At 64.7% G+C, this 56369-nt stretch carries 50 protein-coding genes and 2 pseudogenes (1 of these 52 running past the window's edge); 21 read left to right on the top strand and 31 right to left on the bottom strand.

The features are described from left to right. Positions 1-904: hypothetical protein (locus F6X62_RS11705; RefSeq protein ID WP_153773579.1), on the top strand; the 904-nt coding region annotated here is incomplete at its 5' end. A 55-nt stretch (positions 905-959) separates the two neighbouring features. Here the strand turns inward: F6X62_RS11705 and F6X62_RS11700 are convergent. From F6X62_RS11700 to F6X62_RS11685, 4 genes are read right to left on the bottom strand one after another with little or no spacing between them, the layout of a single operon-like run. Next, positions 960-2300 carry an NAD(P)/FAD-dependent oxidoreductase gene (locus tag F6X62_RS11700; protein ID WP_256674029.1) on the bottom strand — a complete coding sequence of 447 codons (1341 nt, stop codon included), beginning with the start codon at positions 2298-2300 and terminating at the stop codon, positions 960-962. Continuing rightward, positions 2254-2931 carry a S8 family serine peptidase gene (locus F6X62_RS11695; protein WP_153773578.1) on the bottom strand — a complete coding sequence of 226 codons (678 nt, stop codon included), beginning with the start codon at positions 2929-2931 and terminating at the stop codon, positions 2254-2256. The genes F6X62_RS11700 and F6X62_RS11695 overlap by 47 nt, the downstream gene beginning before the upstream one ends. Continuing rightward, complete coding sequence (locus F6X62_RS11690) at positions 2921-4654, bottom strand: ABC transporter ATP-binding protein (protein WP_153773577.1); 1734 nt, start codon at positions 4652-4654, stop codon at positions 2921-2923. The genes F6X62_RS11695 and F6X62_RS11690 overlap by 11 nt, the downstream gene beginning before the upstream one ends. A gap of 3 nt (positions 4655-4657) precedes the next feature. Further along, positions 4658-6568, bottom strand: a complete 1911-nt coding sequence (locus F6X62_RS11685; protein ID WP_153773576.1) for a sigma-54-dependent Fis family transcriptional regulator — start codon at positions 6566-6568, stop codon at positions 4658-4660. Between the two features lie 284 nt (positions 6569-6852). Between F6X62_RS11685 and alkB the strand changes: the two genes are divergently transcribed. After that, positions 6853-7497, top strand: a complete 645-nt coding sequence (gene alkB, locus F6X62_RS11680; RefSeq protein WP_153773575.1) for a DNA oxidative demethylase AlkB — start codon at positions 6853-6855, stop codon at positions 7495-7497. 43 nt (positions 7498-7540) lie between these two features. Here the strand turns inward: alkB and F6X62_RS11675 are convergent, their stop codons facing one another. Together F6X62_RS11675 and F6X62_RS11670 are read right to left on the bottom strand one after the other, a co-directional pair. After that, on the bottom strand, positions 7541-8476 hold the full coding sequence (locus F6X62_RS11675; RefSeq protein WP_153773574.1) for a peptidylprolyl isomerase: 936 nt from the start codon (positions 8474-8476) through the stop codon (positions 7541-7543). Continuing rightward, the gene (locus tag F6X62_RS11670) at positions 8473-8943 is read right to left on the bottom strand and encodes a YbjN domain-containing protein (protein ID WP_153773573.1); all 471 of its coding nucleotides are present in this window, start codon (positions 8941-8943) and stop codon (positions 8473-8475) included. Before F6X62_RS11670 ends, F6X62_RS11675 begins: the two co-directional genes overlap by 4 nt. 294 nt (positions 8944-9237) lie before the next feature. On the opposite strand from F6X62_RS11670, the gene F6X62_RS11665 reads away from it, so the two are divergent. Together F6X62_RS11665 and F6X62_RS11660 are read left to right on the top strand one after the other, a co-directional pair. Next, positions 9238-10245, top strand: coding sequence for an aldo/keto reductase (locus F6X62_RS11665; RefSeq protein WP_153773572.1), 1008 nt, complete (start codon positions 9238-9240; stop codon positions 10243-10245). 237 nt (positions 10246-10482) lie between these two features. Then, positions 10483-11589, top strand: a complete 1107-nt coding sequence (locus tag F6X62_RS11660; protein ID WP_151924743.1) for an alkene reductase — start codon at positions 10483-10485, stop codon at positions 11587-11589. Between the two features lie 78 nt (positions 11590-11667). On the opposite strand, the gene F6X62_RS11655 is transcribed toward F6X62_RS11660, so the two are convergent. From F6X62_RS11655 to F6X62_RS11645, 3 genes and pseudogenes are all read right to left on the bottom strand, one after another. Continuing rightward, the gene (locus tag F6X62_RS11655; protein ID WP_153773571.1) at positions 11668-11946 is read right to left on the bottom strand and encodes a DUF6555 family protein; all 279 of its coding nucleotides are present in this window, start codon (positions 11944-11946) and stop codon (positions 11668-11670) included. A gap of 129 nt (positions 11947-12075) precedes the next feature. After that, positions 12076-12231, bottom strand: a pseudogene (locus tag F6X62_RS11650) (general stress protein); the annotation flags it as partial. Between the two features lie 230 nt (positions 12232-12461). Continuing rightward, positions 12462-13013: an ATP-dependent Clp protease proteolytic subunit gene (locus F6X62_RS11645; RefSeq protein WP_054891324.1), complete on the bottom strand. Its 552-nt coding sequence runs from the start codon at positions 13011-13013 to the stop codon at positions 12462-12464. A gap of 250 nt (positions 13014-13263) precedes the next feature. Between F6X62_RS11645 and F6X62_RS11640 the strand changes: the two genes are divergently transcribed. Further along, positions 13264-14175, top strand: coding sequence for a LysR substrate-binding domain-containing protein (locus F6X62_RS11640; RefSeq protein ID WP_054891430.1), 912 nt, complete (start codon positions 13264-13266; stop codon positions 14173-14175). Positions 14176-14197: 22 nt separating this feature from the next. Here the strand turns inward: F6X62_RS11640 and madM are convergent, their stop codons facing one another. The 9 genes from madM to mdcA are packed head-to-tail and all read right to left on the bottom strand — an operon-like array spanning position 14198 to position 21416. After that, entirely contained in the window at positions 14198-14962 is a 765-nt protein-coding gene (gene madM / locus F6X62_RS11635; RefSeq protein WP_151924746.1) for a malonate transporter subunit MadM, read from the bottom strand. Between the two features lies 1 nt (position 14963). Further along, positions 14964-15386: a malonate transporter subunit MadL gene (gene madL / locus F6X62_RS11630; RefSeq protein ID WP_063544829.1), complete on the bottom strand. Its 423-nt coding sequence runs from the start codon at positions 15384-15386 to the stop codon at positions 14964-14966. A 60-nt stretch (positions 15387-15446) separates the two neighbouring features. Further along, the gene (gene mdcH, locus F6X62_RS11625) at positions 15447-16367 is read right to left on the bottom strand and encodes a malonate decarboxylase subunit epsilon (protein WP_153773570.1); all 921 of its coding nucleotides are present in this window, start codon (positions 16365-16367) and stop codon (positions 15447-15449) included. Beyond that, a complete protein-coding gene (locus F6X62_RS11620; protein WP_153773569.1) occupies positions 16364-16978 on the bottom strand; it encodes a malonate decarboxylase holo-ACP synthase in 615 nt (204 codons plus the stop codon). The genes mdcH and F6X62_RS11620 overlap by 4 nt, the downstream gene beginning before the upstream one ends. Before the next feature lies 1 nt (position 16979). Beyond that, positions 16980-17771 carry a biotin-independent malonate decarboxylase subunit gamma gene (gene mdcE, locus F6X62_RS11615; RefSeq protein WP_063544826.1) on the bottom strand — a complete coding sequence of 264 codons (792 nt, stop codon included), beginning with the start codon at positions 17769-17771 and terminating at the stop codon, positions 16980-16982. After that, a complete protein-coding gene (locus F6X62_RS11610; RefSeq protein ID WP_054891318.1) occupies positions 17771-18616 on the bottom strand; it encodes a biotin-independent malonate decarboxylase subunit beta in 846 nt (281 codons plus the stop codon). The genes mdcE and F6X62_RS11610 overlap by 1 nt, the downstream gene beginning before the upstream one ends. Then, a complete protein-coding gene (locus F6X62_RS11605) occupies positions 18609-18908 on the bottom strand; it encodes a malonate decarboxylase subunit delta (RefSeq protein ID WP_153773568.1) in 300 nt (99 codons plus the stop codon). Before F6X62_RS11605 ends, F6X62_RS11610 begins: the two co-directional genes overlap by 8 nt. Before the next feature lies 1 nt (position 18909). Continuing rightward, complete coding sequence (locus F6X62_RS11600) at positions 18910-19758, bottom strand: triphosphoribosyl-dephospho-CoA synthase (protein WP_256674028.1); 849 nt, start codon at positions 19756-19758, stop codon at positions 18910-18912. Continuing rightward, the gene (gene mdcA / locus F6X62_RS11595; protein ID WP_153773566.1) at positions 19755-21416 is read right to left on the bottom strand and encodes a malonate decarboxylase subunit alpha; all 1662 of its coding nucleotides are present in this window, start codon (positions 21414-21416) and stop codon (positions 19755-19757) included. Before mdcA ends, F6X62_RS11600 begins: the two co-directional genes overlap by 4 nt. A 321-nt stretch (positions 21417-21737) precedes the next feature. Between mdcA and F6X62_RS11590 the strand changes: the two genes are divergently transcribed. Continuing rightward, positions 21738-22493, top strand: coding sequence for a PIG-L deacetylase family protein (locus tag F6X62_RS11590; protein ID WP_153773565.1), 756 nt, complete (start codon positions 21738-21740; stop codon positions 22491-22493). Between the two features lie 25 nt (positions 22494-22518). Here the strand turns inward: F6X62_RS11590 and F6X62_RS11585 are convergent, their stop codons facing one another. Continuing rightward, positions 22519-23418 carry a helix-turn-helix domain-containing protein gene (locus F6X62_RS11585; RefSeq protein ID WP_054891313.1) on the bottom strand — a complete coding sequence of 300 codons (900 nt, stop codon included), beginning with the start codon at positions 23416-23418 and terminating at the stop codon, positions 22519-22521. A gap of 199 nt (positions 23419-23617) precedes the next feature. Between F6X62_RS11585 and F6X62_RS11580 the strand changes: the two genes are divergently transcribed. The 4 genes from F6X62_RS11580 (at position 23618) to F6X62_RS11565 (ending at position 28303) form a co-directional block, all read left to right on the top strand. After that, a complete protein-coding gene (locus F6X62_RS11580; protein ID WP_054891312.1) occupies positions 23618-24976 on the top strand; it encodes a glutamine synthetase family protein in 1359 nt (452 codons plus the stop codon). 105 nt (positions 24977-25081) lie between these two features. After that, positions 25082-26170 carry a polyamine ABC transporter substrate-binding protein gene (locus tag F6X62_RS11575; protein WP_065862826.1) on the top strand — a complete coding sequence of 363 codons (1089 nt, stop codon included), beginning with the start codon at positions 25082-25084 and terminating at the stop codon, positions 26168-26170. A 14-nt stretch (positions 26171-26184) separates the two neighbouring features. Next, positions 26185-27480, top strand: a complete 1296-nt coding sequence (locus F6X62_RS11570; protein ID WP_153773564.1) for an FAD-binding oxidoreductase — start codon at positions 26185-26187, stop codon at positions 27478-27480. A 145-nt stretch (positions 27481-27625) separates the two neighbouring features. Then, positions 27626-28303: a DUF3313 domain-containing protein gene (locus tag F6X62_RS11565; RefSeq protein WP_153773563.1), complete on the top strand. Its 678-nt coding sequence runs from the start codon at positions 27626-27628 to the stop codon at positions 28301-28303. 11 nt (positions 28304-28314) lie between these two features. On the opposite strand, the pseudogene F6X62_RS11560 reads toward F6X62_RS11565, so the two are convergent. The 4 genes and pseudogenes from F6X62_RS11560 to F6X62_RS11545 all read right to left on the bottom strand — a co-directional run. Then, positions 28315-28590 (bottom strand): annotated as a pseudogene (locus F6X62_RS11560) (C4-dicarboxylate transporter DctA); the annotation flags it as partial. An 8-nt stretch (positions 28591-28598) separates the two neighbouring features. Then, entirely contained in the window at positions 28599-29480 is an 882-nt protein-coding gene (locus F6X62_RS11555) for an alpha/beta fold hydrolase (RefSeq protein ID WP_153773562.1), read from the bottom strand. Between the two features lie 127 nt (positions 29481-29607). Continuing rightward, on the bottom strand, positions 29608-30915 hold the full coding sequence (locus F6X62_RS11550; RefSeq protein ID WP_153773561.1) for a serine/threonine transporter: 1308 nt from the start codon (positions 30913-30915) through the stop codon (positions 29608-29610). Between the two features lie 107 nt (positions 30916-31022). Next, the gene (locus F6X62_RS11545) at positions 31023-32399 is read right to left on the bottom strand and encodes an L-serine ammonia-lyase (protein WP_153773560.1); all 1377 of its coding nucleotides are present in this window, start codon (positions 32397-32399) and stop codon (positions 31023-31025) included. 146 nt (positions 32400-32545) lie between these two features. On the opposite strand from F6X62_RS11545, the gene F6X62_RS11540 reads away from it, so the two are divergent. Both F6X62_RS11540 and F6X62_RS11535 read left to right on the top strand, forming a co-directional pair. Continuing rightward, entirely contained in the window at positions 32546-33481 is a 936-nt protein-coding gene (locus F6X62_RS11540) for a LysR substrate-binding domain-containing protein (RefSeq protein ID WP_054891304.1), read from the top strand. A 160-nt stretch (positions 33482-33641) separates the two neighbouring features. After that, entirely contained in the window at positions 33642-34295 is a 654-nt protein-coding gene (locus F6X62_RS11535; RefSeq protein WP_153773559.1) for an Ig-like domain-containing protein, read from the top strand. Between the two features lie 287 nt (positions 34296-34582). On the opposite strand, the gene F6X62_RS11530 is transcribed toward F6X62_RS11535, so the two are convergent. The 5 genes from F6X62_RS11530 to F6X62_RS11510 all read right to left on the bottom strand — a co-directional run bounded on the left by F6X62_RS11530 (position 34583) and on the right by F6X62_RS11510 (position 42205). Next, on the bottom strand, positions 34583-35917 hold the full coding sequence (locus tag F6X62_RS11530) for an LLM class flavin-dependent oxidoreductase (RefSeq protein ID WP_153773558.1): 1335 nt from the start codon (positions 35915-35917) through the stop codon (positions 34583-34585). A 16-nt stretch (positions 35918-35933) separates the two neighbouring features. Beyond that, the gene (locus tag F6X62_RS11525; protein ID WP_153773557.1) at positions 35934-38042 is read right to left on the bottom strand and encodes a TonB-dependent receptor domain-containing protein; all 2109 of its coding nucleotides are present in this window, start codon (positions 38040-38042) and stop codon (positions 35934-35936) included. Between the two features lie 396 nt (positions 38043-38438). After that, positions 38439-39854 (bottom strand): aspartate ammonia-lyase, encoded by a 1416-nt coding sequence (locus tag F6X62_RS11520; protein WP_153773556.1) that lies wholly within the window; start codon positions 39852-39854, stop codon positions 38439-38441. Next, a complete protein-coding gene (locus F6X62_RS11515; protein ID WP_153773555.1) occupies positions 39841-40830 on the bottom strand; it encodes a LysR family transcriptional regulator in 990 nt (329 codons plus the stop codon). Before F6X62_RS11515 ends, F6X62_RS11520 begins: the two co-directional genes overlap by 14 nt. 22 nt (positions 40831-40852) lie before the next feature. After that, positions 40853-42205 carry an MFS transporter gene (locus F6X62_RS11510; protein ID WP_065862813.1) on the bottom strand — a complete coding sequence of 451 codons (1353 nt, stop codon included), beginning with the start codon at positions 42203-42205 and terminating at the stop codon, positions 40853-40855. Between the two features lie 268 nt (positions 42206-42473). On the opposite strand from F6X62_RS11510, the gene F6X62_RS11505 reads away from it, so the two are divergent. Next, the gene (locus F6X62_RS11505) at positions 42474-42791 is read left to right on the top strand and encodes a DUF2388 domain-containing protein (protein WP_054891299.1); all 318 of its coding nucleotides are present in this window, start codon (positions 42474-42476) and stop codon (positions 42789-42791) included. Positions 42792-42872: 81 nt separating this feature from the next. On the opposite strand, the gene F6X62_RS11500 is transcribed toward F6X62_RS11505, so the two are convergent. Continuing rightward, positions 42873-43691: an AraC family transcriptional regulator gene (locus F6X62_RS11500; protein ID WP_153773554.1), complete on the bottom strand. Its 819-nt coding sequence runs from the start codon at positions 43689-43691 to the stop codon at positions 42873-42875. A gap of 124 nt (positions 43692-43815) precedes the next feature. Here F6X62_RS11500 and F6X62_RS11495 point away from each other — a divergent pair, with 124 nt between their 5' ends. The 5 genes from F6X62_RS11495 (at position 43816) to F6X62_RS11475 (ending at position 51551) form a co-directional block, all read left to right on the top strand. Beyond that, on the top strand, positions 43816-44334 hold the full coding sequence (locus F6X62_RS11495; protein ID WP_153773553.1) for a carboxymuconolactone decarboxylase family protein: 519 nt from the start codon (positions 43816-43818) through the stop codon (positions 44332-44334). Positions 44335-44500: 166 nt separating this feature from the next. Further along, entirely contained in the window at positions 44501-45514 is a 1014-nt protein-coding gene (locus F6X62_RS11490) for a zinc-binding alcohol dehydrogenase family protein (protein ID WP_153773552.1), read from the top strand. A gap of 191 nt (positions 45515-45705) precedes the next feature. Further along, on the top strand, positions 45706-46947 hold the full coding sequence (mexE, locus tag F6X62_RS11485; RefSeq protein ID WP_065862810.1) for a multidrug efflux RND transporter periplasmic adaptor subunit MexE: 1242 nt from the start codon (positions 45706-45708) through the stop codon (positions 46945-46947). A 12-nt stretch (positions 46948-46959) separates the two neighbouring features. Next, a complete protein-coding gene (locus F6X62_RS11480; RefSeq protein ID WP_054891294.1) occupies positions 46960-50139 on the top strand; it encodes an efflux RND transporter permease subunit in 3180 nt (1059 codons plus the stop codon). Continuing rightward, positions 50136-51551, top strand: a complete 1416-nt coding sequence (locus tag F6X62_RS11475) for an efflux transporter outer membrane subunit (RefSeq protein WP_054891293.1) — start codon at positions 50136-50138, stop codon at positions 51549-51551. Before F6X62_RS11480 ends, F6X62_RS11475 begins: the two co-directional genes overlap by 4 nt. Before the next feature lie 119 nt (positions 51552-51670). On the opposite strand, the gene F6X62_RS11470 is transcribed toward F6X62_RS11475, so the two are convergent. Continuing rightward, a complete protein-coding gene (locus F6X62_RS11470; protein ID WP_063544805.1) occupies positions 51671-52219 on the bottom strand; it encodes a TetR/AcrR family transcriptional regulator in 549 nt (182 codons plus the stop codon). Between the two features lie 185 nt (positions 52220-52404). On the opposite strand from F6X62_RS11470, the gene leuC reads away from it, so the two are divergent. The 3 genes from leuC (at position 52405) to F6X62_RS11455 (ending at position 55852) form a co-directional block, all read left to right on the top strand. Beyond that, positions 52405-53829 (top strand): 3-isopropylmalate dehydratase large subunit, encoded by a 1425-nt coding sequence (leuC, locus tag F6X62_RS11465; RefSeq protein WP_153773551.1) that lies wholly within the window; start codon positions 52405-52407, stop codon positions 53827-53829. 3 nt (positions 53830-53832) lie between these two features. Further along, a complete protein-coding gene (leuD, locus tag F6X62_RS11460) occupies positions 53833-54441 on the top strand; it encodes a 3-isopropylmalate dehydratase small subunit (RefSeq protein ID WP_153773550.1) in 609 nt (202 codons plus the stop codon). An 82-nt stretch (positions 54442-54523) separates the two neighbouring features. Continuing rightward, positions 54524-55852: a 2-hydroxycarboxylate transporter family protein gene (locus tag F6X62_RS11455; RefSeq protein WP_256674027.1), complete on the top strand. Its 1329-nt coding sequence runs from the start codon at positions 54524-54526 to the stop codon at positions 55850-55852. A gap of 32 nt (positions 55853-55884) precedes the next feature. Here the strand turns inward: F6X62_RS11455 and F6X62_RS11450 are convergent, their stop codons facing one another. Continuing rightward, positions 55885-56369, bottom strand: partial view of a LysR substrate-binding domain-containing protein gene (locus F6X62_RS11450; protein ID WP_153773548.1) — the 3' portion only. It continues 430 nt past the right edge of the window; the window shows 485 of its 915 coding nt (coding positions 431-915); the start codon falls outside the window, past its right edge; the stop codon is at positions 55885-55887.

Here is a 56369-nt window from a genome sequence, read left to right as displayed (position 1 = left end):
CGGCCGCCAGGTGGTCACTTTGGGGGACGGCTTCCTGATCCAGGGCGATCCCGTCAACCTTGGCAAGGTCGACCTGGGTGCCAATTTCAATCGCGGCGGCGCCTACTACCTGGCGGCGCGCAAGGCCTTCGACCGTACCGCCGTGCTGCGCCTGGGCGGCAGCCAGGGCTGGCGTGGCGACCTGATGTGGCTCAAGTCCGATAACCACTATCAAGCCGACAGTTCCATGGCTGTCGCCAACCTGGAGCACGTCGGCGAGGCAGGTACCGTTGGCCTGAGCTGGATTCACGGTCTGGATGTGGACCGTCGCTATGCCCAGATCATGGGCCTGGAGCACCGCGATGGCATGGACACCGTCAGTCTGCGCGGGCGCGGCAGCCTTGGCGTCCAGGACCTGGAAGTCGCGGGCGAATATGTCACCCAGGACCAACGAGGCACCCGTGAGAACGCCTGGTACCTGGAAGGCAGCTGGACCTTCTCGCAGCTGCCATGGACACCCAGCGCCACCTATCGCTACAGCCGCTTCTCCAAGGACTTCGACCCATTGTTCTACGGGCTCAGCCGGGGTTACGGGACCTGGTTCCAGGGTGAAGTCGCCGCCAACTATGCCGGCCCGTTCAACACCAACACCCAGGTCCATCATGTGGGCTTGAAGGCCAAGCCGCGCGACAACCTGACCCTTGGCGCGCTGTACTTCGATTTCGACACGCTGGACACCGACCAGGGCAATGTCGGCGGGCGGGAACTGGACCTGTATGTGGAATGGATGGTCAACGATCACCTGCTGGTCAGCCCGGTGCTGGGTTTCTACAAGCCTGAGCGCAATGCCGACAATGGCGGCATGCAGCTGGGTAGTCGGGATACCGGGACCTATCTGCAACTGGTGATCGGGACTTTCTTCTGAGCCTTCGCCAAGCGTCGTGCAGGCGCTTGGTTACTCGCAAAAGTATACGCGGCCCTCAGCGATAACCCTGCTCCAGCAACCAGCGCCGCACCATGGCTTGTGCCTGTTCAGGCTTGTCTGCCAGCGCCTCGACCAGACCCGAACCCGCCTGCAGGGCCCGTACAACCGGCGCCAGTTCGATGCCCTGCAGGTGCCATACCCCCAGCGGCTGGTCGGCCGTCACCACCACCTCGGCCTCGTCCACCCAGCCTTCGCGCAACACTGGCCTGCGTTCAACTCGAACCGCCTGCCAGTTTGCGGCCTGGTGCATGGCCTGGTCATCAGGCCATCTCTGGCGCGGTACCCAGAACCCCGCGTCGGCATGTCTTTGTTCCAGTCGGTAGAAATCCCGCCCTGTGCGGGCAAAACGCAGGAACAACTGCTCGACCCGCTGCTGGTGGAAGCTTTGCGCCAACGCCGCCCGCTCCGGTCGCCTCAACAAGGTGTTGATCACCACCGGCGCCTGCAAGGCCGACGACAGTGACTGGAAGATCCCGTTGCCCGACAAAGGATCGACGGCCATCGCCGCATCTCCCACCCGCAGCCAGTCCGCGCCGGCACACGCGCCGGCAAGAATCGCCGTGCTGCTGCGTGCGTGCACCTGAGCGGGCTCCAACGCCTGGGCATCGAACAACTGCGCAACCCCTGCCGACTGCCGCCGCCGGGTCGCGCAATACTCAGCCAGGGCGGCCTTGCCCGGCAGCGAGGCCGCGCTGGCATCGAGGGTGATCTGCCAGTAGCAACGCCCGTCTGCCAGGCGCGCCATCCATGCCCAGCCATCATCGAGGCTTTCCACTGCAGAAGCTGGCGGGCCGCCTGCTGTCGATTGCCAGAGGTTGAGCAGGCTGACGGTTTCCGGGCCGCGCAGGCGGCTGGCAGGCAGGGGCGCCTGGCGACCACGGGCTTCGACCAGAAAATCGCCGTGCAGCACCTGGCCGTCGTCGAGCTGCACCCGGTGTCGCCCGTCCTGCGTCAGCTCGCGGACACGACCGTGAATGACATCCACCCCGGCGCGCAGCAGATCCTCGCGCAACGCACGATCGAAGCGCGCACGATCGAGCACGAACTCCTGATTCATCTGCATCCGTTCGCCGTTCCATTGCACCTGACGCGCGGCAGCAACCGTCGCCACCCCCAACGCCAGGCCAAGCCCTGCGTGGCGCAGGCCGTCCAGCACCCGCTGCGATACCCCTTCGACGGCATCGAAACGGCGCCAGTCCGACACCAGCCTGACCGCATAGCCCATGCGCCGCAGGCCTATGGCGGTTGCGGCCCCGGCAGGGCCTGCACCAAGCACGAGGATCTGCGGGTCACGGCTCATCGACACTTCGACGCTCAGGCCCGACGAAAGCTGCATGCGCCTGCAGCCAGGCACGTAGCTGTGCAGGTTGCAGCTCGGGATGCTCGCGTAACAGTGCGCACATTCGCCCGGTCAAGGCCGCGCACGCCAGGCTGGCCCCTGCCTGGGCATTCCCCCCCACCGGCGCGCCGAAGTCGGCCTGCGCCGTGCCCAGCCATGACCACTGGCCTGCGCGGCAACGGGCGTCGCCCGTGATGCGCAGCACGTTCGGGTAGCTGGCCGGATACACCGCAGCGCCACGGGCCGGGCTGGCCGCGCACAACACGACGCCGGCAGCCTGGGCGGCGGCGCAGGCCTGGCGCAGCACAGCACGGTCCTGCTGCAGCCCCAGGCTCAGATTGACCAAAGTGGCGCCCTGGTCCACCAGCCACAGCAATGCTGCAGCCACCTGCAAGGCGCTGGTCCGTCCTTGGTCGCTGAACACCTGGGCTACCAGCACCGGTACATCACCGGCCCCCTCGCGCAGACACTCCAGGACCGCACGTCCGTGGCCAAGGGCATCAGGCTGCGCCTCGCCCTCCTGGAGCAATCCGTCTTGCAGCCAGAAGCGCCGCGCGGCCACCACTGTCGACATTTGCGACAACGTGCAGCCGCTATCGATCACCCCCAAACGCAGTTCAGTGGCCATGATCGACACGTACCTGCTGCAGAATCCGCAGTTGGCCGTCCTGCAGCTGCAGATGCAGGTCTGCATCGGCCAGGGTCGACGGCCTGTGGCTGATGAGAATGCGCGTGCGCCCGGCAAACAGCTGGTCGATGGCGGCAATCACCTCGCGCTCGGTCGCCTCGTCCACGGCCGAAGTCGCTTCGTCCAGTACCAGGATCGCCGGATCCTGTAGCAAGGCGCGGGCGATGGCGATACGTTGTTTCTGCCCGCCGGACAGCTGCTGGCCGCGCTCGCCGAGGGCGCCATCGAGCCCCATCGGCAGGCTGTGCACCAGGCCCTCCAGGCGGGTCAGGCGCACCACCTGCTCCAGTGCGCTGCGGCTGGCGTCAGGTGTGCTGTAGGCGAGGTTCTGAGCCAGGGTGCCACGAAACAGTACGATGTCCTGGCTGACCACCGCGATGCGACGGCGCAGTGCAGCCAGGTCGAGTTGGCGCAGGTCGACACCGTCGAGCAGGATACGCCCACGATCCGGGTCGTAAAAACGCTGCAGCAGGTCGATCAGGGTCGACTTGCCCACCCCTGACGCACCGCTGATGGCCACCTTCAGCCCACCCGCGACGGTGATATCGACCTGATCGAGCACTGCCCCTTGGCGGCCCTCATGAGCGAAGCCAACGCCTTCCAGGCGCAATTCACCCGGCCCGTCGGGCATCGGCCTGGGCACCTGCGGCTCGGTGACCGCCACCGGTTCGCGCTTGAGTTCCATGACCCGCCCCAGGCTCACCGCCATCCGCTGCACCGCGACATACAGGCCAAGCAAGCTCTGCACCGGCCCCACCGCCATGCCCAGGTAGGTCGAGAAGGCGATCAGCGCACCCAGTTGCCATGTGCCCTGGATTACCCACCAGCCGCCTACCAGAAAGGCACAGGCGCGACACCATGAAGTCAGGGTGCCGGGCACGGCCTGGGTGAAGAATTCGGTGATCTGTACCTTGAGCAGTTGCTTCATGTAGCCCTGCCCCAGCTGGTCCAGGCGCCCCGCTTCACGCCCCTGTTGCCCGGCGGCCTGGATGAACTTCATCGCGGGCAGCGTCTCGACCAGGAACGACGACACGTCTGCCGAACGCTCACGCAGGCTGCGCACTTCGCGTTCGACCTTGCGCCGCATCCAACGCAACCACAGCACTTCGATCGGTACGAGCAAGGCCAGCAACAACGACAGTCGCCACGACAACATCAGCATCAAGGCCACCGCGCCAAACAGGCCGATGACGCTGGAGACGGCCGCGAACAGCGAATCCACGGCAAAGCGCTGGATCTCGGCCACATCACCGTCCAGGCGCGAAAGGATATCGCCCGTACGGCGTCGCCCATAGAACGTCGGCGACAGTTGCTGCAAGTGTCGATAGAGGTCGTCGCGCAAGGCGAAGAGGATGCGCCCCGACAAGCGCGTATGCAGGTAGCGGTTGACCCCCGACAGCACGGTACCCAGCACCCCGGCACCGATCATCAACGCCGCCATGTGCCAGAGCGTCTGGTAATCGCGTGCCAGCAGGCCCTCGTCGATCAAGGTCTTGACCAGCCAGGGCTGGGCCAGGGCCAGCAGCGAAGCGACCAGCGACAACCCCAGCAACACGGCGATGGCCCGGCGCTGGGGCCGCACGAAACCGTACAGCCAGGCCAGGGCCTGGCGCATGAGCACGGGGTCGCCAGACTCGATCAGGCGCGAGAACACTCCGCCCATGGTCTATCCGCGCAACTGCTTGAGCTTGCGGTACAGCGTCGCGCGACTGATGCCCAGCGCCTCGGCGGCGGCCGATACATTGCCCTGGTGGCGCGCCAGGGCGCCACGGATCAACTCCAGTTCATTCTCGCGCAGGCTACCGGCCGCAGGCGTACCACTGGAAAGCTCGTCGAGCAGGCAATCGGTCAGGTGATCGAGTCCGAGTACCTGCTCACCCGCCTCGCGCATGGCCAGTGCCGTGCGCAATACCATCTCCAGTTGGCGGATATTGCCCGGCCAGTCAAAGCCTTCGAGCAGGCAGATCAAAGCCGGATCCAGGGTGACGCCGCGGGCGCCGAGCTTGTCCAGCACCCCTTCGATCAGGGTGCCGAGGTCATCACGCTCGCGCAGGGCCGGCAGGCGCAGGGACACGCCATTGACGCGGTAGTACAGGTCTTCGCGAAAATGCTGTTCGGCTACCAGCCGCTTGAGATCACGGTGCGTGGCGCAGATGATCGCCACGTCGATGTCCTGCTCCTCGCCGGCCCCCAGCGGCGCCACACGGCGCTCCTGCAGCACGCGCAGCAGCCGGGCCTGCAGGGCCAGTGGCATGTCGCCGATTTCGTCGAGAAACAAGGTACCGCCATGGGCCTGCATCAGCCGACCGACCATGCCGCCGCGGCGCGAGCCGGTAAACGCGCCGTCGCGGTAGCCGAACAGCTCGGACTCGATCAGCCCTTCGGGAATCGCTGCGCAGTTGACTGCAACGAACGGTTTGTCCGCGCGCGGGCTGGCTTGGTGCAGGGCACGCGCCACCACTTCCTTGCCTGTCCCGGTTTCCCCCAGCAGCAGCACCGGCAGCCCGTTGACCAGGCCCTGGCGAGCCATGCGCAAACCCCGCGCCAGACGGCTGTCGCCACCGCCCAGTGCATCGAGCGCCGACCACTTGACCGCCGCAACAGGCTTTGTCGCGACGGTCGCGCCCAGGTTGCCATGGCGCGGCAGTTGCAGCACCCGAACGAAGAATTCCCCTTTGGCGGTCTGCACACTGCTCATCCCGCCCTGCAACAGGCGGTTGAGAAAGGCCGGCGAACGCTCGCCGAGCAAGTCGCTGCAACGTCGGCCGATCAAGCCAGGGCGTGGTAGCCCGAGCAACTGGCAGGCATTTTCGTTGGCTGCCATCACCTCACCATCAAGGCTCAGGGCCAGTAGCCCATGCCAGGCACTGCCCAGGTACTGCGGGCGACTGTGGAATGCCAGCACCAACTGCTCGGGGTGGTACAGGCCGAACAGCCGACTCTCGATGTTGCCGGCGGCAAGCATCAGGGTCGAGAGGCTATCCTGGGGTTGGCTCATCACCCCTTCGCGGGTGATGTCGAGCACCCCAATCACTTCGCCGCGTGGATCGCGCAGGGGCACGGAGGTGCAGGAGAACGGGCTGAGGCGATCGAGGTAGTGTTCACCGCAGTTGATCAGGGTGGGCCGCCCTTCGACCACGGCGGTGCCGATGGCATTGGTGCCGCGCAGCGCCTCGCTCCAGCAACTGCCGGGGTGCAGGTCGCGCAGGCCATTGCGATTGAGCACGTGGGTCTGCCCTTCGATGGCCAGCACATTGGCCTGGGCATCGCCGAGAATGATGATTCCGCCCTTGCCCTGGCGCTCGACCAGGTAGTCGAGTTCGGGGGTGACGGCGTCAATCAGCGTGCGGTTGAGCTCGAGCAGGGTCTGCAGGTTCTGCCCGTGCTCGACGCCAAGGCCGACCTGTTCGCCTTGCAGGCAGTCCAGGCCATGGCCGTGGCTGCGCCGCCATGAGGCATCGATCTCTTCGCGCAGCATGCCGGAAGGCAGCTCGCCCTCGTTGGCCAGGTGCAGGCGGACCTGGCGGGATTGCTGCATCGGGTCGTGGGCGTCTGTTATGGGTGATTGTCGCGCCATCGTTTACTCCAGCTGTACCCCGGAACTCTGCGCAGTGTGCGTCAGCCTGACGCATACGTAAAGCGGGCTGCGGCTGTGGGTGGCGCAGGCTGTGCCGGTGTCTGCGGGCAAGCCCGCTCGCACGACGAAAGCGCCCGGCCACCGCGTCTTTTTCGATCCGCGGGTGCACAGGGTCGCTTGCTCGGACCGACCGAACCTGCGCTCAGGGCGCCCTCCGACCATTTGCCATGGGCTGGACGAACCAACAGCGATACAATCCAGACTTACCCACGCCAGTGCCCGCCATGATCCAGTCAGACCTCGACCTCTTCGGTTCTCAGCCGCAATCGCTGGCCAGCCAGGTCATGCTGTTGCCAGGCTTTGCCCTGCCCGAGGTCGAAGCCCTGCTCGATGCCCTGCGCCCAGTGTTGCGCGCGGCACCCTTTCGACACATGCAGACGCCCGGCGGGCTGCACATGGCCGTTGCGCTGAGCAATTGCGGCAGCCTGGGCTGGGTCAGCGACGCGCGTGGCTACCGCTACAGCCCGCTGGATCCGTTGAGCGGCAAACCCTGGCCGGCGCTGCCCGAGGTGCTGTCGACGCTGGCTGCGCGGGCCGCTTCCCAAGCCGGCTTCGACGGGTTCGTGCCGGATGCGTGCCTGGTCAACCACTACCTGCCCGGTACACGCCTGAGCCTCCACCAGGATCGCAACGAGCAGGATTTCAGCCAGCCTATCGTGTCGATCTCACTGGGGCTGCCCGCCGTCTTTCTGCTCGGCGGCATGCAACGCAGCGACCGGCCGCAGCATGTGCCGCTCAGTCATGGCGATGTCATGGTATGGGGTGGCGAGGATCGCCTGCGCTTTCATGGCGTGCTGCCGATCAAGCCGGGCAAGCATGAGCGGATGGGGGAACGACGGATCAACCTGACCCTGCGCAAGGCAGGTTGAGTGACCGTACCGAATGAGATTCGGCACGATCACTCAAGGAGCATCAGCGACTGGCCTCCAGCACCTGGTTCAATGCCGCCCCGTCGATACTCAAGGTCGCCGAATCGAACATGCCGTTGACGTAATTGCGCACCAGTTGCTCCTGGCGTTGTGCCCTGAGCAGTTGGGTCAGTTGCGGTGTCACCTCCTCCAGGGTTGCCGCCCGCGCCGGTTGCTGTTCGACCAACTTGATGATGTGCAGGCCCGCCGCCGTGCGCACCGGTTCACTCACTCCGTCGACCTTGAGCCGCGTCACCACCTCACGCACTTCAGGTAGCAACTGGTCGAGCGCCTGCAGCCCGCTGTCGCCGCCTTGGGCGGCAGTGCCGGTGTCCTGGGAGTGCTCGCGGGCGAGCGTGGCGAAATTGCCGTCGCGTGCTTGCTTGGCCAGGGCCTGGGCCTGCTTGACCACTGCCTCGTCGTCCTTGGGATTTTCAACCCGCAGGAAAATCTGGCTCAAGCGATAGCGTACCGGCAGGCGCAGTTCGTCCTTGGTGGCTTGGTACGCCTGCTCAAGCTCTGCCTGGCTCGGGTAATCGTCAGGCACTCGGGTGACCGAAGCGAGGTAGTCGCGCAATACGATCTGTTCGCTCACTGCACGGGTCTGCGCCTCGACATCTGGACGCTGTGGCCAGCCCTTGGCTTCGGCCTGGCGATACAGCGCCTTTTCTGCCAGGCGTGCGCGAATCCATGCCTCCAATGCCGGACGATCGCCACGCAGGTGCTCGCGGGTCGGCTCCGGTAACTGCGCCAGCAGCGTCTTCAGCTCGTCGCTGCCGACCTTCTGTTCGCCCAGGCTGGCCAACACCGGCCCTTTGACCTCGGTCGCCGCCGGGTGCGCTGCGGCGACCGGCTCCTCCCCCGGACGTAGAACAAGGGCGACAGCCACGACAATGACGGCCAGCGCACCCGCGCCGGCCCAGAAGGTACGGGAAGTCACGAAGCAGTCGCCGCGCCAGCCACCTGTTCGGTCTGGTCGGCGACATTGCGGCTGTAGTCGCGCAGGTAGACGATGAACTCCTGCAGCAGGCGATCCCACAGCACCAGGCTACCCAGCAGATGCGCATCGCTGACGCCATCGGCCACCACCACGTCCTTTTCCATCACCAGGAACTCGCCCTGCACCGACAGCCGGGCGAAACGACGGCTGGCGTTCCAGCGCTCGGCCAGCCCGGCCGGCAGCTCGCCCTGGATGCGCAACACGCAACTGAAGGTAAAGTCGAGGAACTCACTCTCCTGGTCCTTGGCTCGATTGCCGAACCGTACTGCGTAACCCACGCCCTGGCTGGCGCTGAGCAGCTGCACGACGGCATTCTGCTCGCTACGATTGACCCGGCAGCCGGCATCCTGCAGCAGCTTGGTCAGGGAATCGGCGCTCACGGTTTCGATCAGGGTGACTTCGGTCATGTGTAGCCTTCCTTGTGGTGATGAAACAGCTCGGATTCATTCACGCGCAGCAGGAAGACGGCTATAGCGGGGGCTGGCAAGACATCAGCGCTGGCGAATTCCCTGCCTCTGCGACCGTCCATCTGCAATCGCGCGTGTCGATATCAAGTAGTAGCACAAGGATTGCGCTCGGCCAGAAATTCTCTTTGCCCTGACACCGGCACAGCGTAGCGAACCCTATCCTCCGCCCTTTCAAAGCCCGGTGCTTGTGTGTAAAACGGTCCAATCATCTTCTTCGACGCAAGGACCTCCAGCATGCGCTACCGCCCTCTCGGCCGCTCCGGCCTGCAAGTCTCAGCCCTGACCCTGGGCAGCATGATGTTCGGCGAACAGACCGATACCGAGGCTTCGCTGCGCATCATCGACCGCGCCTGGGACCAGGGCATCAACTTCATCGACACCGCCGATGTCTACAACGCCGGGCGCTCCGAGGAGATCGTCGGCGAAGCGATGGCACGCCATCGCCAGGACTGGATCGTTGCCTCCAAGGCCGGCTACGGTCCGGCAGACGGCCTGCCCAACCGCAGCGGGCTCTCACGCAAGCACCTGTTCAATGCGCTGGAGGCAACACTGACGCGCATGGACACCGACTACCTGGACATCTACTACCTGCACCGCGAAGACCACAAGGTACCGCTGGAAGAGACCGTGCGAGCCATCGGTGATCTGCTGCAGCAAGGCAAGATTCGCTATTGGGGCGTGTCCAACTTCCGCGGCTGGCGCATCGCCGAGATCTGCAACCTGGCCGAACGCCTCGGGGTGCCCAAGCCTGTGGTGAGCCAGCCGCTGTACAACATCGTCAACCGCCAGGCCGAGCCCGAGCAACTGACCGCCGCGGCCTACCACGGGCTGGGCGTGGTGCCGTTCAGCCCCCTGGCCCGTGGCGTGCTCAGCGGCAAGTACGCGCCAGGCTCGACCCCTGACGCCGGCAGCCGCGCCGGGCGCCAGGACAAGCGGATCATGGAGGTGGAGTGGCGTCAGGAGTCGCTGGCCATCGCCCAGAAGATCCACGCCTACACCGACGCCAAGGGCGTAGGTATCGTCGAGTTCGCCATCGCCTGGGTGCTCAACAACCAACTGGTCAGTTCGGCCATCGTCGGGCCGCGTACCGAGGCGCAGTGGGAAACCTACGCCGGAGCGCTGGAGGTCAACATCACCGCCGAGGACGAAGCCTTCATCGACTCGCTGGTAACCCCTGGGCATGCCTCGACGCCGGGGTTCAACGACGTCGCACACTTTGTCAGCGGACGCTTGGCGCGCTGAAGTGCGCCGCCGTTCGTCCCGAACGAAATCGATGATCGCCCGTGACGCCGTCGACACTCGTCGGCGGCTCAGGTACTACAGATAGAGCCTCCCGGATAGGCGACTTCTGCTACTGGATACGCGGTAAACGCTCTATTGCAGGCCATTGGGGAGCGACAAGCGGGGATACCGGTCCCCCCTTTCCCCAATGGGACAGGTATGGTGCAGCCCATCGTATTACTGCACCCAGAGGCTTCAATGACACTCGAGCACCTGTTCCGCCCCGTTCAAGTCGGCCCCCTCACCCTGCCAAACCGCGTCTTCATGGCGCCCCTGACACGCCTGCGCAGCCTGGAACCGGGCGATGTACCCACGCCGCTGATGGCCGAGTACTACAGCCAGCGTGCCAGTGCCGGGTTGATCATCAGCGAAGCGACACAGATTTCCTTCCAGGCCAAAGGCTATTCGGGATCACCCGGTATCCACACCGACGAGCAGATCGCCGGTTGGCGCCTGGTCAACGAACGCATCCATGCAGCAGGTGGGCACAGCGCGGTACAGGTCTGGCACACCGGACGTATTTCCCACACCTCGCTACAGCCCGGCCAGGCCGCGCCGGTTGCGCCGTCGGCATTGCCCGCCGATGCCCGCACCTCGCTGCGCGACGCACAGGGCAATGTAATTCGCGTCGAAACCTCCGCGCCGCGGGCGTTGAGCGAAGCTGAAATCGCCGACATCGTCGCTGACTTCGGCCAGGCCGCCCACAATGCGCAGCACGCAGGCTTCGACCTGATCGAACTGCACGCCGCCCATGGCTACCTGCTGCACCAGTTCCTCTCGCCCAGCGCCAACGTGCGTGAAGACCGCTACGGTGGCAGCGTCGAGAATCGCGCACGGATCGTGCTGGAAGCGGTGGACGCCGCCATCGCCGCCTGGAGCGCCGACCGCGTGGCGATCCGCATCTTCCCGCTGGGGCCGTTCAATGGGGTCGACAACGGTGAGGATCAGGAAGCCGCAGCGCTGTACCTGATCGAAGAACTGGCCAAGCGCAACCTGGCTTATCTGCATCTCTCGGAGCCGGATTGGGCCGGTGGAAAGCCGCTGCGTGACGAATTCCGCGAGGCGATTCGCGCCGTGTATCCGGGGGTGATCGTAGCGGCTGGCGGCTACACCCCGGAAAAAGCCGAGGCGCTGATTGCGCGTGGGCTGATCGATGCGGTGGCCTTTGGGCGCAGCTATATCGCCAACCCGGACCTGGTGGAACGCCTGCAGCAGCAAGCGCCTTTGAACGAGCACCGCGCACAGTTCGATTACGCCAATGGCGCCGAAGGCTACACGGACTACCCCGCGTTGCGCCGGGCTTGATACCGGAGCTATGCAGGCGCGGACTTGACCGCGCCTGCAGGCGATAGCTCTGTGAAAGCAGGTTCAGCTGCGAAGCCGTTATCCCGCTGCGTGATCGGGTTTGCGTTCGCTTTGAGCAGGTGCAGGCTTGCTCCCAGACAACCGCCAGCTCACCCCGGTCACCCCATAACGCTCGGCCATGGGTCGACTCACCTTCTTGATCTTCTCTCGTCCGAACTTCGGAATGATCCCGACCCCTGCATCACAACTGGCCCAATGCCAAGCCTCGGCATTGTCCATTCGCTCCGATCGAATGATGAAGCTGCGCGCCTCGTCGTGCAGCGTGTATTCGATGATGTACAACTGTGGGGCTGGCATCACGGGCCTCCTCTTCTCCATGGATGACTACTGATTGATCAGGGTTTTCCGTGAAGATTCAAAAGATTATCGAACCCGCAGAAAAACCCTGCCAAAGGCTGCACCGTCTGCAGCTGAGCAGCCGCTTGATCATTGACTGCGACCACCGCCGTGGCTGTTCTGGCCACCCCGGCGCCCGGCTTCGGAAGCACGAGCTCGATCATTGGCGAAGTTGCCCCCCGAATTCTTGCCGCCCTTCTGGCCTGCACGGGAAGCCCGCTCGCGGTCGTTGGCAAAGTTGCCAGGGTTGGTTTCCTTGGTGCCACCACGTTGGCTTGGGCGATCCTGGTCGTGTGCCATGTCATTTCTCCTTTACGGTCTGTGGCGTAAGGCACGAATACGCGCCCCACAAGAGTTCCGAGCGGATGTGCGACGATCTGCTCCATCACATTGCAGGCGGACTGACCGGCGGCGCTAAAAGGCGGCGATAGCGAACGCTTGCGCACCAACCTCTAGGCCGCCCTCCAGCGCAGGCTTCAGGCATGCACGCTCCACTGCACCACATCGGCCGCGACCGGCAGTTCATCGATGGCATGGATCATTCCGCTGGCCAGGGCCTCACGTGGCCCGAGGATGCGTGGATAGGCCATCAGGTAGCGCACCACATCCAGGTCCTCGGCCGAGCCTTGCGTACGCTCGGCGACGATCTCGGCATACAGACGCAGGTCGTAGTCCAGGCTCATGGCGTACTCGGCCATGCGCGAGTGGTCCACCGAGCCGTGCAGGGTCCAGTGGAACGGGTGAAAGAGGAACTTGCTGTACTGGCAAGCCGTACGATGGCTGCCGGCAAGAAACAGGATATTGCCCATCGACTCGACGGTGCCGAGGTTATGGGTGTGCACCGGCACCGGCTGGCCAAGCAGGAAGTTGTACAGCGTGAAGCCATAGCTGCACTCGCCGCCCATGGTGGCGATGTTGATCTGCAACACCTCGGCGCCCTGCTGCACGGCACGTGAACAGGTACTGATCAGGTTGCCACAGGTCGAGGAATTGATCGGGCCGGTGAAGTGAATGATATGTCGGGCCATGCATACCTCCAGGGTCGTCCATCGAAGACGATGGTTCAGTCGGTCGGGCTGGCGATACCGGAGGCAGCGTGCAGCCGCTGCAGAAGGTCCGGCATTCGGTGGAATCGTCTGGCCCGGCAAAGTTCCCCCGCAACACCCAGCCCCGCGCCTGCCGGTGGACACCGACGGCGGCGCGCCCCTGTGCAAGGCTGCCTGGGCCGCGCCGTGCTGTGGCATCATCGACGCTCCGACCGCCCGCGAGCGCCTGTGCATGCTGATCGACGAAGAACTGACCCTGAAGAAGCTCGAGACCTTCCTCGCCTTCATGCGCAGCGGCAACCTGGGCCGTGCCGCCAGCGAACTGTCGACCAGCGCGGTCAGCGTGCACCGGGCGATCCACTCGCTGGAAAACGCCCTGCGCTGCCCGCTGTTCAAGCACGAAGGCCGCCAGCTGATCCCGCTGGAAAGCGCCTATGTGCTGGAGAAAAAGGCCCGACAACTGTTGCAGGACGCCGAGCAGATGGTGCGCCAGACCCGCGAGGCCGCAGGTTTCTATGCCGAACGCTTTCGCCTCGGGGCGCTGTACTCGCTCACGGTCAAGACCGTGCCCAAGCTGGTCATGGGCCTGAAGCTGCGCCGCAGCGAGCTGAACATCGACCTCACGCTCGGCTCGAACGTCGACTTGCTGCACCGTCTCAAGAACCATGAACTGGACGCCATCCTGGTCTCGCTCGACGACAGCATCAACGATCCGGCCTGCGAACACCTGGCGCTGTTTTCCGACGATATCTTCCTGGCCGTACCGACCGACTCGCCGTTCGCCGAGCAGGCCGAAGTCGACCTGGCGGACCTGGCCGACTCCACCTTCATCACCCTCACCCAGGGTTTCGCCACCCACCGTGACGGCGCGCGGGTGTTCGAGCAGGCCGGCTTCGAACCGAAAGTGGCGATGCAGGTCAACGATATCTTCACCCTGCTGAGCATGGTCAGTTCCGGGGTGGGCTATGCCCTGCTGCCGGGACGTATCGCCGCGGTGTACGAGAACCGCGTGCGCTTGATCGCGCTGCAACCGCGCTACCGGTTGCAGCAGCACATCGGTGCGGTGTTTCTCAAGGCCCGCGAGCGCGAGCCAAACCTGCTGGCGCTACTGGCTGAATGCCGGATGTACAGTCGCGAAGGGTGACAGCCCAGGCCGACTGTCCTCCTCATCCAACCAGGCCGCGTACACAGAAATACAGGATCGACGGCCCCATCAGGCACCCCAGCCCGGTATGGAAGGTGGCGGTCAGCGCACCATAAGGCACCAATCGCCGATCCGTTGCAGCCAGCCCGGCCGTCACACCGGAAACGGTCCCGGCCAGGCCGCCGAACACCATCGCCGAGCGCGGGTTGTCCAGGGCCAGCATACGTGCCGACACTGGCGTGAACACCATCACCAGGATCGCCTTGATCAGGCCTGTTGCAATCGACAAGGCCATCACATCGGAGCTTGCACCCAGCGCCGCCCCAGTCACCGGTCCGACGATATAGGTCACCGCGCCCGCGCCGATGGTGGTGATACTGACCGCATCGCGATAACCAAAGGCCCAGGCCACCGCCGCGCCGACGATGAACGGCAGCACAGTGCCCAGCAACAGCGCCACCGCGCCAATCATCCCGGCCTTGCGCGCTTCGGTGGCCTGCACTTCGAAGGCGGTGGCGACGATGGCGAAATCGCGCAGCATCGCTCCCCCCATCAGCCCGATCCCGGAAAACAGCGTCACGTCCGCCAGGCCTTTCTGGCCGCCGGTCAGGTTGCCGCCGATCCAGGCCAGCACCAGGCCGATGACGATGGCGATGGCCGAGCCGTGCACGCGGCCGAAGGTGAGGTATCTGGAGAGCATCACCGATACCCACATCACCGCACCGACGACGGCGAAAGCGGTGATCAGGTCATTGTGTTCCAGGGCTTTCTCAATGAGTGGCCACATATCAACGACCTCCCGCAGGTGCAGGCTGCACCGAGGCTGGCGGTGTCGCATCGAGCGCCGGCAGCGGCTCGCCGCGGTGACTGCGGCTGATCAGCGCAATGGTCGCGCCGCACACCAGCACCGCACCGACCGCGGCCACCACGGCCACAGGCCCGCCGTGCAGGGCAGTGACCACATTCTGCTGGGCCGCCATGGCCACCACCACCGGGATGTACATCGCGCCCCAGAAACCGACGCCGAACTCGCACTCTTTGCTCATGCCACCCTTGCGATGCATGTACAGCCGCGCACAGATCAGCAGGATCATGGCGATGCCGACCCCGCCCACATTGGATTTGACGCCCAACAGCACGCCCAGGAAGTCGCCGACGATAACGCCGGCCAGCGTGCACACCGCCAGCAGAGCCACACCATAGATGATCATTGTTGTTGTCCTCAGGTTGTATCGAAGTTGTTTGTTGTTGTCCTTCGAGCTACAGCGCGGTCATCGGTTGTCGGCCACCTCCTGACGCAACAGTGCATCGATGCTGTCGGCACGGGTGGACTCCACGCTCAGCACCTTTCCAGGCTCGAAGACTCGCCTGGCAAGACCCGTGAGTACGCTGCCCGGCGGCAATTCGAGGTGCAGGCGCACACCGCGCTCCCAGGCGCCACGCAGGGTCGCGCGCCAGTCGACAATGCGAGCCATGTTGCCGGCCAGGTCGTCGCGCAGGCGTGCCGGATCGAAAATCGGTCGTGCCGTGCTGCCGCTGAGGTAGGTGATGCGTGGGCGACGCAGTTCGACCTCGCAGAACGCTGCGGCCAGGGTAGCCGCAGGCGCCGCCAACAGAGGGCAATGCGACGGCACGCTGACCGCCAGGCGCCGGGCCACGCCCTGCCCCAGGCTGCGTGCGCGCGCGGCGACCGCTGTCATCGCTGCATCGCTGCCAGCGATGACGATCTGGTTGTCGCTGTTGAGGTTGGCGAGGTACACCTCACCCCCGACCGCTTCCAGCAAACGCTCGACACTGGGCAGGTCCAGGCCGCTCAAGGCCGTCATGCCGTAGCCTGTCGGATAAGCCTGCTGCATCAGCTCGCCGCGCAGCGATACCAGGCGTACGGCGTCCTCCAGTGCCAGCGCATCGGCGGTGACCGCCGCGGCATAGGCACCGATCGACAACCCGGCCACATACTCCGGCGCCGGGCTGCGTCGCATCAGCCAGCGCGCCCATGCCACGCCGGTCAACAGCAGGCACAGCTGCACGGCGCGGGTATGGCGCAACGCCTCGGTGCTGTCGAGGGTGAGCACCTGCTCGCCCAATGCCTCGCTGGCCGCCTCGAGCAGATCTGCGCTGCCCTCCGGCAGGCAGTGAAGCATCCCCACCTGCTGGGCGCCCTGGCCCGGGAACGCGAACAGGCTGCTCATGCCGCATCCTCCTGCAGTTGCCACGGATCACTCACCAGACGCACGCCAGCCGCCGACTTGAGCAGCACCCGACGCGCACCGCTGGCCCATTCGCGCAAGGCAACCGCGCCCTCGGGCGTTTCCAGTTGCGCATCGACGCGACAGGCCGCGCCTTCCAACTGTTTCAGCAGTCGAGCGGCCTGCTCACGAGGTATCGACACAGGGGCACGCAGCAGCAGATCAAGATCGCTGCCAGCGTGCAGCACCTCGATCCCCGTCGCGAGCTGGAAACCCGTGCTGCCGGTAGGTCCCCACAGCCACTCGCGGTCGTTCAACCAAGCGCTGACCTGCGATAACGCACGCAAGGCTGGCGACGACAACTCGCCCTCCCCGCGCAGCGCTTCGGGGCTGACCCAGCGCTCAATGTCCAGCAGGCGCATCTGCCAGGCAAAACGCTGCTCGCGCCCTCTCCCGCGTACCCCGACCGCCACCTGGTCCGGCGCCACCAGCGCCCGGCGCACTACCACCGGCTCGCCGGCCGCCAGCACCGAGTGCACCCAGGCAGGCGCATCGGCAGGCAGCATGGCCGGAGTCATGCCCCAGAGCAGGTCGTGTGGGCGCGGGGCGTACATCTCAGGCCTCCTGCCATTGGCTGCGCAGGCGCTGACGCACCTCGCGGGAGGCACTGCGATGCTCGCCGTTCAGGCGACTACGCAGGTCGGTGGTATCGCCAATGTCGCGCACGGCATCGATCAGGCAGGCACGGACCTGTACCAGATCCCGGGCGGTCGGCGCCTGCGCGTTATCCACGGCAAGACGCGTGTGCAGCAGCCCCAGTGAGGCGTAGCTTTTCAGGTCGTAGGCCATCGGTGGCACTTCGGCGGCCAAGGCTTCCAGGTCCTCGACACTGCGCAGGGTGATACGCGCCGCTGCCGCCTTGCCCATCGCATGCACCATGACGCCACTGTCATCCAGCGCGATCAGGCGCTGCGCCTGGTAGCCGTGGGCAAGAAACGCCCCGGACATCGCCTTGCCCACCAGCAGCCCGATCACCGGATGCCCGGCCAGGCGCGCCTGGGCATACGCTTCCACCGCACCGGCCAGGGCCTGGTGGATGCCCAGCGCTTCCTCACGCCGCCCGTAGGCCTGGCTGGGTACATCGATCAGCGCAACCAGCACGCGCTTCTCACTGTCGCGGTCGGCCTCCACCGCCTCGGCGACCGCCTTGGCCAGGCCCCAGCCTTCAAGCAGGCCAACCTCGCCGCTACGGGCGCGTACAAAGGGATTGCGCGCATCGGGCACCACGGCGATAAAGCGCGCCAGGCGATTGTCCAGCTCGCCATCGACCACCTGCACCGAGGCGGGGAAGCCTGGCAGCGACTCGCCGCTGGCAAGGCCCTGCAACCAGTTCTGGGCACGGTTCATCAGGCATCTCCTTGATACAGGGCACGCACGGCGGCGGCATCGAGTTGCGGGCAGTCATCACCCAGTTGCGCCAGGCGCTCGAGAAACCACTGATGGCGGCTGGCACGCTGCGCAGAAGGTGCGTCCAGCAACGCCAGCAGCTGGCTGCGAACAGCCTCGACGTCATCGGCGACGTAGCCGTCCGCCAAGCCGCTGGCGTGGCGCTGCTCGCCACCGGTAAGGCTCCAGATGAAAGGCCGGTCACGCGAGTCGTACTCACCGATCCCCGCTTCCTGCTCGATCACCTGTGGGCCATTGAGGCCCAGGCGTGCTTCGCGGGTTACCAGCAGATGGCTGCACAGCCCGGCGGCAATGGACATGCCGCCGAAGCAGCCGACTGAACCCGCGATCACGCCGATGACCGGTTGGTAGGCACGCAGTTCGACGATCGCGGCCTGGATCTCGGCAATCGCCGCCAGGCCCAGGTTGGCCTCCTGCAGACGCACGCCCCCGGTCTCCAGCAACAGCACGGCGCAGGTGGGGATGCCGTTACGGTTGTCTTCGGCGGCCAGTTCCAAGGCGCCGGCGATCTTCGCGCCCCCCACCTCGCCCATGCTGCCGCCCTGGAACCCGCCTTCGATGGCTGCGACCACGGCGGGACGGCCGTCGAGCGTGCCCTTGGCGATGACCACGCCGTCATCGGCCTGCGGCACGATGCCTTGGCGTGGCAGCCAGGGCGACATCAGGCGGTCGAAGGGGCCAAGCAACTCGCGGAAACTGCCCGCATCGAGCAAGGCCCTGGCACGCTGGCGGGCCCCCAGTTCGACGAAACTGCGGCTGTGCAACAGGCGTTCGTTATCAGTCATGGCCGATCTCCTCGAAGCCTTGTTCCAGGCGCAGGCGCACCACGCCGGGCGTAGCGCCGAAATCATGGATGTCGATCTTCAGCGCGGGCAAGTTGCGGCCGTCGAACAGGCGCTGGAACAACTGGCTCCAGCGTGCCTGGCTGCCGTTGACCGAGGTCACGACCTGGATATCGAGGCTGCCGGCCTGGCCGGGCTCGATCAGCACCTCCAGGTCGCCGGAGCTGACGCAGCCGACCAGGGCACGGCCATGGCCGGGTTGCGCAGCGGGGAATTGAAAGTTCAGGGTTTCCATGTCACAGGCTCCCGGCTTTGTCGAGGAACAGGCAGGCGGCCAGCAGATCGGCAGCACCGCCTGGAGAGGCATTGAGTTGCAGCAGGCGCGCATCCAGGGCGCGCAGTTGACGGCGACCCGCCAAGCTCGCGCTGCCGCCTGCATCGAGCACCGCACGGGCCCCTTGCTGCAGGGCATCCAGGCCTTGCTGACCGGCACGCCACAGCACGCAGGTGTCGCTCAGCGAAGCCATGATCGCCAGCAGCGCATCCAGGCGTGCATGGGTCTCGCTGGCGCCAGCGGCGCGGCTGCGCCAGAGTTGCGGCAGAGCGTGACCGGTGATCGCCGGAAAGCCTTGCTGGGCCTGCTCGCGCGCACCACCTGCGCCATAGCGGCGGCGCACCTGGATGCCGTGACTGTCCTGTGCGGGGGCGGCCGGATCATCGATCAGCGCAAGGCGCCCGGCACGTGCGGCAAGGGTATGCGGGTCGCTGCTCAGCGGGCTCAGCGCCCGCGCCGCAACCAGCAGCCCCAGCGCCCAGATAGCACCACGGTGGGTATTCACCCCGGCCGTGGTGGCGAGCATCGCCGCCTCGCCTTCGCGCCCAAGGCGTCCCAGCTCGGCGCGCAGCGGCGCAGCGATCTCGCCATGGCGTTGCGCAGCTTCGGCCATCTGTCGCAGGCACGGCCACAGCGACAGCGCCGAGGCGTGCATCAAGGCCAGGTTCATGTCGCCATGGGCGCCGCTGCCGCGCCGGTCCACCAGCCCTGGCTTGGGCGAGAGGTCGGCCTCATCGATCAGGGCTTCGACGGCCAGGTCCGCCAATTGGTCGGGCAAGGCCAGGGGCTGTAGGCAAAGTGCTTTAATCACCAGCTCCTGAAGCGTGCGGGCGGGTTGTACAGGCCACCGGACCACTCCACGAGGTCGGCGATGCTGCGTGCGGCGAGCAACTCACGGGTGGCGTCGGTACGGCGAATGCCCAGGTCTTCGGGCAAGGCCACCAACCCTTCGCGGCGCAGGCGCTCGGTATCCTTGGGGTCATGGCGCAGGCCAATGGCGGTAACCCCGGCCACCGCCGCGATCATCTGCTGACGTTCCTGCAGGCTGCGCGCCTTGTACAGGTAGGCGATGCCCTCTTCGGTGAGCAGGTGGGTGACGTCATCGCCGTAGATCATCACCGGCGCCAGCGGCATGCCGGCCTTCTTCGCCACCTCGACCGCATCCAGGGTTTCGACGAAGGTCGGTTTACCGCCCTCCTGGTAGGTCTCGACCATCTGCACCACCAGCTTGCGCCCGCGCTCGAGCAGGGTTTCGGGCACGGTCATGTCCAGCCAGGCCGGCGTCGCGTGGCGTCGCCCGCGTGGGTCGTGGCCCATGTTCGGTGCCCCGCCGAAACCGGCCAGGCGGCCACGGGTGACCGTCGAAGAATGCCCGTCGCCATCGACCTGCAAGGTGGCGCCGATGAAGAGGTCCACCGCGTACTGCCCTGCCAGCTGGCACATCAACCGGTTGGAGCGCATCGAACCGTCGCGCCCGGTGAAGAACACGTCCGGACGCTGGGCAATGTAGTCTTCCATGCCCAGCTCGGTGCCGAAGCAGTGCACGCTCTGTACCCAGCCGGTCTCGATGGCCGGGATCAGCGTCGGGTGAGGGTTGAGGGTCCAGTTGCGGCAGATCTTGCCCTTGAGCCCCAGCGACTCGCCATAGGTCGGCAGGATCAGCTCGATGGCGGCGGTATTGAAACCGATGCCGTGGTTGAGCGACTGCACCTGGTGTTTTTCATAGATGCCGCGGATCGCCATCATCGCCATCAGCACGTGCACCGGCTTGATATGACGCGGGTCGCGGGTGAACAACGGTTCGATGTAGAACGGCTGGTCGGCGACCACCACGAAGTCGATCCACGAGGCAGGAATATCCACCCTTGGCAGGTCGTCGACACGGTCAACCAACTGGTTGACCTGGGCGATGACGATGCCATCGCTGAATGCCGTGGGCTCGACCAGCGCCGGAGTGTCCTCGGTGCTCGGGCCGGTGTAGAGGTTGCCATCGCGGTCGGCAGTGAAGCCTGCGACCAGCGTGACGTTGGGGATCAGGTCCACCAGCAGGCGCGAGTAGAGCTCGATGTAGGTGTGGATGGCGCCGACTTCGAGCAGACCGTCTTCGAGCAACTGGCCGATGCGCTGGCTCTGAGGGCCGGCGAAGGAGAAGTCGAGCTTGCGGGCGATGCCGCGTTCGAACAGGTCCAGGTGCTCGGCGCGGCTGACGCTGGGCATGATCAGGTGGAGGTCGTGGAGACGGCCAGGGTCGGCCTTGGCCAGCGAGCGCGAAAGAAAGTCCGCCTGCTTCTGGTTGTTGCCTTCGAGCACCACACGATCACCCGGGGCGATCAGCAGTTCGAGGGCCTCGACGATCCGCTCGGTGGGCAGTACCACGCCATCGGCGAGGTGACTCACCCGCTCGAGACGGCGCTGCTTTTCGGCGCGCCTTCTCGACCATTGCGGCGGTGGATTCTTCGTTGTGGTCATTGGTGACTCCACGGGTTCGCTGTCGTGGGATCACCTTAGGCCTGGGGGTGGGAGGCATCAATCAACCACGGTGGTTGATCGTTACGGTGAGCGTAATGTTTTCAAAGTAAGGACTTGAGCCGTTGTCTTTCGCAGCAATGTCTTGTCGCGGCTAAATCCACTCCCCCGTCCTCGCCAGCTTTTTTGAACTCTCCCCTCACCCACTCCCTCAATTCTTCAGAGACCCGGGAGTCGTCCCGAAACCCGCCATGACCAAGCCGCCGCAGCATTACCAGCGCCAGGATTGGTTTGAGTTCGACTGACAGCAGGAGCTTGGCAACGATGAACGAGCACATGATCCAGGCTGCCGCGGGAACCCCTTGGAGCGAATGGCAGAAATCCGCGCACCTGGCCCGGGCCGCCTGGATCACCCCCGAACAACTGTGCCCGCCGGGTCGGCGCCTGGTGTTGGTAGCGCCGCATCCGGATGACGAGGTGCTCATGGCGGGCGGATTACTGAGTGACTTCCATGGCCGCGAGCAGGATCTCGTGCTGATCTCCGCCACCGATGGCGAAGGCAGCCACCCAGGCTCGGCACAGTGGAGCGAACGACGCCTGCGCCACCAGCGCCCACTGGAGAGCCACCATGCCTTGCAGCAGCTCAATCTGCGGGTCGGCGATCTGGATTGGCGACGGCTGAACCTCAAGGACGGCGCCTTGCCCCGGGACGAGGCCTTTCTGGTCAATTACCTGAACCAGTTACTGCAACCCGGCGATCTGTTGATGTGTCCCTGGCGCCACGACGGCCATTGCGACCATGACGCGGTGGGCCGTGCCTGCGCACAGGCCGCCCAGGCGCGCGGGGCAACGCTGGCCGAAGCGCCGATATGGGCGTGGCGCTGGTCGACGCCGGACGATCCTCGGCTACCTTGGCAACGCGCGCGTCGTATCCAGCTCGACGAAGCGAGCCTCGCGCGCAAGCGCCAGGCCATCGCTGCCCATGTCAGTCAGATGGAGGCGGATGCGGACACGCCGCCCGTGGTGCCGCAACAGCTGCTGGAATGTCTGCTGCAGCCTTTTGAACTGGTCTTCATCTGACAGCCAACCCCTCGCAGATGCCCCTTCAGCGCCCGCGCTTGAGCGTCTCGCTCGGCAATTCGCGGAACAACTGGCGATAGCTCTCGGAAAACCGCCCCAGGTGCCAGAACGACCAACGCATCGCCACTTCCGCTACCGTCACGTCGCTGGCGCGGCGCAGCAGGTCGCGGCGCGCACCGTTGAGTCGGCGCAGACGCAACCAATGCGCCGGGGGCATGCCGGTAAAGGCCTTGAAGGCCTCCTGCAATTGACGCAACGACACCCCGGCCACCTGCGCCAGCTCCATGAGATTGAGCGTCTCTTCCGGGCAGTCCGCCGCCCATTCGCTGACCCGCTGCATGATCGCCCGCTCTTCACCGCGCTTGCCCAGTGCCTGGCCTTGCAGGCGCTGGCAGGCGTTGTCGAGGATGAACAGGCAGTCATCGAGCAGTTGCTCGGCCAAGGCCTGCCCTTCGAGTGGGCAGTCAGCCTGCGCCAGACGTGTCAGGGTCGCGCTCAGCCAGCTGCCGAACAGCGCATTCTGGCCGCTGCCCAGCGGCACCATGAACAACCCCTGCAAACGCTCCAGATCCAGGCCGTGCCGCTGCAGGAACGGCTGGTCGAACACCACCGCCACTTCCTGGTAGTTCTCCGGGGTTATCCAGATGTTGCGGCTTTGTTCGTTGAGCAGGTACAGGCTGTTCTCGACCTGGTCGAAGCAAAAGGTCAGCGAGCCGCTCGGGGCGCGGAAGAACTGCTCGACTCGGGTATTCAGGCGCTCTTCGTACACCTCGACGCCATCGAGCCCTAGGCAGCGCAGCTGGCCGCTGAAATGCCCGGGTGACATCTGCCGGTACTGCTGCTGCCAGCCAGGGGTGGCACGCACCTGCTCGGTGACATCGGTGGTGTTGAAAGCCTGGACCTGCAAGGCGGTTTGCGTATTCACGCGACGTCCTATATGCACTCTTTTGGTGCATTGATTGACGGAGAAAACGGATAGATCACCCCGAGGGGCAGCGCCCAAGATAGTCCTCAGCGTGACCTGTGGGAAGTGGCGCCGTGAAAAGGTTTGTAATACCTCCTGGAGGTCGACGGCCTTCACGCGCTGCACATGCCCACCACCAAAACCCAACCAAGAGGTCTGTATGAACGCCCCCTTCGATCAGCTGTCCGCCTGGCTGAAAGAACACCGGATCACCGAAGTCGAATGCGTGGTCAGTGACCTGACCGGCATTGCCCGCGGCAAGATCGCCCCGACCAACAAGTTCCTCAACGAGCGTGGCATGCGCCTGCCCGAGAGTGTGCTGCTGCAGACCGTCACCGGCGACTTCGTCGATGACGACATCTACTACGGCCTGCTCGATCCGGCCGACATCGACATGATCTGCCGCCCTGACCCGGCAGCGGTGTACCAGATCCCTTGGGCGATCGAACCGACCGCCATCGTCATCCATGACACCTTCGACAAGCACGGCAACCCCATCGAGCTGTCGCCGCGCAACGTCCTGAAGAAAGTCCTCAAGCTCTACGCCGACAAGGGCTGGCAGCCGATCGTTGCGCCCGAAATGGAGTTCTACCTCACCCAGCGCTGCGAAGACCCGGACCTGCCGCTGCAGGCGCCATTGGGCCGTTCGGGCCGTGCCGAGAGCGGCCGGCAGTCGTTCTCCATCGATGCCGCGAACGAATTCGACCCGTTGTTCGAGGACGTCTACGACTGGTGCGAAATCCAGTGCCTGGACCTGGACACGCTGATCCACGAAGACGGCCCGGCGCAGATGGAGATCAACTTCCGTCACGGCGACGCCCTGGACCTGGCCGACCAGATCACCGTATTCAAGCGCACCATGCGCGAGGCGGCGCTCAAGCACAATGTCACCGCCACCTTCATGGCCAAGCCGATCACCGACGAGCCGGGCAGTGCCATGCACCTGCACCAGAGCGTGGTCGACATCGCCACCGGCAAGCCGGTGTTCGCCAATGAAGACGGCAGCATGAGCGAGCTGTTCCTGCACCACATCGGCGGCCTGCAGAAGTACATCCCCAAGGTACTGCCGATGTTCGCGCCGAACGTCAACTCGTTCCGCCGCTTCCTGCCGGACACCTCGGCGCCGGTGAACGTGGAATGGGGCGAGGAAAACCGCACCGCCGGCCTGCGCGTCCCAACCTCCAGCCCCGAGGCAATGCGCGTGGAGAACCGCCTGCCGGGTGCCGATGCCAACCCTTACCTGGCGATCGCCGCGAGCCTGCTGTGCGGTTACCTGGGCATGATCGAGAAGATCGAGCCGAGCGCGCCTGTACAGGGCCGCGCCTACGAGCGCCGCAACCTGCGTCTGCCGATCACCATCGAGGATGCGCTGCAGCACATGGAAGACTGCAAGGTCCTGGAAGACTACCTGGGGCGCCAGTTCGTCCAGGGCTACGTCGCGGTCAAGCGCGCCGAGCATGAAAACTTCAAGCGGGTGATCAGCTCCTGGGAGCGCGAGTTCCTGCTGCTGAGCGTGTGACCCCATCGAGGGTTTCTGTGGGAGCGGGTCGATCCGCTCCCACAGGCAACGCGCTGCCCCTGCTTCCGTTTCGAACCCGAAGAACAAGTCCAACGAGGTGCCGACATGCGTCATTTGCAAACCCTGATTCCCGCAGCCTTCGCCCTGATGTTCGGCGCGGCCGCCCAGGCCGAGCCCACGGTCAGCGTGTACAACTGGACCGACTACATTGGCGAGACCACCCTGGCCGACTTCCAGGCCAGTACCGGGATCAAGGTGGTCTATGACGTCTTCGACTCCAACGAAACCCTCGAGGGCAAGCTGCTCGCCGGCCGCACCGGCTACGATGTGGTGGTGCCCTCGAACCACTTCCTCGCCCGCCAGGCCAAGGCCGGCGCGTTCCTGCCACTGGATCGCAGCAAGTTGCCGAACTGGCAGCACCTGGACCCGAAACTGCTCAAGCAACTGGAGCAGAACGATCCGGGCAACAAGTACGCTGTGCCTTACCTGTGGGGTACCAATGGCATCGGCTACAACGTCGAGAAGGTCAAGGCCGCGCTGGGCATCGACAAGGTCGACTCCTGGGCCGTGCTGTTCGAGCCAGAGAACCTGAAGAAACTCAAGCAATGCGGCGTGGCCTTCATGGACTCGCCCGACGAGCTGTTCCCGGCCATGCTCAACTACCTGGGCATGAACCCACGCAGCGAAGACCCGAAAGACTACGCCAAGGCCGAAGCACGGCTGATGGAGCTGCGCCCGTACATCACCTACTTCCACTCCTCCAAGTACGTCTCGGACCTGGCCAACGGTGACGTGTGCGTGGCCTTCGGCTATTCCGGCGACGTGTTCCAGGCGGCCAACCGCGCCGTGGAAGCCAAGAACGGCGTGAAGATCGCCTACAGCATTCCCAAGGAAGGCAGCAACCTGTGGTTCGACCTGCTGGCCATCCCGAAAGACGCCAGCAATCCAGACCAGGCCCTGGCCTTCATCAACTACCTGCTCGACCCGAAAGTGATCGCCAAGGTCAGCGCCACGGTCGGCTATGCCAATGCCAACCCTGATGCCAAGGCGTTCATGGACAAGTCGCTGGTGGAGAATCCCGAGATCTATCCGTCCCAGGAGGTTCTGGACAAGCTCTACGTCTCCAGCACCCCCAGCCCGCAGATCATGCGGGTGATGACCCGCTCCTGGAGCAAGATCAAGTCCAACCGCTGATTCGAGTGTTTCCGATGCCTCATCAAACCGAACACACCACCTCCTACTACGCCGCCACGGCCCGTGCCACGGCGCCCTACCCCGAACTCGAAGGCGAGTTGAGCGCCGACGTGTGCGTGGTCGGCGGCGGCCTGACTGGCGTCAACACCGCGCTGGAGCTGGCCGAGCGTGGCCTGTCGGTGATTCTGCTGGAGGCCCGCCGCATCGGCTGGGGCGCCAGTGGGCGCAATGGCGGACAGCTGATCCGTGGTATCGGCCATGACGTTTCGGGCTTTGCTCGCTACGTGGGCCAGGACGGCGTGCGTTACCTCAAACAGGCAGGCCTGGACTCGGTCGAGCTGGTGGCCAGGCGCATCGAGCAATACGGCATCGAGTGCGACCTGCGCTGGGGCTTCTGCGAGCTGGCCAACACCCCGGCGCAGTTCGCGGCGTTCAACGACGAACTGCACGACCTGGCCGAACTGGGCTATCGCCATGAAACCCGGCTGATCGCCCCAGCGCGCATCCACGACATCGTCGCCAGCGACCAGTACGCCGGCGGCCTGGTGGACATGGGCTCCGGCCACCTGCACCCACTGGACCTGGTGCAGGGCGAAGCCCGCGCCGCCAGCAGCCTTGGCGTGCGAATCTTCGAGCAGACCGCTGTGCAACGCATCGAACACGGGCCCACCGTCACCCTGCACTGCGCACGCGGCAAGGTACGGGCCAAGAGCCTGGTGCTGGGGTGCAATGCGCACCTGGACGAGCTGGAGCCGCGCTTGACCGGCAAGGTGCTGCCCGCCGGCAGCTACGTGGTGGCGACCGAACCGCTGCCCGAGGCTCTGGCGCGCAGCCTGATTCCGCAGAACATGGCGCTGTGCGACCAGAAGGTCGGCCTTGACTACTACCGCCTGACCGCCGACCGCCGCCTGCTGTTCGGTGGCGCCTGCCACTACTCCGGTCGCGACCCGAAGGACATCGCCGCCTACATGCGCCCGAAAGTGCTGAAGGTGTTCCCGCAACTGGCCGATGTGCGCATCGACTTCCAGTGGGGCGGCATGATCGGCATCACCGCCAACCGCTTCCCCCAGGTCGGCCGCCTGAGCCAGCATCCGAACGTGTATTACGCCCAGGGTTACTCCGGGCATGGCCTGAACGTGACCCACTGGACCGCCAAGCTGCTGGCCGAGGCCATCGCCGTCGGCCACAGCCAGGGCCTGGATATCTTCAGTGCCGTACCGCACCTGACCTTCCCCGGCGGCAAGGCTCTGCGCTCGCCGCTGCTGGCCCTGGGGATGTTGTGGTATCGCGTGAGGGAGGTGCTGGGGTGATTGAAGGATGGTTTGCAGGCCCTGATTTCATGTGGGAATTCACATCACAGAACCAAGGGCGCACACCAAACCACCTGCAAACTGGCCAATCGCCAAGCACCTGCTAGCGTTGATCTGGCCTCCCCCTCAATGGACGCTACCCATCATGAAACCGCTGCCTCGCGCCACCCTGCTGTGCGCTGCCGTGCTTGCCCTGGCCGCCTGTTCCAGCAACCGCGTCGATCCGAGCCAGTATTCCGGGTTTCTCAAGGACTACAGCCGACTCAAGCCGGCGGAAAGTATTTCCGGGGCACCGGTAATGCGCTGGATCGACCCCGGGATCAAGGCCAGCCAGTATCAACAGGTCTATATCGAGCCCAGCCAGTTCTACCCCAGACCACAACCCACAGCGGTGATCTCGGCGCAGACCCTGCAAGCGATCACCCGCTACTTCGACGACGCCATGCGCCGGGAACTGGGCAGCGTGCTGACGGTGGTCAGCGCTCCAGGCCCGGGAACGATCGTGGTACGCCCGGCGATCACCGCGGTGTCGACCAAGACCGAGGGGCTCAAGCCCTATGAAGTGGTGCCCATCGCCCTGGTGGCCGCGGCTGTGAACACTGCGGCCGGTGGTCGTGACCAGGAAGTGGACATCGCTGTAGAAGCGGCCTTCCTCGACGGTGCCAACCAGAAAGTGTTGGCCCAGGTGGTGCGCAAGGGCACCGGCGAGGCGCTGGAGAACGACACCGCGCAGCTCAAGCTGGAGAACGTCAAGCCGGTGCTCGATGGCTGGGCCAGCGACATGCGTCGTAGCGTCGTGGAACTGCGCAAGAAGGGCCAGTAAACGGCGTCGGATCAGTCTTTCGCCGCAGGCATGCCCGAGGTTTCAGGCGTGGTCTGGGCGCTGGCAACCGCGCCCGGGCTGCGGCTGATTACCGCCAGCCGGTCCCTGTCGAGTTCGCCCTCCCAGGCTGCAACAGCCAGGGTCGCGACCGCATTGCCGATGATGTTGGTCAGCGACCTGCATTCGGCCATGAAGCGGTCGCCGCCCAGAATCAGCACCATCGCCGCGACCGGTATGGTCGGCACCACCGCAAGGCTTGCGGCCAGCGCGACGAAACCCGCGCCGACAGGCCGTATCAGGCGTGCAGCAGGAACGGCAGGGCGTGCTCGAGCAAGGCTTGCGGGGCTTCTTCAGGAATGTAGTGACCACAGGGCAGCTCGTTGCCGCGCAGGTCCTGGGCACAGGCGCGCCATTCCTTGAGCGGTTCGAAGCACTTGCCGATGACGCCGTCACGGCCCCACATCACCAGCAGCGGGGTCCTGACCGTGTTCCCGGCATCGATATCGGCCTGGTCATGCTCCAGGTCGATGCCCGCAGCGGCCCGATAGTCTTCGCACACGCCACGCGCTGCGCCCGGTAGCGACAGGCAACGACGGTACTCGGCGAACGCCTCGGCGGTGAACGGCGCAAGGCCGGCACTGCGTCCGCCCATGACGCTGCGCAGGTAGCCTTCCGGGTTGGCTTCGATCAGGGTTTCAGGCAGTGGCGCCGGGCGAATGAGGAAGAACCAGTGCCAGTAGGCACGGGCGAAGGCTTCGTTGGTCTGGCGATACATTGCCAGGGTTGGCGCGATGTCCAGCAGCACCAGGCGGGTCAGGCGCTGGGGATGGTCGAGCGCCAGGCGGTGCGCGACCCGCGCGCCGCGGTCGTGGGCCATCAGGGCGAATTGCTCGAACCCCAGGGCATGCATGAGCCCGACCATATCTGCGGCCATGCGGCGCTTGGAATACGCCTCATGCCGGTCGTCGGCCTCAGGCTTGGCCGAATCGCCGTAACCGCGCAGGTCGGCAGCGACCACAGTGAACTGCTCGGCCAGCTTTTCGGCCACCTTGTGCCAGATAACATGGGTCTGCGGGTGGCCGTGCAACAGCAGCAACGCCGGCCCCTTGCCGCCGATACGGTAGGCGATCTCGATACCTTCGACGTGCTGGAAGGCTTTCTTGAAACCCTGGAACATGCCAATCACTCCGTTCGTGTGCACTCAGGCCGTAAGACGACCCTTCAGGTGCCGAGCATAGCTGCGGCACCGAAGGCATCAAGAACACAAATGCAGAGCGAAGCAACACGAATCGTGAAGCATGGCCTCAGGCAAAGAAGCCGTAGAAAATCGCAGACAAGGTGATCAACCCCACCAGCACGACGAACACGTTCGACAGCGCGCCCGAATACTTGCGCAGCGAAGGCACCTTGCGCACGGCATACATCGGCATCAGGAACAGCAGGCACGCCAGCGCCGGGCCACCGAGGCTTTCGATCAGGCCGAGGATGCTCGGATTGAGGGTCGCCACGATCCAGCAGCCCAGCACCATGAACAGCGCGGTCACCCGCTCCAGGCGCTTGGCCGACCAGCTTTTACCTCGGCTGCGCAGGCTCTTGACGATCATGCCCTGGAAGCCTTCGCTGGCACCGATGTAGTGCCCCAGGAACGACTTGGTGATCGCCACCAGGGCAATCAGGGGGGCGACGAAGGCGATGACCGGCGTCTGGAAGTGGTTGGCCAGGTACGACAGGATCGAGATGTTCTGCACCTTGGCCGCTGCCAGGTCGGCAGGGCTCAGGGCCAGTACGCAACTGAAGCAGAAGAACATCACCGTCAGCACCATCATCACGTGGGCGGTGGCCAGGGTACGGCCGCTCTTGCGGTCGGCGTCGGCGCCGTAGCGATGCTTCTGGTCAACGGCGAAGGCCGAGATGATCGGCGAGTGGTTGAACGAGAACACCATCACCGGGATCGCCAGCCACAGGGTCAGCAGCAGCTTGGAGGTGCTCAGGCCTTCGCTGGCCTGGGCGAAGAAGGCACCGTTCCAGTTGGGGATCAGGCTCAGAGCCAGCAGCAGGAGCGAGGCGACGAAGGGATAGACCAGCACGCTCATGACCTTGACGATGATCTGCTGGCCGCAACGCACCACCACCATCAGACCGGCGATCAACAGCAGCGACAACAGCGCACGCGGCGGCGCGGTCACGTGCAGTTGGTGCTCGAGGAAGCTGGTCAGGGTGTTGGTCAGGGCCACGCTGTAGACCAGCAGGATGGGGAAGATCGCCAGGAAGTAGAGCAAGGTGATGAGCTTGCCGGCACCCACGCCGAAATGCTCCTCGACCACCTCGGTGATGTCTTCGTTGCCGCCACGGCGCCCGGAAAGCACGAAGCGGGTCAGCGCACGGTGCGCATAGAAGGTCATCGGGAAGGCCAGCAGCGCGAGGATCAGCAGCGGCCAGAACCCCCCTACCCCGGCGTTGATCGGCAGGAACAGGGTACCGGCACCGATGGCAGTGCCGTACAGGCCCAGGGCCCAGGTGGTGTCGTGGCGGTTCCAGCTGCGCGTGGCTGTGGTCGAAGCCGGCGCAGCCGAATCCGCACGAACGGTCGTGGTGTTGTGTACATCAGTCATGGGTTTCGCCTTTGTAGTTGTTTTTGTTGCTCGGTGCAGCGGGTGTTGCAAATGGGTTCAGGCTTGTTGAGTCGAACGCCTACAGGAGCGGGTTTGAACCAGCGAACTCAGCACTCGACAAAGGCAACGGCCAGGCCGCCGCGGGAGGTTTCCTTGTAGTTGGCGTGCATGTCCGCGCCGGTGTCGCGCATGGTGCGGATCACCCGGTCGAGGGAGATGAAATGCTCGCCATCACCCCGCAAGGCCATCTGCACGGCATTGATCGCCTTCACGGCGGCGATGGCGTTGCGCTCGATGCACGGCACCTGGACCAGACCGCCGACCGGATCGCAGGTCAGGCCGAGGTTGTGCTCCAGGGCGATTTCAGCGGCGTTTTCCAGTTGCGGCGGGGTGGCGCCGAGCACTTCGGCAAGGCCTGCAGCGGCCATGGAGCAGGCCGAACCGACCTCACCCTGGCAACCCACTTCGGCGCCGGAGATCGATGCGTTTTTCTTGCACAGGATGCCGACCGCCGCAGCGGCCAGCAGGAACGCCACCACGTCGTCGTCGCAGGCCGCGGGGTTGAACTTCATGTAGTAGTGCAACACCGCCGGGATGATGCCGGCCGCGCCATTGGTCGGTGCCGTGACCATGCGCCCGCCAGCGGCGTTTTCTTCGTTGACCGCCAGCGCGAACAGGTTGACCCACTCCATCGCGCTCAGGGTCGAGCCGATCACGTTGGGCTTGCCCAACTCCTGCAAGCTGCGGTGCAGGCGCGCAGCGCGGCGCTTGACCTTGAGCCCGCCCGGCAGGATGCCTTCGTTGCGCAGGCCGTTTTCGACGCATTCGCGCATGGCGGCCCAGATGCCCAGCAGGCCGCTGCGGATCTCGTGTTCGCTGCGCCAGGCGCGCTCGTTGGCCATCATCAACTGGCCAACGGTCAAGCCATGGGTCTTGCACAGCGCCAGCAGCTCGGCGCCTGAGGAAAACTCGTACGGCAGCTCGACGTGCGCGTCGGTACTGGCCGGAGCATCGATTTCGGCCTGCTCGATGATGAAGCCGCCGCCAACGGAGTAGTAGGTCTGGGTCAGCAGGTTGCCCTGCCCGCCCAGTGCTTCCAGGCTCATGGCGTTGGGGTGGTAGTCCAGGCTCTCGTCGAGCAGGCGCATGTCGCGGCTGTACTGGAACGTCACCGGATGCGAGCCATCGAGCATCAGGCACTGCTCCTGCATCAACTGGTCGATGCGCGGCTCGATGCTGTGCGGGTCGATGCGGTCAGGCCACTCGCCCATCAGGCCCAGCAGGCAGGCGCGGTCGGTGGCGTGACCGACGCCGGTGGCCGACAGCGAGCCATACAGGCGCACCTCGACCCGCTGCACCTGGGCCAGCAGACCATGTTCGCGCAGCCGTTGGGCAAAGGTGGCGGCGGCACGCATGGGCCCCACGGTGTGGGAGCTGGACGGCCCGATGCCGATCTTGAAGAGGTCGAAAACACTGATAGCCATGCTAATGCCTGACCGCTGCGACGTTGTTTGCCGCTGCGCGGCCCTCCGGAAAAATTGATGGGTACTGCGAATTTGCGCGATACTGCCGCGCTCGCCTGGCAATGACCAACGAAAATTCCTAAGCAAGCCTTTAGCAGGACTAAACAATGAAAGGGCAACTCAACGGCCAGGTATTCGTCTGGCTGCATGTGTTCTCCTGTGCGGCACGGCATCTGTCGTTCACCCGCTGTGCCGAAGAACTGCACATCACCCCCGGGGCGGTCAGCCAGCAGATGCGCCAGCTTGAAGAGCGCCTGGGCTTCGCCCTGTTCCTGCGCCGCGCCCGTGGTGTGGAGCTGACCGCCGAGGGGCAGCGCCTGGCGCAGACTGTCGCCGAGGCCTATGGCAGCATCGAAGCCGAATTGCTGCGCCTGGACGCGGGTGAAATTCGCGGCACCTTGCGCCTGCGCTCGATCCCTTCGTTCCTCGCCAAATGGCTGACCCCGCGCCTGCCACGCTTCCAGCAGCGCTACCCGGACATCGAGCTGCGCCTGGTGGCCGAAGACAGCAAGCAGGCCCTGCACGACGGCGACTTCGACCTGGCGATCGACCTCAATGACGGCAGCTATCCCGGAATGCTCTCGACGCCGCTGCTGGACGAGCAGATCTTTCCGGTCTGCTCTCCCGCCCTGCTACGCGGTCGCCCGCCGCTGCACGGGCCGGCCGATCTGGTCCACTATCCGCTGCTGCACGACATCACGGCCTGGCGCGGCAGTTCGGAATACGCGGAGTGGGAGTTCTACCTGGAGGGCATCGGCGCGGGTGGCCTGAACGTGCGCCGCGGCCACACCTTCAACCGCAATCACCTGACCATCGAGGCGGCGATTGCCGGTATCGGCGTCGCGATTGCGCGCCGTACCTTGCTCAACGATGAACTGGAACGCGGCACCCTGATCGTGCCTTTCGGGGTGTCGATCCCCAATCACAAACGCTATGTGTTGCTCTATCCGCCCGGCGGCCTGACCCAACCCGGCGCCCGCGCAGTGCACGATTGGTTGGTGGAGGAGGCGCAGACCTTTCGGGCCCTGCATCCGCTGATGTGATAACAACTCCCGGCAAGCGCGTGGCCGCGTTACCACCCACGTGCCAAATGCCCGTCAGGGCCACGCTGGCGCACAACCGACACCTAGCATTTTTGTCAGTTTCGGGCGATTTCAATCCGGGCAATACTGCTGCCGGGACTACCAGCACCAGGGAAAAGCCATGACATCGTCGATAACTGCGGCACCCAGAAAGTCCGAGCCTTTGCGCTTCAAGGTGGGCAACTCGTTGTACATCGGTGGTGACCATCACCAGGCCATAGGGCCCGATTACATCATCGTTTGGCAACGCCCCCCGGCTGTACCTGCGCCCCAGTTCAATGCTTCTTTCCTGCGCTCAGCTAAAGGTGGATTACCCCCCTATCGCTATTCATCGAGCAACGGAAATATCGCCGTGGTGGATCCGAAGAGTGGATTCGTGGTGGCCACGGGAATCGGCACTGCACGGATCACGGTGATAGACAGCGCTGGCAGCCAAGCCGGTTACAACATCACGTTTACCGGTTTCGTACGTCTGGTACAACGACTCGATAATCAAGTCTGGAGAATTCCCGCATCAGAGCCAACACGTCCTGAGCACCATGCGTTGACTCGAGCTCAAATGATGACGTTCTGGCAGGTGTACAAGGGGGAGGATCCGACAAGATCAGTGCTGCAAATTCTAGGGTGGCCTGAGTCATTCTACTGGGCAGGTGAAAACTATCTGCATGACACCACTTCTTGGACGGTGGACCTTCGTCCACTAGCACCTGACTTCAACGGCGTTCGACAGTGGGGGGGGATCTATCTGCCTACCATTAGCCGGATAGGCTGGTAACCCTATTGCCAGACCATAGCGTCTGTGGCCTGGCTGCCTTTGGCTTCCTCCGTCATGTGCCGCACTCCTGCACTACGGCATTGGTCGGCGGCAGCCCGCTGGTCATTGGCCGTCAGGATGGAGCCTTTGGGCGGGGTCTTCATGCTACACCTCCGGGACACAGGACTCTGCGAGGTGCCGGAGCAAGGGGCATACCATGGAAAAATAGAGAGCGTTTTCAGTACCTTGGCAGTTCACAGGGATCGCAGCGGGGGGGGATTCCCCACTGCCATTCCCCTTTATCGGGGTCACCTGCGCCGCGAGTACTGATTCACCGCCTTGGGCAGACCAAGGTGCTCGCGCAGCGTGCTGCCCTGGTATTCGCGCCGAAACAATCCCCGCTGCTGCAGCAACGGCACCACTTCCTCGACGAACACCTGCGCGCCTGATGGAAACATGTCAGGCATGATGTTGAAGCCATCTCCCGCCCCGGCCAGGAACCACTCGGCCAGGGTGTCGGCGACTTGCTCGGGCGTACCGACCGCCAGCCGGTGGCCTACCAGGATGCGTCGCGACAACTGGCGAATGGTCAGGTTTTCGCGCCGGGCCAGGTTCAGTTGCGCCTCGAGAAAGCCATGGGAACCCTGCTCGAACGCAGCCACCGGGCCGATCCTGGCCCAGGGCAAGGGCGCATCCGGGTCCAGCTCGCGGGCATCGATACCGATGCGTCCGGCCACTTGCTGCAACAGGCCATGCTCGCCATGCCAGGCGTTGAGCTCGTCGAAACGCGCATGGGCCTCGGCCTCGGTGCTGCCGATCACCGTCGACAGGCCGGGCATGATCTTCAGGTGCCTCGGGTCTCGCCCCCAGGCCTTGGCGCGGGCTTTCATCTCCCGGTAGAAGGCCTGCCCGTCAGGCAAGGTGGTCTGGGTGGTGAAGATCGCATCGGCATAGCGCGACCCCAGCGCCTTGCCGCCTTCGGAAGAACCGGCCTGGACCAGGACCGGACGCCCCTGGGGCGAGCGCGGCAGGTTCAGCGGACCTTTGACCTGAAAGTGCCGGCCCTTGAAGTCGACGGTATGGACCTTGTCCGGGTCGGCGAAGCGCCCCCCTGCCCGGTCCCCGATCACTGCATCCTCTTCCCAGCTGTCCCACAGCTTGAGCGTCACCTCGAGAAATTCCTCGGCGCGGCCATAGCGATCGACATGCAGCGGCGCACCCGCCAGGCCGAAATTCTGCGCGGCCGCGTCGCCGGCGTTGGTGACCACGTTCCATGCGGCGCGCCCACCGCTGATGTGGTCCAGCGAGGCGATGCGCCGGGCCAGGTTGAACGGTTCGTTGTAGGTGCTCGAACAGGTGGCGATCACCCCAATGCGCTCGGTGGCAGCGGCCACGGCGGTCAGCAGCAGGGTCGGCTCCAGCCGCCCGCCCGGCTGGCTGGCGACATCGCCGGGCAGTGCCGGGCCATCAGCGAGAAAGATCGCATCCAGGCAGCCCTTCTCCGAAAGCCGGGCGATATCGCGGTAGTAGGCGACATCGACATACGCGTCGATGGCCGCCTCGCCCTGGCGCCAGGCCGCAGCATGGGCGCCGAACCCGAGGATGTTCATGCCCAGGCTCATCTGCGCTTGATCTGTGCTCATGAGGCTCTCCCCGCACTCAGAATCGGAAGGCAACGCCAGTGGTCACGTTGAACGCGTCCCCTGGGTAGAAGTTCGCAGAATCGCGCCCGCCTGCGTCATAGGCGGTGTTGGTGGCGCTGGCATAGCGCTGGTTGGTGAGGTTGCGCAGGTCGGCGAACACCTCCCACTTGCGGCTCGGCGCCTGGTAGCCGAACTTGGCGCCCCACAGCAGGTACGAGGGCGTCTGCCAGGTGTTGGCGTAGTCGATGTAGTAGCTGGACGCGGCACGCAGGTTGAGCGAGGCGTAGAACCCGCTGGCCTGGCGATAGGCGAGCTCGGCCTGGTAGACCTGACGCGGCAGGCCGGGCAGTTGGTTGTCGCCGAAGCGTTCGTCGTGGCGGTACTTGAAGTCGTTGAGGGTGTAGGCCTGGCGCAGGTCGAGGGTGTCGCCGTTGGCACCGGTCCACAGCAAGGCGTTGAGCCCCGCTTCGATGCCTTGATGAAGGGTCGGGCTGGCATTGGAGGTGGCCGTGAGCTGGTCCTGGGTGGCGGTTGCCTGTTGCACGACCACGGTCAACAGCTCTTTCTGCACCCAGGAGCGGTACAGGGTCAGGCTGCCATCGAAGATCCCATGGCTGCCGCGTACCCCCACCTCGAAGGTCGTGGCCTTCTGCGGCCGGACATCGTAGAGGAAAGGATTGCTGGTGCTGCCCAATTGCCAGGTCACCGGCGGGTCGATGCTGCGGCTGACGTTGCTGAACAGCTGGAATTCGGGATTGATCTGGTAGCGCAGTCCCAGCCGCGGCGCCAGGTCGTTCTCGACGTATTCGACGCGGGTGGGGAAGTTGCTGGGGTTGGCCGCGGTCAGGGTACTCGCCTCGATCTCGCCCTTGCGACGGATGTTGACGAACGACAGCCCCGACGACACCCACAGGTCATCGGCCAGTTGCAGCTCGTTGGCCAGTGTCAGCACGGTATCGCGCGAGCCGGTGTAGTTGGTTTCCTGGGTCCTGAGCCCGGTGGCGCGGCTGTGCGCCTTGACATCGGCCAGGTAGGCGCGGGTGTTGCTGAAGATCACGCTGCTGTCACTGGGCAGGCCGAGGAAGGTGTCGCCGGTACGCAGGTAGCGCAGGGTCAGGTTGATATCCTTCGAGCGCCAATCCTGCGGCGCCACGGCATAGCGCCAGCCATTGAGCAGCGGGTAGTTGTTGTACGACGCGCCGACTTCGAGCCTGGCGCCATCGTCGAAGGTGTAGGTGGTCTTGTTCCCGATGAAGGTGGTGCCGTCCTTGCGCCGCCCGGTGGGCACCAGGTTGCTGCGCGGGTCATGCTTGAGCTGTGCGCGGGTCAGGGTGTTGCCGTTGATCAACTGCTCTTCGCGGTACTTGAAGAACATGCGGGTCTGCAGCTTGGGGCTGAACACGTGGCCGAAGTTGGCGGCTATGCCGCGACCTTCGTTACTGGCGTGATCCTGGTAACCGTCGCGCTCGTTGTGCAGCACGTTGATGTAGTAGTCGCTGTCGCCCACCACACCGCCCGTGCTCAGCTGCTGCTTGCGGTAGCCATAGCTGCCGACCTCGAAGCGTGCATAGTTGCCAGGGTCGGTACGGCCGGTCTTGCTGACCATGTTGATCGCCCCGCCCAGTGCCAACGCGCCGTACTCGTAAGCGTTGGCGCCGTAGAGCACCTCGGTGTGATCCACCGCCTGCATGTCGAGAAAGTCTTCCTGGGTGCCACCGGGGCCGGTGATCGGCAGGCCGTCGAAGAGAAACTTGGTGCCCAGTACATAGCCTTGGTAGAAGGTATTCAGGCCCGAGCCGCGGATCGAGATCTTGTTCGCAGCCGTGCCGCTGGTGCCCTGGGCGAACACACCGGGCTGCAGCGCCAGTACGTCCTCGGCGTTGGCCGCACGGCCCTGCTCGACTTTGCGGTTGTCGACCACCGCCGTATTGCCAGCAACCTTCTGCAGGCGCTTCTGGTCCTGCTGGGCGCCGGTTGCCGCGGCGCCGGTGACCGTCACCGTGCCCAAGGTGGATTCCTCGGCGGCCAGCGTTGCCGGGCTGAAGGCAACCAGTAACAACGGCAGGCTGGCGGCGGTCACCAGACTGAAACGCGGCTGAGTGGAAAATCGAACTTTCGCACGCACTACTGATACTCCCCATTTATATATAAGGCCGCGTTTCGCTGTTATTCACGAAGTACGGTCGGGCATTCAAATGGGTTATTGCAGTTGTTGTGCCAAGGCACTAAAGACACTATTTCAGCGATTCGCGTGTTGGAGGACGGGCTATTTGTGCAACCCGCTGTTCAATAAACAACAGTTCAAGACCACACCAGGAGATTCAGCTTTGATTCGGGTATTTCGATATAACGACCGCTGTTCGAAACTCAACAACCGGTCAACAGAAGTTCTCTGGAAACACACAACTTTCAATCCTTCGCGCGCTGTATTGGGCGCTCCGGCGCTTTCGCGGGCAGTCGAGCCGCCGAACCGCCGCCCCTGCAGCAGGTGGTGACCTGTCTGCAGGGGCGGGTTCATCAATCAACGCTGCTCGAACACCGGATACGACGCCTGCTCGATCGCTGCCATGGCCTGCGCCTCGGTCATCACACCGGACTCGGCCAGGATCGCCAGCAGCGAGCGCCCTTCACGCACCGACTGACGCGCCAGCTTGCTGACCTGGGCATAACCCAGGCGCGGCACCAGGGCCGTCGCCACCGCCATCGAATCGGTCAAATGCGCCAGGTTGCGGGCTTCGTCAGCCTGGATGCCGGCCACGCACTTCTCACGAAAACGCTGGATGCCCTGAGTGAGCAAGGTGATGCTGTCGAACACTCGCGAGGCCACCACCGGCTCGAAATGGTTGATCTCGAGCTCGCCGTACTGCACTGCCTGAGCCACTGCCACATCGTTGCCAATGATCGCGAAGCTCAGCTGGATCATCGCCATCGGCAGCACCGGATTGACCTTGCCGGGCATGATCGAGGAGCCGGCCTGGGCTTCTGGCAACTTGAGCTCGCCCATGCCGCCCACCGGCCCCGACGACAGCTTGGTCAGGTCGGCGGCAATCTTCGCCAGCGAGGTGGCGCAGGTACGCAGCTCGCCAGATACGCGGCCGAACACATCCATGTTCTGCATCGCATCGAAGGGGTTGGCTGGCGCCTGGTAGGCGACACCGGTGATCGTCACCAGATGCCGGTACACCGCCGCGCGGTAAGCCTTCGGCGCGCCGAACCCGGTGCCGATGGCGGTGCCGCCCAAAGGCAGTGTGTGCAGCTTTTCACGCACGGCGACCAGTTCGTCGGCCAGGCGGTGAGTCAGCGCGGCGTACCCTCCGAACAACTGTCCCAGGCGCATGGGCTGGGCGTCCTGCAGGCAGGTGCGGCCCAAGTGAAGGGTATCGGCGAACTGCAGCGCCTTGGCATCGAACACCTGGGCCAGCAGGCGCACCTGCTCGATCAGCCCGGCAAGCATGGCGTGGGTGGCGATCTTCAACGCCGCCGGGTACACGTCGTTAGTGGACTGCGAGATGTTGACGTGGTCGTTGGGGTGCACCACCTCGTAGCTGCCCGGCGCATGGCCGAGGAACTGTTGGGCGCGGTTGGCGATGACTTCGTTGAAGTTCATGTTGGTCGAGGTGCCGCCTGATCCTTCCAGCAGATCGACGATCAGCGAGTCGTCGCATGCACCGGCGATCACCGCCTGGCAGGCTTGGGCAATGGCGTCGGCCTGGGCCTGGGCGATCACCCCGCATTCATGGTTGGCCAGCGCTGCGGCCCACTTGCACTGGGCAAAGGCATCGCGAAAGGCCGGGTAATGGGCGATGCTCAGCGGCGACACGCTCAGGTTGTCGAAGCCGCGCAGCGAATTCACGCCATAGAGCTTGTCGGCAGCAATCCGCACTTCGCCCACATAATCCTGCTCGACGCGTGCATCGAGGCGATCAAAAGTACTCACAGGTATTTCCCTCATCGAATTTGACTAATGCCTCGACGCCCTTGCCCAGCGCCGTCAGGCGCGGCAGGAAGCCATCGAGGATGACAGCACGCGCCGACTCGCAGGCATCTGCGAAGAAGGCGCCGTATTCGTTGCGCCGCGCCACCAGGTAGAGCGAGCGCTCCAGGCTCAGCTCAGGGGTCAGGTGCGCGGTGACGTTGTCGACCCAGGGCATGGCCTGCAGAAAGCACATCGGGCTGGTCACCGCCCAGCCGATGCCTTCGGCGACCATCGCGGTCAGGGCGTCGGCGTTGTCCAGCTCCAGGCGGTTGGGCACCCGCACATTGAGGCCGCGCAGGTGCCGCTCGATCTGCAGGCCGACCTGCGACAGGCGATTGAAACGCACCACCGGCAGCACATTGGCCAGCGCCCGCACATCGTCGAGGCTGTGCAGCGCTCGCCCCAGCGCCTTGGGCGTAATCACGAAATAGCGCTCGGTGAACAAGCGATAGCGGATCACGTCGTTGGCATCCATCAGCGGATCGCTGGTGACGATCAGGTCCAGGTCGCGGCGCAGCAACGACTCGCCCTGCTGCGGGCTGAGGCCGGTACGCACCGACAACTGCGTGACCTGGCCAAGCATCTGCCGGGTGAACATCGAGCCACAGGTAGCGGCGAAGGAATCGACCAGGCCAATGCGCAGGTCCGGTTTGACCCCGCGCCCGGCATCGAGCACCTGCGCCTTGAGGTTGGACAGCTCCTCGCTGAGCAGCGCGCCTCGGTTGCGCAGGGCCAGGCCGAACGTAGTCAGGGTCAGCGGCCGCGTGGTGCGGTCCACCAGCACCACGCCAAGATCGTCCTCCAGCTGGCGTACCAGCTGCGATACCCCGGATTGGGAGATGCCCATGCGACTGGCCGCACCGGACATGCTGCCCTCCTCGGCCACAGCGATGAACACCTGGACCGCGTACATGTCGATGAGTCTGTTGCCAGGCATGCTCAAGCTCCCGTGTGGGTGATCAATGGGCGTTCAACGGCCGCTCTTCAGGTTTGCCGTCGCCCTCCTCCGGTGTGACCGCCGCCAGGCGCTCCTGGCTGGTTTCCGGGGCGAACAGGTGGCAGAACACACCGCCAAACAGCAGCACCCCGACGCACACGCCCAGCGCCGTATGCACCCCCAGATGCTGCACGGCGATCGGCAACAGGAAGGTGGCGAACGCCGAGCCGAAGCGGCTGGCGGCCACGGCCAGGCCGATGCCCGAAGCACGCAGGTGGGTGGGGAACAGCTCCGGCGGGTAGACGAACTCCAGGTTGACCGCTGCCGCCAGCACGCACGCGAAGAAGCCGAACGCAATGATGGTGCCCAGCGCCCCGAAGTTGGCCCAGGCCAGTACGGCCAGGCCCACGGCGCTCAGGTAGAAGGTGCCGATCAGGAAGCTGCGGCGCGAAATGCGGTCGATGATCAGCAGGCCGAACAGTGCGCCCAGCATCAGCAACACGTTGTAGACCAGCCCGCCAACGAACTTGTCCTGCACGTTCAATGCTTCGAGCACACGCGGCGAGAAGGTGCCCAGGGCGAAGAAGGGAATCACCTGGCAGGTGTAGAACACGCAACCGACCAGGGTGTTCTTGCGCCAGCGGCGGCTGAACAGCTCGCTGAAGCTGCCGCGTTGCTGCGCCGCTGCCGGTGGCGCGACGGGCAAGGTCACGTGCGCACCGAACTTGGCCTGGACGATGGCCAGCGCCTCGGCACTGCGACCGCGCGCCATCAGCCAGATCGGCGATTCCGGCACACCCAGGCGCAACGGCAGGATCAACAAGGCCGGCACACCGCTCAAGGCCAGCATCAGGCGCCAGGCGTCCGGGCCGATATCACGGATGGCGAAGCCCACCAGGTACGCGGCGACGTAACCTGCGGCCCAGGCGGCGGCCAGTACACTCAGTAAACGCCCGCGATAACGGCGTGGGGCGAACTCGGTGACCAGCGACTTGCTCACCACATAGTCGAACCCCAGCACCAGCCCGAGCAGCAGGCGCAGGGCCAGAAGTTGCTCGGGTGAAGTAACGAAGAACTGCGAAGCTGAAATAACCGCGAACAGCAACATGTCCCAGGCAAAGATACGGCGCCTGCCGAACTTATCGGCCAAGGGCCCTGCAAACAAACTGCCGAGAAACAGACCGGCCAGTGACGCCGCGCCGAGCAAACCCATCCATAGCGCATTCAATTGCAACGGCCCCGCTGCCATGCTGACCGCGATGCCGATAATCCCTAGCACGAATCCGTCACTGAATTGACCGCCTGTACCACTGAACACCGTCTTGATATGAAAACGGCTGAGTGGGAGGTCTTCGAACGAAACTTGGCTACTCATTCGTGTCTCCACTTGCTTCTTGTAGTTGTGAGCCGGCGCGGAGGGCCGGTTACGAATAAGTCTACGGTCACAACTTCAGCAAAACAGCAGGTGCGCTGACAGTATCAAGAATGCTGATAGTGTAAGCCGCAATTGCTGATGAAGTCGGGCGGCCGATATGCGGTCGCTCGTCTGGCAATTGCTCGCTCGGGGAACTCTGGCCAATGGCCGCACCTCTTAATTGCATGCACGAGATCCCTTGGGCTGTGATGCTTCTGGAGGACTGATCATGCGTTATTCACTGCTTGTTCCGGCACTGCTGCTGTGCATTCCCGCAGGGTCCGCCCTGGCCCGTGTCGACGCGGGCGATGTGGCCACCTCGGCAGGGGTTTCTGCTTCGCTCTACTCCACATTCAAGGATGACAAACGGATCATTCCGGCGCGCGACGAGCTGTCTGCGTTCGTGGCCAGCGGCGGTGCGATTCGCGGGGCGTATGTGGAGTCGGCGCTGGAGCAGGTACGCCAGAGCCATCCTGGGTTACAGGCCAGTGATGAAGAGCTGGCCAAGGCGCTGCTGTCGCAGGATGAGGTTGTCGCGGATCATTGATGACTGTGGTGTTCTTTTCGCGGGCAAGTCGCAGCGGCGATTCACAGCTGCGACTTGCCCGCGAAAAGAATACCCATGATCTCAGGCTTCTCCACGCCATTGCGAAGGGCTCACCCCGGTCTTGCGCCTGAACACTCTGGCCAGCGCCGAGGGGCTCTGATACCCCACCTCATCCGCCACCAGCGCCAGCGGCCTGCCCTCGCGGATACGCTTCTGCGCAAGCCCGATGCGCCAATCCGCCAGGTAGTCCCCCGGGGTGCTGCCCACCACCGCGCGAAAGTGCGCGGCAAAGCTTGCCCGCGACATCCCCGCCAATGATGCCAGCGCCTCCACGCTCCAGTTGTGCGCAGGGGCGTCATGCATCGCCACCAGCGCCCGCGACAGGCGCTTGTCGGCCAGCCCAGCCAACATGCCCGAAGCCATCTGGCCGTCGCCGAGCAACTGTCGTAACAGCTGGATCACCATCAGTTCGAACAACCGGTTGAGCACCAGTTCGCGTCCGCAGTCGTCGCCGAAGGCCTCGGTGAACAGCCAGTCGCTGCTGGCCTGCAACCCGGTCAGGGCGCTCAGCGGGCTGACCAGCGCGTCCGGCAATGCACGGGTCAGCGGATTGTCCGGGCCGCCGGTGAAATCCAAGGTGGCGCAGACCAGCTCGGCGTTGTCCGACTCGCTGGCCAGCAGCTGGTGGGTCTGCGGACGTACCAGCAAAATCAGGCTGGGTTCTTCCAACACCTGCTCCTGACCGGCCGGGCCTCTGAAACGCAGGCGCCCTGCGCGCAGCAGATGTACATGACCACTGCGCTGCTCGCCATCGAAGCGCGATATGCCGCAGAAACCACCGTGGTGAAACGTCGAAGCGTTGAAGTCGAAATGGTTGAGCAGCGTGGCGAGGCGGTCCATGGCAGATCCATATTTAGACGATCAGTCGCATAAGCTGGACGATCTGAACCCGAAAGGCAATTCCTGCTGGGTAATCTGTACCCAAGCTTGAACAACAAGCTCCCACTCAGACAGGAGATTCACCATGACTCGCATTGCCGCCCTGACCATCGAACAAGCCCCTGAAGCCGCCCGTCCTGCCCTGCAAGGCGTGGAGAAGGGCCTGGGCTTCCTGCCCAACGCCTTCGCCACCATGGCCCATTCGCCGGCCGCACTGAACGGCTACATGGCGCTGGCCCAGGCCATGGGCAAGAACAGCCTGACCCCGGCCGAACGCGAGGTCGTGGCTCTGGCCGCATCCCAGGTCAATGGTTGTGAGTACTGCGTGGCTGCGCACAGCTTCTTCGGCGGCAAGTCGGGGCTGAGCGAGGCTGATATGCAGGCAGCACGCGCCGGCACCCTGAGCCCGGTGGCCGTGCTTGCCCGCGCAGTGACCCTGAACCGCGGCCAGGTGCCCGACGGTGTGCTGGCCGAGGTACGCGCCGGTGGGCTGGACAATGCGCGGATCGTCGATGTGATTGCCCAGGTAACGCTACTGACCTTGACCAACTACCTGAACAATGTGGCGCGGACCGAAGTGGACTTCCCACCACGCGGGGCGTGATCGGCCAACAGCAGCAGCCCTCTCGCGGGACAATCCGCGAGAGGGCTGCCCTGTCAGCGCACACTTTCAAAGAAAAGCCGAAAGTCTAACTTCCATAACGATGTTTTTCAGCCAAACCACGTTAGCTAAGGTATCTCCATCGCCCATCGATACCCAAGGAACCCCCATGAAAGCCATCGTCTTCACCGAACACGGTTTGCCCATCGACAGCGCCCAAGCCCTGTTCGACAGCGAACTGCCCCGCCCCACTCCAGGCCCACGTGACCTGCTGGTCGAGGTCCAGGCCATTTCAGTCAACCCGGTCGACACCAAGATCCGCGCCGGCGCCGGCAGTACTGCCCCGCGGGTGCTGGGTTGGGATGCGGTCGGGACCGTCCGCGAAATCGGCACCGAAGTCACCCTGTTCCAGCCCGGTGACCAGGTCTACTACGCCGGAGCCATCGATCGTCCCGGCAGCAACAGCCAATTGCACCTGGTCGACGAACGCATCGTCGGCCACAAGCCCCGCAGCCTGGACAACGCCAGCGCCGCAGCATTGCCGCTCACCTCGATCACCGCCTGGGAATTGCTGTTCGACCGATTGGGTGTCGTTGAAAACGCAGGCCAAGGCCAGAGCTTGCTGATCATCGGCGCGGCCGGTGGCGTGGGTTCGATCCTGCTTCAATTGGCACGCCAGCTCACCGGCCTCACAGTGATCGGCACCGCCTCTCGCCCCGAAACCCGTCAGTGGGTGAGCGAGCTGGGCGCGCACCATGTGATCGACCACAGCCAGCCGCTGGTCGAGCAACTGAACGCCATTGGCTACCCCGAGGTCGACCTGGTGATCAGCCTGACCCACACCGACAGTCACTTTGCGCAACTGATCGCGGCGCTGCGCCCGCAGGGCAAGCTGGCGCTGATCGACGATCCGGCCAGCCTTGACGTGGTGCCGCTCAAGCGCAAATCGCTGTCACTGCACTGGGAACTGATGTTCACCCGTTCGCTCTATCAGACCAGCGACATGATCAAGCAGCACGAGTTGCTGGAGCGGGTGGCGAAACTGATCGACGATGGTGTGCTCAAGACCACGCTGGGTGAGCATTTCGGCACCATCAATGCCGCCAACCTGCGCCGGGCCCACGCGCTGATCGAAAGTGGCCGGGCCAAGGGCAAGATCGTGCTGGAGGGGTTCGGGGACTGATTTCAGTCATGCGGTGAGGGGGGCGCGAGCACGTCGCAACGCCGCTGCCCCCCACTGCCACATGTGTCGCCATCGATAAACAGGCTCGACATATCATTCCGCGTGATAATGACCTTCGCGCCATTCGATTCGTTCCTGTAACGCAACACACTCATGATCCGCCCACTATCAATACAGTGGCGGAGTTCTCCATGGAATATTCATTCAAGGCCCTGCGCTATCCCCTCGCTGCCCTGGCAGTGGCGGTGATCAGCGCTTGCGGTAAAACCCCCGACGCCATGCAGGCTCCCGCCGCCCCCAAGGTGAGCGTGGCCAAGGTGATCGAGCAGCCGATCAACGAATGGGATGAGTTCACCGGACGCCTGGAAGCCCCGGAAACCGTGGAAGTCCGCCCGCGCGTCTCCGGCCAGATCGACCTGGTGGCCTTCACCGAAGGCGCTCAGGTCAAGAAAGGCGACCTGCTGTTCCAGATCGACCCGCGCCCGTTCCAGGCTGAAGTCCGTCGCCTCGAAGCCCAATTGCAACAGGCCAAGGCCACCGCCATCCGCAGCGCCAACGAAGCCCGTCGTGGCGAGCGCCTGCGCGACAGCAACGCCATCTCCGCCGAGCTTGCCGAATCGCGCACCAGCGCCGCCGCCGAGGCCCGCGCCGGGGTGGATGCGATCCAGGCCCAGCTCGACCTGGCCCGCCTGAACCTGAGCTTCACCCGCGTCACCTCGCCGATCAGTGGCCGCGTCAGCCGTGCCGACTTCACCGCTGGCAACATCGTCACCGCCGACGTCACCCCGCTGACCAGCGTGGTCTCCACCGACAAGGTCTACGCCTACTTCGACGCCGACGAGCGCGTGTACCTCAAGTACACCCAGCTTGCCCGCCAGGGCCAGCGCGGCCAGACCACCCCGGTGTACCTGGGCCTGACCAACGAGACCGGCAACCCGCACCTGGGCCAGATGAACTTCGTCGACAACCAGGTCAACCCGCGCACCGGCACCATCCGTGGTCGCGCCGTGTTCGACAACCGCGATGGCCAGTTCACCCCAGGTCTCTACGCCCGCCTCAAGCTGGTCGGCAGCGCCAAGTACGACGCCGTGCTGATCAATGACGAAGCGGTCGGCACCGACCTCGGCAAGAAGTTCGTGCTGGTCATGGACAAGGACAACAAGGCCGCCTACCGCGCGGTGGAACTGGGTCCGAAGCTCGAAGGCCTGCGTATCGTGCGCAGCGGCCTGAGCAAGGACGACCGCATCGTGGTCAAGGGCCTGCAGCGTGTGCGCCCAGGCTCGCCGGTCACCCCGGAGGAAACCCCGATGGCCAGTGAAGAAACCCTCGCCACCCTCGCCCGTCAGCGCCAGGCGCTGGAAGCCAGCAATCCGGCACCGGCGGTGGCAGGTTCGAATGTGAAAGTCGCCAGTGCCCAGGCACCGCGCGGTTAAGGGACAACATCGATGAACTTCTCGAAATTCTTCATCACCCGCCCGATCTTCGCCGCCGTGCTCTCGCTCGTGCTGCTGATCGCCGGTGGCATCTCGCTGTTCCAGTTGCCGATCAGCGAATACCCTGAAGTGGTGCCACCGACCGTGGTCGTGCGCGCCAACTTCCCGGGCGCCAACCCCAAGGTGATCGGCGAAACCGTCGCCGCACCGCTTGAACAAGCCATTACCGGTGTCGAGAACATGCTCTACATGTCCTCGCAGTCCACCGCCGATGGCAAGCTGACCCTGACCATCACCTTCGCCCTGGGCACCGACCTGGACAACGCGCAGGTGCAGGTACAGAACCGCGTGACCCGGACCCAGCCCAAGCTGCCCGAGGAAGTGACGCGCATCGGTATCACCGTCGACAAGGCCTCGCCCGACCTGACCATGGTCGTGCACCTGACCTCGCCGGACCAGCGCTACGACATGCTCTACCTGTCCAACTACGCCATCCTCAACATCAAGGATGAGCTGGCGCGCCTGGGCGGTGTCGGTGACGTGCAACTGTTCGGCATGGGCGACTACTCCCTGCGTGTGTGGCTGGACCCGAACAAGACCGCTTCGCGCAACCTGACTGCCAGTGACGTGGTCGCGGCGATCCGCGAACAGAACCGCCAGGTCGCTGCCGGTCAGTTGGGCGCACCGCCCGCCCCCGGCTCGACCAGCTTCCAGTTGTCGATCAACACCCAGGGCCGTCTGGTCAGTGAGGAAGAGTTCGAGAACATCATCATCCGCGCCGGCGCCGACGGCGAGATCACCCGCCTGAAAGACATCGCACGCGTCGAGCTGGGCTCCAGCCAGTACGCCCTGCGTTCGCTGCTGAACAACCAGCCGGCGGTAGCGATCCCGATCTTCCAGCGCCCTGGCTCCAACGCCATCGAGATCTCCGACGAAGTACGGGCGAAGATGGCCGAGCTGAAGAAGGACTTCCCGGAAGGGATGGACTACAGCATCGTCTATGACCCGACCGTGTTCGTCCGCGGCTCGATCGAAGCGGTGGTGCACACCCTGTTCGAAGCCCTGGTGCTGGTCGTGCTGGTCGTGATCCTGTTCCTGCAGACCTGGCGCGCCTCGATCATCCCGCTGATGGCCGTACCGGTCTCGCTGATCGGTACCTTCGCGGTGATGCATCTGTTCGGCTTCTCGCTCAACGCCTTGTCACTATTCGGCCTGGTCCTGGCGATCGGGATCGTGGTGGACGACGCCATCGTCGTGGTGGAAAACGTCGAGCGCAACATCGGCCTGGGCCTGCAGCCCATGGAGGCCACGCAAAAAGCCATGAGCGAGGTGACCGGCCCGATCATCGCCACCGCCCTGGTACTGTGCGCGGTGTTCGTACCGGCGGCATTCATTTCCGGCCTTACCGGGCAGTTCTACAAGCAGTTCGCCCTGACCATCGCCATCTCGACCGTGATCTCGGCGTTCAACTCGCTGACCCTGTCGCCGGCCCTGGCCGCGGTGCTGCTCAAGGACCACCACGCGCCCAAGGACCGTTTCTCGCGGTTCCTGGAAAAACTGCTGGGCAGCTGGCTGTTCGCGCCGTTCAACCGCTTCTTCGACCGTGCCAGCAACAGCTACGTCGGTGGCGTACGCCGGGTCATTCGTTCCAGCGGCATCGCCCTGTTCGTGTATGCCGGCCTGATGGGCCTGACCTACCTGGGCTTCTCGTCCACGCCGACCGGCTTCGTCCCGGCGCAGGACAAGCAATACCTGGTGGCCTTCGCCCAGTTGCCTGACGCCGCCAGCCTCGACCGCACGGAGGCAGTGATCAAGCGCATGAGCGAAATCGCCCTCAAGCAACCAGGCGTTGCCGACTCGGTGGCCTTCCCGGGCCTGTCGATCAACGGCTTCACCAACAGCCCCAACAGCGGCATCGTGTTCACCCCGCTCAAGCCGTTCGATGAGCGCAAGGACCCGAGCCAGTCGGCACAAGCCATCGCCGCAGCGCTGAACGCGCAGTTCGCCGATATCCAGGACGCCTACATCGCGATCTTCCCACCGCCGCCGGTACAGGGCCTGGGCACCATTGGCGGCTTCCGCCTGCAGATCGAGGACCGCGGCAACCTGGGCTACGAGGCGCTGTACAAGGAAACCCAGAACGTCATCGCCAAGAGCCGCAGCGTGCCTGAGCTCGCCGGGTTGTTCACCAGCTACCAGGTCAACGTGCCGCAGGTCGATGCTGCCATCGACCGGGAAAAGGCCAAGACCCATGGCGTGGCGATCACCGACATCTTCGACACCCTGCAGGTCTACCTGGGCTCGCTGTACACCAACGACTTCAACCGCTTTGGCCGGACCTACCAGGTCAACGTCCAGGCTGAACAGCAGTTCCGTCTCGACGCCGAGCAGATTGGCCAGTTGAAGGTGCGCAACAACCTGGGCGAGATGATCCCGCTGGCGACCTTCCTCAAGGTCAGCGACACCTCCGGTCCCGACCGCGTGATGCACTACAACGGCTTCATCACCGCCGAAATCAACGGTGCCGCAGCCCCAGGCTACAGCTCCGGCCAGGCCGAGGCGGCGATCGAGAAACTGCTGAAGGAAGAACTGCCCAACGGCATGACCTACGAGTGGACCGACCTGACCTACCAGCAGATCCTCTCGGGCAACACCGCGCTGTTCGTGTTCCCGCTCTGCGTACTGCTGGCCTTCCTGGTGCTGGCTGCCCAGTACGAAAGCTGGAGCCTGCCACTGGCGGTGATCCTGATCGTACCGATGACCCTGCTGTCGGCCATCACCGGCGTGATCATTTCCGGGGGTGACAACAACATCTTCACCCAGATCGGCCTGATCGTACTGGTGGGCCTGGCGTGCAAGAACGCGATCCTCATCGTCGAGTTCGCCAAGGACAAGCAGGCCGAGGGCCTGGACCCACTGGCCGCCGTGCTGGAAGCCTGCCGCCTGCGTCTGCGTCCGATCCTGATGACCTCGATCGCCTTCATCATGGGTGTGGTGCCGCTGGTGTTCTCCTCCGGTGCCGGTGCCGAGATGCGTCATGCCATGGGCGTGGCGGTGTTCTCGGGGATGATCGGGGTGACCGTGTTCGGCCTGTTCCTGACGCCGGTGTTCTTCAACCTGATCCGCCGTCACGTCGAACGTCGCCAGGCCCGCAAGGCCGAGCGAGTGCAAGCGCTGGAGAATCATGCATGAACCTGCTCAAACCCCTGACTCCTAGCCTTCTGGCGCTGGCCCTGGCGGCCTGCGCGGTGGGCCCGGACTACAAGACCCCAGACACCCAGCCTGCGCGTTTCGATACCGAAACGCCGGCCAAGGCCCTGGACCGCAGCCGCTTCGAAAGCAGCTGGTGGAAGCAGTTCGACGACCCGACCCTGAACCAGCTGGTGCAGGCATCGCTGCAGGGCAACCGTGACCTGCGCGTGGCCTTCGCCCGCCTCAAGGCCGCGCGCTCGATCCGCGAGGACGTCTCCAACGACGACCTGCCGGTGGTCACCAGCCGCGCCAGCAGCGACATCGGCAAGGGCCAGGTACCCGGCCAGACCGATCGCCGAGTCAACACCGAGCGCTACGACCTGGGCCTGGACATGGCCTGGGAGGTCGATCTGTTCGGCCGCATCCAGCGTCAGATCGAGGCCAGCAAGGCTCAGGAAGACGCCGCCGAAGCCGACCTGCAACAACTGCAGGTCAGCCTGATCGCCGAGCTGGTGGATGCCTACGGCCAGCTGCGTGGCGCTCAGTTGCGCGAAAAGATCGCCCTGGCCAACCTCAAGACCCAGCAAGACTCGCGCAGCATCACCGTGACCCTGCGCGACACCGGGGTCGGCAACGAGCTGGATGTGGTGCGTGCCGATGCCCGCCTGGCGGCAGTCGAGGCCACCGTGCCGCAACTGCAGGCCGAGCAGGTGCGGGCACGCAACCGTATCGCCACCCTGCTGGGTGAGCGCCCGGACGCACTGAGCGTGGACCTGTCGCCCAAGCAACTGCCTGCAATCGCCAAGGCGCTGCCGGTGGGTGATCCGGGTGAACTGCTGCGCCGCCGTCCGGACATCCGCAGCGCCGAGCGTCAACTCGCCGCCGCCACCGCCAATGTGGGCGTCGCCACCGCCGACCTGTTCCCACGGGTCAGCCTGAGCGGCTTCCTGGGCTTCACCGCTGGGCGTGGCTCGCAGATCGGTTCGTCCGCTGCCAATGCCTGGGCACTGGGCCCGACCATCAGCTGGGCCGCCTTCGACCTGGGCAGCGTGCGTGCCCGCTTGCGCGGCGCCAAGGCCGACGCCGAAGGCGCGCTGGCGACCTATGAGCAACAGGTACTGCTGGCACTGGAAGAGTCCTCCAATGCGTTCAGCGATTACGGCAAGCGCCAGCAGCGCCTGCTGTCGCTGATCCGCCAGAGCGATGCCAGCGGCAAGGCGGCAGAACTGGCCTCGGTGCGCTACCGCGAAGGCACGGTGGATTACCTGGTGTTGCTCGATGCCGAGCGCGAAAAGCTTGCCGCCGAAGATGCCCAGGCCCAGGGCGAAGTCGAGCTGTATCGCGGCATCGTCTCGATCTACAAGGCCTTGGGTGGCGGCTGGCAGCCAGACACCGTGGCCAGCGTGAAGTAACCCTCACGCGATCCGTTGCAACGACTCCTTTGGTTGGTCCCTCCCCCAACTCTTTGCCCCGCCGACCTTGGTCCGCGGGGCTTTTTTTGCAGCCCTGGCCGTGCGCACCGGCGTCAGGCTCATGACACCGCACGGATCAATGCCAGGATGTCGTCCCGGCTTACCACCGTGCGGCTCAGCGCATTGTGAATGGTGAAGCCTTCGATCAGCGCATCCAGCGCCCGCGCGGTCTTCTCGTCGAAATGCACCTGCAGCGCCGCCCGCGAGCGGGCCATCCAGTCATCCATGATGTAGGTGTAGTCGGGGTGGCGCGAGACGAAGGCATAGAGTTCGAAGATCAGCAGCATCTGCCCGGAAGCTTTCCACAGCTCGCCACAGATCAGGTCGGCCAGCAGTTCGCGGGCATGCTCGGCATCACGCGCATCGCCCAGGCGGGTGAAGTACTGATCGGCGATGCGGTTGGTCATCTTGACGAAGGCTGCCGCGACGATCTCCTGGATGGTGCTGAAGTGGTAGGTCATGGTCCCTGGCGAAACCCCGGCCTCGCTGGCGATGCGCCGGTAGGTGGCGCACACCGAACCGTCGCGCTGGATCACCCGCAATGCGGCATCGATGATCTGTGCCTTGACGTCGCTGTCGCTGCTGTCCTGTTTTCGCGGCCTTGCCATGGTGGTCTCTTCAGGTGGGTTCGCTGCAGAGCATACCAGCCAGGATGCTCGCCCGGCATGCTGCACGATTCGTGCAGCACAGCATTACGTTGGCTGCGTTGTTCCACGATCCGAACGGAATAAGCTGGACCCAGGCGCTTACCGTGACGCCTACGCCCATGACCATTCGATCGCGAGTGACAGCCATGCATCGCCCCAGAACCCTCTACGACAAGCACCTCGACGCCCACACCGTCTGCACCCTGGACGACCAGGGCCATGTGCTGCTGTACATCGACCGCCAGGTCGCCAACGAATACACCAGCCCCCAGGCCTTCAGCGGCCTGCGCGAAGCCGGGCGGCAGGTCTGGCGCCCGGCCTGTACGCTGGCGGTGGTCGACCACGTCAACCCCACCGCCCCCGAGCGCATCGCCACCATGCCTGACGCTGGCGGCGCACTGCAGGTCTCCTACTTCGAGCAGAACTGCCGCGACTTCGGCATCGAACTGTTCGATGTGCTGGACAAGCGCCAAGGCATCGAGCACGTGGTGGCGCCCGAGCAAGGTTTCATCCTGCCCGGCATGGTGGTCGCTGCCGGCGACAGCCACACCACCACCTACGGCGCGCTGGGCGCCTTCGGTTTCGGCATCGGCACCTCGGAGATCGAGCACCTGCTGGCCACCCAGACCCTGGTCTACAAGCGCCTGAAGACTCTGCGCGTCACGGTGACCGGCGAACTGGGTGCAGGCCTGGTCTCCAAAGACATCATCATGCAACTGATCCGCCGCATCGGTGCCTCCGGTGCGACCGGCTATGCCATCGAGTTCACCGGCCCGACCATCAGCGCCCTGAGCGTCGAGGCGCGCATGACCATCTGCAACATGGCCGTGGAGGCCGGTGCCCGAGGTGCCTTCATGGCGCCCGACCAGAAGGTTTACGACTACCTTGCCGACAAGCCCCGCGCGCCCAAGGGCGAACTCTGGGAGCAGGCAGTGCAGCGCTGGCGCGACACGCTGTTCAGCGACCCGGGCGCGCAGTTCGATCTTGAGGTTGCCCTCGATGTCGGCGAGCTGGCGCCCATGGTGACCTGGGGCACCAGCCCCGACCAGGCCGCCCCTATCGACCAGCAGGTGCCTGACCCGCTGCACGAACCTGACCTGATCCGCCGCCAGGACCTGCAACGCGCCTTGCGCTACATGGACCTGACACCCGGCATGCAGCTCGACCAGATCCCCATCAGCCATGCCTTCATCGGCTCGTGCACCAACGCCCGCATCGAAGATCTGCGCGATGCCGCCCGCGTGGTGCGCGGACGCCAGGTCGCGGCAGGGGTGCGCGCAATGATCGTGCCCGGCTCCACCCAGGTGCGTGAACAGGCCGAGCGCGAGGGCCTGGCGCAGCTGTTCGTCGATGCCGGTTTCGAATGGCGGCAGTCGGGCTGCTCCATGTGCCTGGCAATGAATGACGACGTACTCAGCCCCGGTGACCGCTGCGCGTCGAGCACCAACCGCAACTTCGAGGGCCGCCAGGGCGCCGGTGCACGTACGCACCTGATGAGCCCAGCGATGGTCGCCGCCGCAGCCGTCAGCGGCCACCTGATCGATGTCCGCACTTTTCCCCTGGAGGCCTGAGCCATGCAACCCTTCCTCACCGAAACGGGTATCGCCGCCCCATTCCTGGCCGCCAACGTCGACACCGACGTGATCATGCCCAAGCAGTTTCTCAAGGGCATCGATCGCAATGGCTTGGACCGTGGGGTGTTCTTCGACCTGCGCTTTGCCGCGGGCGGCGCGCCGAACCCTGAGTTCGTGCTCAACCAGGCACCCTGGCAGGACGCGCGCTTTCTGGTGGTCGGCCCCAACTTCGGCTGCGGCTCGAGCCGCGAACACGCGGTATGGGGCCTCAAGCAACTGGGGATCCGCGCGTTGATCGGCAGCAGCTTTGCCGGGATTTTCTTCGACAACTGCCAGCGCAACGGCGTACTGCTGATCCAGCTCGAGGAGGCCCAAGTCAAAGAGATCGGGCAATGGGTCAGCGAGCCCGGCAGCGCTGAACTGAGCATCGACCTGGAGCAACAACGGATTGCGCTGCACGACGGTCGCAGCATCGACTTTGAGATCGATCAGTTGCGCAAGCAGGCGTTGCTGCTGGGGCTCGATGCCATCGGCAGCACGCTGCAACGTACCGAACAGATCCGCGCCTTCGAAGCACGGCATCTGCAGGCTAATCCGTGGCTGGCCTGAGCCGCCAGGGACGACACAAGCCCGCCCGGACACGGGCGGCGCTTCACGGCTCCTCGTACAACAACAAATAGAGGACATGCACATGAACAAGACCCTGGCGCCCAGCGCCGAACACACGCCCGTCCAGCGCCGGCTCAACGCGCTGCTCACCTACCCGATCGGTGTGATCCCCCTGCCCTGTTTCATCGGCATCGCCCTGATCGTGTTCTGCTCGGCACACTTCGGTTACCTGCCCAAGACCATGATCGGTGGCCTGGCGGTGATCATGACCATGGGCGTGTTCTTCGGCCAGCTCGGCCAGCGCCTGCCACTGCTCAAGGAAATTGGTGGCGGTGCGATCCTCTGCCTGCTGTTGCCCTCGGTGCTGGTGTTCCATGGCTTCTTCGGCAGTGCCACGCTGGATGCGACGAAGATGCTGATGAAGGATGCCAACTTCCTTTATTTCGTCATCGCAAGCCTGGTGGTGGGCAGCATCCTGGGCATGAACCGCTTCATCCTGGTCCAGGGCATGATGCGCATGTTCGTGCCGCTGGTGGCCGGCACCCTGGCGGCGATCGCGGCGGGAATACTGGTGGGCGTGCTGTTCGGCTATTCGGTCCACCACACCTTCTTCTACATCATCGTGCCGATCATCGGCGGCGGCATCGGCGAAGGCATCCTGCCCTTGTCGCTGGCCTATGCACACATTCTCGGCGGCAGCCCCGAGCAGTACGTGGCGCAACTGGTGCCAGCAGCCGTGGTGGGCAACATCGTCGCGATCATCTGCGCCGGCGCCCTCGCGCGCCTGGCCGGCAAGCGCCCGCAGCTCAGCGGTGACGGCATGCTGATCCGCGCTCGCGAAGAAAACGACAAGTTCAAGGAGCAGGCCGACGACGAGGCCATCGACTTCCGCTACATGGGTGCTGGTGTGCTGCTGATCTGTACCTTCTTCGTCCTCGGCGGCCTGCTGGAGAAGCTGGTGCACATCCCGGGGCCGGTGATGATGATCGTGGTCGCGGTCCTGTTCAAATACCTGCGCGTACTGCCCACGCACCTGGAAAAAGGCAGCAAGCAGTTCTACAAGCTAGTGTCGACAGCCTTCATCTGGCCGGTGATGATCGGCCTGGGCATGCTCTATGTACCCCTGGAAAGCGTGATGGGCGTGTTCTCCATCGGCTATGTACTGGTCTGTGCCTCGGTGGTGTTGGCCATGACCCTGGCAGGATTCCTGATCGGCAATCTGCTGAAGATGTATCCGGTCGAGTCGGCCATCGTCACCTGCTGCCACAGTGGGTTGGGCGGCACTGGCGATGTGGCGATTCTTTCGGCATGCAACCGCATGGGGCTGATGCCTTTCGCGCAGATCTCCACGCGCCTGGGCGGCGCCGCGACGGTGATCGGCGCAACCCTGCTGCTGGGCCTGTTCAACTGAACGCAACAGGGGCCACGGCGTGGCCCCTGGCTTCAACCCAGCAACACCCTGAAGTGCCGCTCGAGAAACTCCACGCACACGCGCAGTTTCGCCGAGTCCGCCAGGCGCGTCGGGTACACCGCCCAGACGTTGGCGCTCTGGGTGTAATCATGCAGCACCTGCACCAGCCGACCGCTCTCCAGCAGCGGCCGTACATCCCAGTACGAACGCAGCAGGATGCCCCGCCCGCCCAGCGCCCACTGCAGGACGATCTCGCCATTGTTCGACGACAGCGGCCCGCTGACCCGCATCGTTTCTTCACGCCCGGCATGCTGCAATTGCCACACACCGAACGGGTTGTTGCGCTCCTTGAGCACCAGGCAGTCGTGATTGTCGAGATCCTTGAGATTCAGCGGCGTACCACGCTGGGCAAGGTATTCGGGCGTGGCGCACAGCACGCGCTGATTGCTCGCAAGCTTGCGCCCGATGTGCTGCGCCGGCAGGTCGTCGCCGATACGGATTTCAAGGTCGAAGCCTT

The sequence above is a fragment of the Pseudomonas sp. MNR3A genome (assembly GCF_009650575.1).
GTDB lineage: Bacteria > Pseudomonadota > Gammaproteobacteria > Pseudomonadales > Pseudomonadaceae > Aquipseudomonas > Aquipseudomonas machongensis.
This window is presented reverse-complemented; position numbering and strand designations above follow the sequence as displayed.

What these genes read in the sequence shown, in the direction of transcription:
- alkB (WP_153773575.1), top strand. Translation starts at nt 6,853, where the DNA reads ATGATCCAGTCAGACCTCGACCTCTTCGGTTCTCAGCCGCAATCGCTG.
- F6X62_RS11550 (WP_153773561.1), bottom strand. Translation starts at nt 30,915, where the DNA reads ATGACTGATGTACACAACACCACGACCGTTCGTGCGGATTCGGCTGCG.
- F6X62_RS11640 (WP_054891430.1), top strand. Translation starts at nt 13,264, where the DNA reads ATGCTGATCGACGAAGAACTGACCCTGAAGAAGCTCGAGACCTTCCTC.
- F6X62_RS11695 (WP_153773578.1), bottom strand. Translation starts at nt 2,931, where the DNA reads ATGGCCACTGAACTGCGTTTGGGGGTGATCGATAGCGGCTGCACGTTG.
- F6X62_RS11495 (WP_153773553.1), top strand. Translation starts at nt 43,816, where the DNA reads ATGACTCGCATTGCCGCCCTGACCATCGAACAAGCCCCTGAAGCCGCC.
- F6X62_RS11545 (WP_153773560.1), bottom strand. Translation starts at nt 32,399, where the DNA reads ATGGCTATCAGTGTTTTCGACCTCTTCAAGATCGGCATCGGGCCGTCC.
- F6X62_RS11505 (WP_054891299.1), top strand. Translation starts at nt 42,474, where the DNA reads ATGCGTTATTCACTGCTTGTTCCGGCACTGCTGCTGTGCATTCCCGCA.
- F6X62_RS11510 (WP_065862813.1), bottom strand. Translation starts at nt 42,205, where the DNA reads ATGAGTAGCCAAGTTTCGTTCGAAGACCTCCCACTCAGCCGTTTTCAT.
- F6X62_RS11685 (WP_153773576.1), bottom strand. Translation starts at nt 6,568, where the DNA reads ATGGCGCGACAATCACCCATAACAGACGCCCACGACCCGATGCAGCAA.
- F6X62_RS11590 (WP_153773565.1), top strand. Translation starts at nt 21,738, where the DNA reads ATGAACGAGCACATGATCCAGGCTGCCGCGGGAACCCCTTGGAGCGAA.
- F6X62_RS11555 (WP_153773562.1), bottom strand. Translation starts at nt 29,480, where the DNA reads ATGTTCCAGGGTTTCAAGAAAGCCTTCCAGCACGTCGAAGGTATCGAG.
- F6X62_RS11470 (WP_063544805.1), bottom strand. Translation starts at nt 52,219, where the DNA reads ATGGCAAGGCCGCGAAAACAGGACAGCAGCGACAGCGACGTCAAGGCA.
- F6X62_RS11670 (WP_153773573.1), bottom strand. Translation starts at nt 8,943, where the DNA reads ATGACCGAAGTCACCCTGATCGAAACCGTGAGCGCCGATTCCCTGACC.
- F6X62_RS11480 (WP_054891294.1), top strand. Translation starts at nt 46,960, where the DNA reads ATGAACTTCTCGAAATTCTTCATCACCCGCCCGATCTTCGCCGCCGTG.
- mdcE (WP_063544826.1), bottom strand. Translation starts at nt 17,771, where the DNA reads ATGAACCGTGCCCAGAACTGGTTGCAGGGCCTTGCCAGCGGCGAGTCG.
- F6X62_RS11455 (WP_256674027.1), top strand. Translation starts at nt 54,524, where the DNA reads ATGAACAAGACCCTGGCGCCCAGCGCCGAACACACGCCCGTCCAGCGC.
- F6X62_RS11515 (WP_153773555.1), bottom strand. Translation starts at nt 40,830, where the DNA reads ATGCCTGGCAACAGACTCATCGACATGTACGCGGTCCAGGTGTTCATC.
- F6X62_RS11665 (WP_153773572.1), top strand. Translation starts at nt 9,238, where the DNA reads ATGCGCTACCGCCCTCTCGGCCGCTCCGGCCTGCAAGTCTCAGCCCTG.
- F6X62_RS11535 (WP_153773559.1), top strand. Translation starts at nt 33,642, where the DNA reads ATGACATCGTCGATAACTGCGGCACCCAGAAAGTCCGAGCCTTTGCGC.
- F6X62_RS11605 (WP_153773568.1), bottom strand. Translation starts at nt 18,908, where the DNA reads ATGGAAACCCTGAACTTTCAATTCCCCGCTGCGCAACCCGGCCATGGC.
- leuD (WP_153773550.1), top strand. Translation starts at nt 53,833, where the DNA reads ATGCAACCCTTCCTCACCGAAACGGGTATCGCCGCCCCATTCCTGGCC.
- F6X62_RS11490 (WP_153773552.1), top strand. Translation starts at nt 44,501, where the DNA reads ATGAAAGCCATCGTCTTCACCGAACACGGTTTGCCCATCGACAGCGCC.
- F6X62_RS11655 (WP_153773571.1), bottom strand. Translation starts at nt 11,946, where the DNA reads ATGCCAGCCCCACAGTTGTACATCATCGAATACACGCTGCACGACGAG.
- F6X62_RS11540 (WP_054891304.1), top strand. Translation starts at nt 32,546, where the DNA reads ATGAAAGGGCAACTCAACGGCCAGGTATTCGTCTGGCTGCATGTGTTC.
- madL (WP_063544829.1), bottom strand. Translation starts at nt 15,386, where the DNA reads ATGATCATCTATGGTGTGGCTCTGCTGGCGGTGTGCACGCTGGCCGGC.
- F6X62_RS11610 (WP_054891318.1), bottom strand. Translation starts at nt 18,616, where the DNA reads ATGACTGATAACGAACGCCTGTTGCACAGCCGCAGTTTCGTCGAACTG.
- F6X62_RS11475 (WP_054891293.1), top strand. Translation starts at nt 50,136, where the DNA reads ATGAACCTGCTCAAACCCCTGACTCCTAGCCTTCTGGCGCTGGCCCTG.
- F6X62_RS11565 (WP_153773563.1), top strand. Translation starts at nt 27,626, where the DNA reads ATGAAACCGCTGCCTCGCGCCACCCTGCTGTGCGCTGCCGTGCTTGCC.
- F6X62_RS11530 (WP_153773558.1), bottom strand. Translation starts at nt 35,917, where the DNA reads ATGAGCACAGATCAAGCGCAGATGAGCCTGGGCATGAACATCCTCGGG.
- madM (WP_151924746.1), bottom strand. Translation starts at nt 14,962, where the DNA reads ATGTGGCCACTCATTGAGAAAGCCCTGGAACACAATGACCTGATCACC.
- F6X62_RS11580 (WP_054891312.1), top strand. Translation starts at nt 23,618, where the DNA reads ATGAACGCCCCCTTCGATCAGCTGTCCGCCTGGCTGAAAGAACACCGG.
- F6X62_RS11660 (WP_151924743.1), top strand. Translation starts at nt 10,483, where the DNA reads ATGACACTCGAGCACCTGTTCCGCCCCGTTCAAGTCGGCCCCCTCACC.
- F6X62_RS11575 (WP_065862826.1), top strand. Translation starts at nt 25,082, where the DNA reads ATGCGTCATTTGCAAACCCTGATTCCCGCAGCCTTCGCCCTGATGTTC.
- F6X62_RS11570 (WP_153773564.1), top strand. Translation starts at nt 26,185, where the DNA reads ATGCCTCATCAAACCGAACACACCACCTCCTACTACGCCGCCACGGCC.
- leuC (WP_153773551.1), top strand. Translation starts at nt 52,405, where the DNA reads ATGCATCGCCCCAGAACCCTCTACGACAAGCACCTCGACGCCCACACC.
- F6X62_RS11500 (WP_153773554.1), bottom strand. Translation starts at nt 43,691, where the DNA reads ATGGACCGCCTCGCCACGCTGCTCAACCATTTCGACTTCAACGCTTCG.
- F6X62_RS11690 (WP_153773577.1), bottom strand. Translation starts at nt 4,654, where the DNA reads ATGGGCGGAGTGTTCTCGCGCCTGATCGAGTCTGGCGACCCCGTGCTC.
- mdcH (WP_153773570.1), bottom strand. Translation starts at nt 16,367, where the DNA reads ATGAGCAGCCTGTTCGCGTTCCCGGGCCAGGGCGCCCAGCAGGTGGGG.
- mdcA (WP_153773566.1), bottom strand. Translation starts at nt 21,416, where the DNA reads ATGACCACAACGAAGAATCCACCGCCGCAATGGTCGAGAAGGCGCGCC.
- F6X62_RS11700 (WP_256674029.1), bottom strand. Translation starts at nt 2,300, where the DNA reads ATGCAGCTTTCGTCGGGCCTGAGCGTCGAAGTGTCGATGAGCCGTGAC.
- mexE (WP_065862810.1), top strand. Translation starts at nt 45,706, where the DNA reads ATGGAATATTCATTCAAGGCCCTGCGCTATCCCCTCGCTGCCCTGGCA.
- F6X62_RS11620 (WP_153773569.1), bottom strand. Translation starts at nt 16,978, where the DNA reads ATGTACGCCCCGCGCCCACACGACCTGCTCTGGGGCATGACTCCGGCC.
- F6X62_RS11645 (WP_054891324.1), bottom strand. Translation starts at nt 13,013, where the DNA reads ATGGCCCGACATATCATTCACTTCACCGGCCCGATCAATTCCTCGACC.